This is a genomic window from Desulfosporosinus shakirovi, assembly GCF_020595055.1.
Taxonomy (GTDB): Bacteria; Bacillota; Desulfitobacteriia; order Desulfitobacteriales; family Desulfitobacteriaceae; genus Desulfosporosinus; species Desulfosporosinus shakirovi.
The window spans coordinates 1-57,671 of record NZ_JAJDOO010000019.1 but is presented as its reverse complement, the minus strand read 5'-3'; the positions used below and the strand labels follow the sequence as shown (position 1 = coordinate 57,671).

Genomic DNA, 57,671 nt, shown 5'->3' with positions numbered 1-57,671 from the left:
TGTTGCAAATTTTGTTCGAACAAACTACCAGGGGCGTATAACATATAAGACAAATTGGTGGTACACCGCAGCATGGGACACCGAAAAGAACGGTCTACACGACACATATACAGCGAAACTAAATAACCCAGTTCTTGAAAAAGTTGATTTTATTTCAGTTGCAGCATACTTTGAACTCACTGATCAAGACACAAATACTGTGGAGAATCTAGTAAGTTCGATTTACAGTACAAAAATTTTCAGTAGACACCAGAATATTTATGAAGAGCTGAAGAAATTATCGACCCAATGGAATAAACCAATTTTTTTTGGCGAGCTAGGTTTTCCAAAACGGAATAAAGCGATGGTTCATCCTTGGAATCCAGAGCCCTCAACCATACTTAATGAGCAAGAACAAGCAAATGGATTCCAAGCATACAAAGAAGTATTCGAGAAAGAGAGTTGGAATTTGGGTTTATCAGTTTTCGCAATTGGAAAAAACGATGAGTTTAAAAACTATTATCCAAGTGACCAGAGCATCAACGTCATTAATAGTTGGTACAAATAGATGCCATTAAAGTATCAATTTTCCCTGATCTTGCTAAAGCAGAAAACATCAAGGTTATCTTTTCCCAGGCCGAAATTGACAGCAAGCAGCCCCAAGCCTTCGTCGAAGAAATTGGTGGGAGGAAAGAGATGCTCGATCCTCTATCGGCAGATTATATAACAAACCTGCAGACAATGATTAAAGCTATAACGGGAACAATGAAATGAGCGGCTTAAATATTAGCTTTCCCATAATCACGGAGAACCGGTGCTTCTATCGTGATTCTATCGGTAGGCTGTTATTTTCTAGCGTATTTTTTTCGTTGGGCAGTGAGGTTGAGCCATTAATTATACTGTGGATTTTTCCGGAGTATCCTTTTATGCCGCAGGCGTAAGATTCCGCGAAGCCTGACCCAATTCCTTTTTTTGAAGCCCGGAATTGCCGGCCAAGCCAGACTTGGCCGGCAGTTTGCTTGTTGCTGAGGTTAGGTCAGTGTTGGGCCGGTGCTTAAGCCTGAGGCGGGTCGAATAGATCATCGGTAACAGTTCCGATGACCTTAACGTCCCGTAGACCTGTGAGGGTGCCGCTGGTCGTCATGAAAATATTGCTGGAGACAATGGTATTCATAAATTAAAAAATTTACTACTATATGTTGACGAGAAGAAATGGGAATGGAAGTCTTAGCCTTTGCTTTTGTTAACTTATCACCCGATTCTCTCCGAAAGCATCAGTTTATATCCGTCGGGGTCGCTGAACGTGGCCAGTTTGACCACGCCGGGAATCTCAAAAATATCACCTTGGAACTCGACATCCTTTTGTCGTAGTGTATGAACTACTTGCTCGATGTTCTCTACTTCGAAAGTAATGCACGTTGAAGAAGGGACAATTGAATGAGTTTCAGCGAACCCGATATAGTAATCCTCGGTGTTTGTGGTCACCATTGCCTGTCCCTTGTACTCATCTATAAGTAGCACCTTAAAGCCAAGCTTCTCGGCATAGAATTCTAAAGTACGCTCACAATTGTTAACATTGTAATAGAAGCCAACTCCTGATTTAAACATAGGATTACCTCCATTTGCCATTACAAGATACCCGTTAGCGATAGATTCGGCTGGGAGCAAAATTAGTATAGTGTTTCATAGCAATTAAACATGAAGAAATAAAGCAAAGTATGGCGCATTATTTTTATTTCTTTTAAAGAGTCCTTGACTCGGGAAAATAGAGTGTAGTTATGTTGTTATATCCATACTCAATCAACAGGGCTTGCCCTCTGCAGGACTAAACAGGTGGGCACGATGAGCCGTGCCCGCAAAATAAAACATATCCGTGCTATCCACGATTAACGCACCGTCAACGCCTTTTTGCTGCAACAGTTTTTGCAATGCGGTAATCCGCCTTGTCAGTTCACCTGCTGGAGTCAACCTCATTATATAATCCCTCTCTTTTCAGGTAGGTTAAATAGCGAACGTACGGACGTTCACTTCCTCGTTAAACAAAAAGGGCCGTTGTTGAAACCCTGATAACAAAAGCCCTTTCAGAATAACTACTTATTGTTGACTAAACCTTTAGCCAGGGTTTCGTGGAAAGATATAACCATTTCTACCATTTCTTCGTTAGTTATATCCTTTAATACTATCCATTTGTACAACAGGAATTTTTCTACTGCCAGTATGGCGTGGGCGACCGGAGGGACCGAAACGTTATTAAAAGCACCCTTATTAATGCCATACTCAATATTCCTAATATAAAACCCAATTAATTTATCCTCAAACTGCTTAAGGCATTTGTCAATGGCTTCGCTTGTTCCAGCTACTCGACTATATATTTCTGACAGTTTCTCGTTCTGGGCGAAGATTTCCATGGTCACACGTTTTGTTTCTACAAATCTTTTGTACAAATCTTTTTCGGTTGTGTAATAGGTGCTATGGCCTGAAATAATTTGATCCGCGAACTCCTCCAGAAGCGTTTTTAAAATATCCTCCTTATCAATAAAGTAATTATAAAAGGTACCAGTTCCAAAACCTGATTTAACAATTATTTCGCGGACAGAAGTATTAAAATATCCTTTATCAATAAATAGATCAATAGCACATTCCAAAAATTTTTGCCGACGTTCTTTGTTTTGACTTGATTTTGGGATAGGCATTTCAATACCTCTTTCTGAGTGTACGTTCGTTCACTTAAATTATAATACGATTGTTCATAACGGTCAACTTCAAATAACAAACTTTATATCTCGATTTCTCGCGAGGATAGGGCTTCTCTACATCCGTGGGATTTACCAAATAATCGATGCTGGCTTTACTATTGAAAAAATGCTGGAGCCCGTTCCTACAACGGAAATTCTTGAAAGAGATCCTTCCTCTGCAAAAGACTCACATAAACCTAATTTTTTAGTGATTAGAGCACGAAAGAAATAACAAAATAGGACCACTGATCCATATGTCGGTAGTCTTTATCATAGATACCATAAGTGAAACCACCTGGGATTTTTGCCTGAGCAAAAAAATATGGATACTATAGGAGATGAAAGAAGGAATATTTAGGCAAATTATTGAATTCTAGGTGAGAGTAATTCTAGAAATTGCAAACCCCTTAATCAAGATGCATAGCCACGCTTCCGTGGGAGAATTGTTGTAAAAATGTCTTGTAGTTATTTTGTCCTACATCGCGATAAATCCTGATTAGTCAGCGAATACATAGAATGCGAGGTTATGATGGCAACCACTTATGAAAGATATCTAAAACTGAATATTGACGGCTCCCGCCTTGGCTTAGAGCGTAGCGAGAGCGAAAGCAACTACTTCTGCACGCCCAAGGGTGCGAAAGTGATCGGCTGGGCCGGTGTGGATGGTATCCACTATTGCTTCGTGGGTGGGTTTGGCGAGATGGTGTTTGCCGTCAGCCCGATGAATACACCGGGAAACTATGTGCATCCGGTGGCGAGAGATTTTAGGGACTTCCTGGGGCTCCTGCTGGCTTGCGGCGATGCTGCGGCACTGGAGCAGGTATACTGTTGGGATCAGGCGCAGTTTGACGCCTTCCTGCAGCACAATCCTCTCACCGGTGAACAGCAGGCTGTGCTGGATGCCATTCGGGAGAAGATGTTGCTCGCGCCTAGGGAGCAGCCCTTTGCTTATATCAAAGAGCTGCAGGCCGAGTTTGATTACAGTCGCCTCAAATATACGCAAGATTACTATGAGTGGGTTCCTGTCGAGCCGAAGATACCCCAATGGAAGGTTTACTTTGACGGCAACTTTTGGGGGTATCATGGACGTGAACGAGCCGGCAAGGAAATTTCTCTCGCTAGGCAGTTTGCCTGGGAGGATGAAGTCTGGCATATCCCAGCGATTTACACCTGCACTAAAGGCTTGGTCGTGGACTTTTGCCTACAGGTTCCGGCTGAGCGCATCCGTACCTTTATGGACAAGTGGAATCTCTCTATTGAGAACGATAGAACCACCGACTTTACCGATGAACAGCAGATGCAGATCCACGCAGAAAATCCCCTGGCCATCAATATAAATCCGAAAGTTGTGTTGAACGGAACTGTTCTTTCAGGCGCTCATGGCTGCGGCTTGTCATGGAATCCTTGCTTCCCAGAGGGCAACGGCCTTGAGGCCAAGAGCGTGACACAGCATTATGCCCTTGATCCTGCCTATGGCTGGGTAATCTGGCGCTCTGCTTTTCCTTGGATGAAAAAACGCAAACCGCAGATCACGACGCTAAGCGTAACCCTGATGCAGGAGCCTGTCGCTATGTCGGGACCGCACTTCCATGTACCGGCACCCGGTGAGAGCATCGGGTTTACACACCCGACCACCGGCGCACAGCATACGCTGACCGTGCAGGAATATGAGCGGAAGGAAATGTCTCGTGAGCATTTTGGCAGCCAAAATCAGGAGTTCCCGATGCACTATACTGTGATGAGCTATACCCTCGCGCCGGATCTGTCTGATGGTGCATTCACCGTCACTGATTGCCTTCCTTCCGACCAACCTCGGCAGAAGCGCACCAATCCCAATGAGCCCCAGGCATCGGGCAGCATTTGCGTCGCCATCATTGGCGGATCAGATGGTTCGACTGCCATCATTTTCGGCGGCAGCGGCCAAGGCAAGCTCCATGTTGCCTGCTCTTCACTGCACTTTGAGCCGGTGGACGATGTGGAGTGGCGCATGGTGTTTCATGAAAAAAGACGCGAAGATGTTACGGTAGAGCTGATATAAACCTAATCTAAGAGATTATAAGCATTTTGTGCAGCCAAACAAGCCGGTGCGCTTTGGGGGATTTACTTCCGGCGCTGACGAATTTGACCTGCTGCCAGGCCCTTCTCCTTCCGGGGATTCAGTTTGCTCAAGCCTTCTCATTGACAAATGGGGTCTATAGTTATAGACTAAAGACTAAAGAAAAAGTCTATAACTATAGATCTAAAGGAGGCGTTAACTCTGAACCGGCTTAAACTCTGTGAAAGTGAATATCGTTTTGGTGCCATCGTTTGGGAAAATGAACCCCTTGGCTCCGGCGAACTGGTGACTCTCTGTGAACAACAGCTGGGCTGGAAAAAGTCCACCACCTATACTGTCCTGAAAAAACTCTGTGAGCGGGGGATTCTAAAAAACGAAAATGCCCTGGTCACAGCCCTTGTCCCCCAGGCACAAGTACAGAAGTTTGAAAGCGAACAGTTTATTAACCGCACCTTTGGCGGCTCTTTGCCCGGCTTTATCACAGCATTCATGAATGATAAAAAATTAAGCCGGCAAGAGGCTGAGCAGCTTAAGAAGCTTATTGACAGCTACAAGGAGGATTAGGCTATGGAACAATTCCTGCAGGATGCATTCCTGGCTGTTTTAAACATGAGCATTACCGCCGGCTATGCCATCCTCTTTGTTTTGCTGGCCCGGTTATTCTTAAGGAAAACCTCCAAAATTTTCTCCTATTGCTTGTGGGGAGTGGTACTGTTTCGCTTAATCAGTCCGGTTTCTTTCTCCTTTGCCTTGAGTTTTTTTAGCTTTATGAAAAAGGATACGATGGAACATATTCCTGCCGGCCTGGGGATGATGGCACAACCTCAAGTCGACTTAGGGGTCAATTATGTCAGCCAAGCCGTTACTTCCTCTCTGCCTTCGGCAACCCCCATGGCCAGTGCCAACCCCCTGCAGATTATTATTTTTATGGCTTCCCTGGTCTGGGTGTTGGGCTTTCTTAGCTTATTGGCCTATAGCCTGATTTCCTATGGACTGCTGAAAGGAAAAGTCAGCCAGGCGATACTTGTCAGAGATAATATTTGGGAGTGTCACTCCATCCGGTCTCCGTTTGTGTTAGGCTTTCTTATGCCTAAGATCTATTTGCCGCCGGGTTTTTCCGAAGGGGAAAAAAGTTATATCCTTAAGCATGAGGAAATACATATCCGGCGTTATGATTATCTGATTAAACCCTTGGCCTATTTTTTGCTCTGCCTTCACTGGTTTAATCCCCTGGTCTGGCTGAGTTTTATCCTGATGACCAAAGATATGGAAATGTCCTGTGACGAGCAGGTTCTTAAGGAAATGGGCCAGGGAATCAAGCAGGATTACAGCCGCTCTCTTTTAACCCTGGCTCTCAGTCACAGGATGATGGTTGGCAGCCCCTTGGCCTTTGGCGAAAGCAGCGCCAAAAGCCGGATCAAAAATGTCCTGAATTATAAGCAACCTACTTTTTGGGGAATCCTCGCCGGGGCGGCAGGGATATTAATCCTTTCCCTGGGCTTAATCTCCAATCCCGAAAGCTCTCAATCCGCATTGGCAAATTTAAATCCTAACAATGTAGCCAAGCTTTCGGCGGCCCGGGACCAGCTCATCATCAGAGTTCACGGCCGGGGGGCCTCCCTTATAACGGGGGAAGAGTTTGGAGAATGGCTGGCCGGTGCCTCGGTTGGCTGGATGGAAAAGCAGGTCAGCTCTCCCTATGAGCTGAGCCCGACATTAACAGTCTATATTGACAATGGCCCTGAGGGGTATCGGCTGAATTTTTATGATTCGGAAAAAGGACTGGCGATGCTTGCCGGTGACGGGGATTTTCGCGGTTATACCATCCCTACCCAGCAATATGAGCAGGTCTATAGCCTGTGGGGTTCCCACAGCTACTTTATACCGGAAGTGGTTGTCCAGGCCCTGCTGGAAGGAAAGAAAACCAACCGGCAGAGTGTTCAGGACATCCCGGACGAAAAGGATTACCGGGTTATTGAGATAGGCAGGGACCCCTATTATCTCTACGAAAAAGACGGCAAGTACTATTGTGAGAGGCCTTATGTGTTTATCAGGGAGATTACGGAAGAATCCTATAAGGGAGCCTTAACTTTTGCCTATAAGCCCTTGGGCAGTCGTCAAGAATCTCCCAAAGAGTCTACGTCAGAAGCCCAGGAAATCGCTGAGCTTATCGAAGACAATTTGCAGACCATCATGTCCTCCCCCGGGCAGTCCTCCAATCCGGATGATTATATCAAAGCTCACGATATGGCTTATGAGAGTATCATCAAATATGGGGGCGAGAATGCCCTGCCCTATGTTTTAGCTCAGTTTGAAGCAGGAAATGCCGAGGGATTGCGGGGGCAAATCCTGATGAGGCTTGGTAAGGAATTGTTGGGGGTGAGAAATAATGTCAGCGATGAATCTTTATCTCCTCAGGAATGGTACAGCCGGCTTCAGATTCGCCGGGAAGTCAGCTTGCCCGACTTCGCTTATCAAGGGAATGACCCCGTTGCCCGACTCGTCTATCAGACGGAAGTTCAAAAGCATAAGGGACGAGAAGGCGGATTTTGCGTTGTGGCCCCCCATATCTTTGCCAGCTATCGGGAAGACGGCCAACTCAAGGTTTTTGTGACAACCTTTGCTCAAAGTTTTCGCTTGTATGACAATGTTCTTTCGGAAGGAGGAGGAGGGATTGTTCCGGCGGCCATCACCTATCGAGAAGGCGCTGACGGGAGCTATACTTTGGAAAGCTATGAACAGGCACAAGATGGGGCTTTCTTTGGCTCTTCGATTCAAGAGTTTTGTGTCATGCCCAGTTCGGGAAAACCAATTGAGGGGCTGGCGGAACAAATACTCACTCACTACGGGGATTACAGTGATATCATCAAGCTGCAGCGGGAAAACTTAGCGGAGCATTTGCAAAGGAATAACCGCTATGGCGTTTTTCTCCATCAGTCTCATTATCAAAAATCGGCGGAATTAATTCCTATCACTTAAGAGAATTGGATGAATATCCCGGGTTAAAACGGGCCGTCATTCCGGTAAAGGAGCCGCGGCCTCACCCAGTGAAGCTTATCTCCGAATAGAGTTTTTTATTTGGGCGGATTTTCCCGGAATCGATAAAAATAGGAGGAAACTGCCGAGATTGCCGCGAATGCATATGGGATATGGAGGATATTTCAGATCTTGGAGGCTCAGCTTCCGGAAAGGATAGTAGGATGTCGAAGAAATATATTATGTTAAGACCTGAAGAAGAGGCTGCAGCGGAAGGGGAATCAACCCTCAAAGAGATGATTTGTTTCGGGGAAAATTCCAGCAATTGCCGCTTTCCGGATATGGAGGTCAATGATGAAAATCAAGACAAATTGCAGAAGCTGGTAGATGAATACAGCGCCCTGATTGGTCAGGAAGAGAACAAGGACCTGGATCTGAAGGCATTCTTCGCAGGGAAACAAATCAACATTGAGCATGTGGATGAATTTGAGGAGCCGCGGGATGTGTTCATCCTGCTGGTCTATTTCAAAGAGGTCTGCAAGCTTACAGATTTTGAGCCTGTAGCCGTTATTGAGACATTTTCTAAAAAGTAGAGAAGCTAAGTATTTAAGGACGAACAATGTCTTTCCTTTAGCCCCATCAATTATTCACGGTGCCATGCTTACCTTTTAAGTCAATTTCTCTCACCTTTCCCAAACCGAAGACAGGATCAATGGGGGAAGTCTTCAAAATCGCCTCCGTCTGCATTTTGAAATATATCAAAACATTCGTAAAAAAGTTGATAAGGATTACCTTGTATTATATTCAATTGTCACTTATTAATATTTACGATGACATGAGCCACTGGGATAAGTAGCCATTGTCCCAGTGCAGTTCCTATTAGCTTTGCGCTCATCAACATAACGACAAGGGCTTTGACATCTTCATAGGGACGATTCCCTTTTAGCGCCTGATCAGTAATGATAGAAGATTTGGGGTCAATAAAGAGCATAAAAATAATATTTGCGGCAGCGTTAATGATTCCTGCCGAAGCTGAAGCCCCTAGGCGATGCTGAGCATCAACAAGTAAAGCGGCATAATAGGCTGACATCACACCGATTGTGTAGACTCCAGTTACGAGAGCATTAAGAGCTATCAATTCGCTAGGTATTCTCTTAAACGGCAGTCCCTTGACCATCTTTTTGGAAGGCAAAGTGATAGTCTCCTTAAATTTATGGATGTTGCGAAATTTTAAAGCGTCCATGACAACAGATGGTACAGATCCTGACTGTTCAAGACTTTTTACAGCTCGGGAAAAGACGTGCAAAAAGGTCGGAGTTAATACTATGCCGAAGAAGGTTCCTACTGTCGCGACCCAAATGATATTGCGTAGGGAGGGAAGAGGGTTAACACTTTGACTAATGGCACTATCCATCAAACCTCCAATCAAAGGAGCTTGCAATGTATGCGCGGTAAGCGAGATTAAATAGAATAAGTTAAAAAGTGTCGTCGATAAGGCGAATTGCCTGCTTTTAACAGCATTAAGCCGTACAGAGTAAGCAAAGGTATCTATTAGATGAATTATAAAGGTTAAAACAAATAATTGGTAGACATTGGAATACACTTGCCCACCCCCATCCCTGATATGACTATGTCAGGCAGGGGGGAGAAAGACTAGTTGATTCAATATTTATCTTGCCAATCTAGAAGAAGTCAGTGAACTCGTTCAACTGAAGTTGAACATCGAGACTTCTGTGGGAGTCTACGATGGGATCAAGCTTAGAACAAAAGGGGGAAACCCTTGTTGGTCGCTAATTTGACTATAGATTGCTTATGTGATAGTTTGATTTTAAATTAATGAATGAGCAAGGGATTTTTCTGAGTTGAAAAATCCCAGCAGGGAAGCCGGTTCAAATCCGGCGCGGTCCCGCCACTGTAAGGGGGAGTTTGTGCCATAGCCACTGAGGAAACTTGGGAAGGAGGCACTAAACGAGGAACCTAAGCCAGGAGACCTGATTGCTCATATGCTTTACTCACGATGAATGGGTGGCAGTAATCATTTTAATCCACCCTTCATTTTATGAAGGGTTTTTATGTTTTTTTCTTATGATCAAAAGGAAGGAAGTTAACTTATGTCAAAGAAAGAGAGTCTCACATTAATGGCTCTAATCCTTTGCTTCCCCCTCTTCCTCACTGGTTGTGGAAGTACAACACCAAAAGCAAATATGCCCGCCGGCGAGACTCCAACCACACTAACAACGTATCCTCTAACTATCAACGATGATTCGGGAGGCAGTGTGACCCTTGCCGCACAACCGAAACGTATTATTTCTCTGGTTCCTTCTGCCACGGAAACCCTCTTTGCTTTGGGATCAGGAGACACCGTAGTCAGTGTCACAAAATGGGATAATTATCCTGTGGACGTTCAGAAAGAGGTGGAATATGTCTTTGAGGACAGCATACGTCCGAATTCCGAACAGATTTTAGAATTAGAGCCTGACCTTATCGTTATGGGTTTAATGGGCAATGATCAAAAGGATATAGAAGCAATCCGCAATCTGAAGATTCCCGTCGTCACGATTAACCCTCAAACCCTCGCAGAAACTTACCAGACCATTGAAATGTTTGGGAAACTAACCGACACTCAAGAAAAAGCACACCAGATCGTTTCTGGCATGAAGGAAAAAGAACAAGTCATTGTTGAAAAAATTAAAACAATCAAGGACTCTGAGCGCCTAAAAGTCTGGACAGAGGTGGATGAAAACCTGTACACACCTGGAGAAGGAACTTTTCTCAATGAATTACTAACCAAAGCAGGGGGGAACAATATTGCGGCGGATGTCCAAGGGTGGGGACAGTACAATAGTGAACAAGTGGTGGCCAAGGATCCCCAAGTTATTTTCACAACCTATGGTTACTATCGAAAAGACGCTGTTGTAAACATTATCGCTCGTCAAGGCTGGCAAAACGTGGAGGCTGTTAAGAATAAACGCGTGTTTGAGTTAGATAGTGATATGGTGTCACGCACTGGGCCTAGAATAGTGGACGGATTAGAATCAATTGCTAAAGCCTTGTATCCTGATCTTTTCCAATAATTTTTTCGGGTAAAGGGTGTGTGGGATTTGATGGAGCATAAACTAAAAACTAAACGAAGGGTATGGATGACTGGCCTTATCGCTCTGCTCCTTGTGTCCCTTGTGTTAAGTGTTATGATTGGTTCAGTCAATTTACCCTTTGTATTATCGTTGAAAATTCTTCTCAGCCACCTCCCACTGGTTGATCTGGCTCCCTCTTGGTCATTGGCCCAAGACGCTATTGTCTGGGACTTGCGCCTTCCACGGGTTTTCTTGGCTATGGTTATTGGGGCTATGCTTTCTTCGACAGGGGTTGCCTTTCAAGGCATGTTGCGCAATCCCCTTGCCGACCCCTATATCCTGGGTGTATCGGTGGGGGCGGCTTTTGGGGCAGCTTCATCAATTCTCTTTTTCCGGGATTTAACCCTACTTGGATACTTCACAACTCCGATTTTTGCGTTTATAGGTGCCTTACTTTCTCTCTGGTTCGTTATGTCACTGGCCAGTCATCATGGCCAACGGGACCGAGAAACGTTAATCCTGGCAGGAGTCGTTGTTCAATCGTTAATTGGTGCCGCTATCTCCTTTTTGATTGCCATTTCCGGACAACAAATGCAACAAATTGTGTTCTGGATGATGGGAAGCCTGGCCAACCGTACCTGGCTTGACGTGGCCATGCTTACCCCGTATATGCTTGTCGGTTTCGTCTACTTATCTCTCCAGCAGCGCGACCTCAACCTCATTTCTTTGGGAGAAAGCGCTGCGACTCATTTGGGGATGGAGGTTGAGAAGAAGAAAATCCAAATTTTAATTGCGGGGTCCTTACTAACAGCTGCTGCTGTTTCTGTTGTCGGAATCATAGGATTTGTGGGTCTTATTGTACCCCATCTTATGCGTTTAATAGTGGGCCCTGATCATCGTATCTTATTGCCTTTATCCACCCTGGCCGGGGCAATTTTCTTGCTTTGGGCAGATACCGTGGCTCGCAGCATCATTCCTTCGCGAGAAATTCCGATCGGAGTTATCACTGCCTTTATCGGAGCACCCTTCTTTGCCTACTTACTAAAGAAGGGATTGAGGAGGCAGGTATGAACCTTTTTGACGTATCACAAGTTCAGCATCATTTTGAGACTAATTCCGTTCTGGAAAATATTAGTTTTCAAGTGAAAGTCGGAGAGATCTTTGGGATTATCGGTCCGAACGGCAGTGGCAAATCCACGCTTATTCGGACCATGAGTGGCTTACTAAAACCCAGTCAAGGAGAAATCCTCTTCTATAATAAAGCGATCGGTTCGTACAAAAAACGAGACCTTGCAAAACTCATCGCCGTGTTAGAGCAAGAAGGGATCCCTCCTCTATCCTTCACCATCGAAGAGGTCGTTGCTATGGGGCGTTATCCGTGGTTGAAGCCCCTTGCGGACCTATCTCATCTAGACGAACAGATTATCGAAGATGTTCTTAAAAACCTAAACCTTTGGAAAATAAAGAGCCAAGCGGTTAGTGCTCTGAGCGGCGGTCAGCGTCAAATGGTTTCCTTAGCAAGAGCCATGGTTCAGCAGCCAAAAGTATTAATCCTGGATGAACCGACCACGTTCTTAGATATCGGGCATCAAATGCTCGTGATGGACCACGTTCGAGAGTGGCACCAATCCCAGGGCATCACCATCATTATGGTCTTGCATGATTTAAATCTTGCCAGTCAATACTGTGACCGCCTTCTCCTCTTAGATAAAGGCTACGTTCAAAGCTATGGGAAAATTCACGACGTATTAAAACCAGAAACCATTTCGACTGTTTATAAAACCGAAGTTATTATGATTGAACACCCTGTGCAGCATGTACCCCAATTTTTGCTCACCAGTCAATAGTACGGGGTCATAGCTCCCGTGGTTTTGACTGTTGGGGCAGTCGCTCCCTTTCTCAGGGCTCCGCTCTATCTCTTGGTGAAGGGAGATCATTTCTATTTAGAAGACAAATGGAGGGATAACAGTGAATATTGCAGTTGCGGCAGATGGTGAAAGTTTAGAGAGTCAAGTATCGGAGAAATTTGAACTATGCTTGTACATGTTAATTGTTAATATGAATGATTTAACTGTGACTATTATAAAAACGGAAGAATTATCAGGAACTTCACCTGAAGAAAATCTCGCTCGAAAAGTATTAGAGTATAACTGTGAAGCTGTGATTACAGGAAATATTAAGCAAACGGCATTTAATATACTTGCAGATGCTCAAGTAACAAGATATTTTGGATTTGGACATTCAGTAAAGGATGCACTTGAATTATCCGAAAATAGGTTATTGAACATAATTAAGGATGAGTGTAGGAGTCATCATCATTAAACTAACTCTCAATGAATGCGGCAGAGATTTTATTGCCACCGCAGACTGTTGGCATGGCGGTGCCGATCTGGCGATTTCGAGTATCCTTCTTCATATGCTGGTTAAGGGCATGTTGGTATATTTATTGCGATGCGGAAGGCCTTATATTCATATAGGGCCAGTCGCTCTCATGGAGGATTTGGAAGGAAAGAGGGAACTGTTCAGCTGTTCAAAAAATGGATCTGAATAAAAGACTAGAGAGGGTACTGTTTTCATTGGTTGGTGCAGTGATAGCGCCGGGGCAAGGATTTTTCCCTGAGTTTGATTACGGCCAATTTACTTCCGGTTCTACGAAAATGATTATTAATGGTGGTTTAGGAGAAAGCGTTTTACCGATTAGGTTTTACAATAGACCGGAAATTGTACTGGTGACATTAGTTTCTACCTAAGAAAGTCGAGGATGCATATGCAGAGAATCATTAGTCTGATAGTGGCCATCTTAATGCTGCTGACCCTTTGTGCCTGTTCCATCATCGGCACTACCGAAGTGCAACAGCCAACACTGCCCCCTAACACAACACAGCCTGCTCCTAATGGCAATACTGACAGCACAATGACGACCAGGGCCGCGACCCTTGGTATTACTGCTAAGAATTATCCGATAATTGACGGATCAACTTCTACACTCTCCATCGTGCAGGCTGTATACCGGGCTATGTATGGCGAGGAGGGGGCCAATACAGACGGATATCCCACAAAGGCATCGAAAACCGTACCCTCCTATCGTCTTTTGATTGAAGGGAAGGTGGATGTGATCTTCGTACCCTATGCCTCTGCCGATGTACTGGAGGAGGCGGAGAATGCAGGCGTGGAACTGGAATTCCACAAGGTTGCCGCCGAGGCTTTGATATTTATCACCTCCGCTGAGAATACAGCGGAATCCATAACATTGGAGCAAATCAGAGAAATATATCTGAACTATGGGATTACCAACTGGAGTAAGCTGGGAGGGCCGGATAGAAAACTTATTCCTATTTGCCGTAATTCCGACAGCGGAAGCCAGTCTCAAATGGACAATCTGATCCTAAACAATCAGGAAATGCACCCCAAGATTCAGCATAATTATGTAGAGCTTACTATGGAGGGAATGCTGGAGCAGGTGGCGTTTTACCATAAAGGCGGTTTGTCAGGGAGCCCGACCAACAGCTATGCATTGGGCTACACCCTCTATACTTACCTGCAGCAGATGAATGAAGTAACTGGCATCGGCGAGCGTCTGAAAATCCTCTCATTTAATGGAGTACCGCCCACAGCTGAGAATATTGCGCAGGGCAATTATCCCCTGGCCGACGGCTATTACGCGGTCTTTCGCTCCGACCTGTCGAAGGATCACAGCGCCCGGGCGGTTATCACCTGGCTTCAAGGAACAGATGGCGCAGAGACCATAGAAAGACTTGGACTGATTCCCTGTGCTGAATAAGCATAATTTGTATTTTAGGTGCCCCATTCCCCATGCTGATACAGATCCTTGGCTTCCTTCAGTCACCGGGGCGATCTCAGTGGCGTTGGCAGGCTCTTTACGTAGCAGGTCAAATTCGCCTACGTGGGCGAATTTGACCTGCTACGTGAAGGAGAAATGCAGTCAAAACGCGAGCCGGATTGCTGGATATATGGTGGAAAGGCTTAAAGAGTAGCCGCCTGTTCCCACGGCGGTTTGCCTAACAGAGGGTTTGCAACATCGGAGAGAATATGAAGGTAGTAACCCGACGTCGCAAACCCTCTGGACGTTATAAGCTTAATCATGTCGGAGCTTTTCTTTGGAGAAGTAAAAAAGAGGTTGATTGAGGAGAAAATTTATTATGACTAAGGATAACCAACAATTGTTAAAGTATTTGGGTATTGTATTCCTTCGCAGTTGTATAAAAAGCGAAGGAAGATAATTTGTATTTTATGGAGGTTCGTTATGAAAAGAAAGAAACTGCTACTGGCTGCTTTTATCAGCTGCCTGCTTGTGATCGTTTTTCCAACACCCTCCTATGCCGATATGGGTCCGAAAGATGAACCGACAGTTTATGTGGAAAACCCTCCGAATCAAGTTTATTATTTGGATTTATTGACGCAGAACAGCAGTAGTTATTTTGAATATCATTTCTTAGATAAAAATGGTGAAGAACTTTGGCCATAAACTATTATCAATCTGAAAGCAAAACAATTCACAAATCAGACATTCCAATAGATCCAAGCAGTTTTTGTCTGAACCCTCTCTCTCACAAATCCATCAGGAGAGATATGTTCGAGATAATTCTTAATTAGCTTGTTTTGATCATCAGCGGGGCCATTTTTAAGTTCGAAAAGTGTGCCATAATAACTATGTGCTTCTTCGAGTGAGCGGACATGCTCTCGATCAGTATCCACATAGGTAATGTGGGGATGATACCCCATTAGCCAAAGAATATTAAAAATACAGTAGACTGTATTAACATAAAATTTTGGATCTTTAAGCTGAAGGATTTCCGCGCGAATAACGTCCTGAACAGAGTCGGAACGACTCACAAAATTAGACAAAAAACAGTAGCCCTTACTGGCAGCGATCATCTTTTCCAGGGTGACTTGATCATGAATTCCTGGGCTGTTGATGGCTGTAACTAAGTCAAATCGTTTTTTCCAACCGTATTCCTCAAGGTTGACGTCATCCCAATTTAAGTTTTTAAAGGAGATATTGGTCAGGTTGGCGGCGGCAGCATTTTCATGGGCATGGTCCAGCATTTTAGAGGATATGTCCAGGCCGGTAACGTCACGGGATGTCTTAGCAAATTCAACGGCAAATCCTCCCGGGCCGCAACCTATGTCCAGAACACTGCTGTTTTTAGCAAAAAGATTATGATCAGACATGAATCCAAGCATTTTCCCAATTCGTTGGTCAGAAGTTTTTGGGGAAACTAATTTATTGAACTCATCGGCCCGATTGTCCCAAAAGGCCGTCGCTGAGGCCCTGGCAACCTTTCCTTCGCTCCACAGATCGGCGTAATATTGTATATCCATCTCTTTACCACCCTCTCGAATAGTCCTTGAAGCAGTCCAGGCACACTTTTTTGCCGTCATTGATTCGCATCTTGTGCTCGGGAGCTCCTTCTCCGCAATTCTCACAAATTACGGTAGTAAAGAGTCTGGCCTTTTCGGGCAAATCAAAGGACGGCTTGGAGAAGTTAAAAAGTTCTTCGGCAGGTGAGTTCAGAAGGTATTCTTGACGTTGCCGGCGATCCATTTCTTCATTTAAAGGCTTTACTATCATTCTCAGGCTTTCGCCATTGGAGCGGTTAAAAAAGCTGAAGGCCATTTTGCCTGTGCCTTTGTACAAAAGATTCCCCTTTCCAAAAGTACAGCCCGTAATTACCTGTACAGCATCAACTCCGCAAGCGTCGTTTTCAGTGACACAGACAATTTCTTCATCCGCAGAAAACCGAATACCCAGCTTCTTAATGGCTGCTTCACAAGCTTTATAGCCGATCGCCAGACCTGGGCACTCATGTCCGTGAAATTCTACCGCTTTTTCCCACAATGTTTGCACTCTACACATAAATTCAATCCCCCTTTTTACTTTATAAAAAAATTAAAAAAGACCAAGAGAAAACTGACCTATCAAAGTCAGACCTCCATGGTCTTTACCAACATCTTCATGATCTTGGGAGCTTAGATACAGTTATCTTCTACAACAGCTCCTGAATTCCTGCTAGACATATGTCCGAAATAAATAAATTAAGTAGATTTTGTCTCGGAGACAAAATCAACAAGAAATGTCCGGATAGAGAATCGGGCATGGCACGCCGCCTGATAGACTATGGCCCAAGCCCGAATATAAACATGTACGGAAGAAGAGGTGTCAGATTTGGAGAGAATTAGCAGCTTTGCAGTCTTAGCAATTTTATCATTACTTTTATTATTAGGATGTAATAGGGATGCAGAAGTCCTAACAACTGATAAAATAAATCCAATTGATAAATTACAAATAACAGAAATGATAATTGAGAATTCTAAAGTTGGTAACATAACAGTATCGGATAAAAATATTATTAATCAAACAATTATAGATTTAGCAAAAGTGAAGGTAGTAAAATTAAGCCCAGAGCAAGAAATTGCGCTAATGGATAACGGGGAAAGAGTATTACAAGAATCTACTTACATTATTACGCTGGAGAATGACTCTCATATAATAAAATCATCTGCGGTACTACTCTCAGAGAAGGAGTTAATCTTGAATGATGTCAAGACCATGTCAGGAAATGACAGAACGGTCTCATATCTTAATATAGATGATGAAGAAACATTGAAATATGTAAATAATCTTTATAACCTTCTTTTACGGCAAAAGGCCTAAGATTTACAGTATTTGATAAATCTAAAGGTGAGTGAATATACAGGGAAAAACATTCGTGGAAACAATAGGTTTGCGGAAGATATATGAGAATGACCAAGATACTTGCCTTGCCGAGTATTTCCCAGAAACTGTTTTCTGAAAAAATAGTTCGGACTATACATATTTTGTAGTTTTATGGTAAGATGAAATTAACTGAATATAGGGATAAGTGATTCTTTCTTGAGAGAAAGAATTGAAAAGGGAAGTCAGTGGAAGCTGACGCGGTACCCGCCACTGTAAAAGGGAGTCTTTTCACAAATGTCACTGGAAAGTATTTTTCGGGAAGACGTGAATAGATAATGATCTTAAGCCAGGAGACCTGCTTATGCCAAAGATCAAACTACCTACGGGATTGTTAGGGGGTGTGCCTGTGTTGTCAGGAGTGCTGTTGTTGCCTGATACGGATTAAGCTCTTAACCCTTCTATTGGTGAAGGGTTTTTTATTTTACTCTGAAAAAGAATACTTATTATTCTCTGCGGATGCTGCACAGCCCGACCCGAGTCTGCTTTTCATCATCTGTTGGCGCCGGAGCAGCGGCATGGGGGTCTAGGCAGAAAGTATAACTACCAGTTGGAAAATCAAACACCTAAAAGGAGATAAAATAAATGGATTTTGAGTATTTTGATAAGCTCTGGAGCAAGGACCAGGCTTCCATGGAAGAAAGCAGGATGGGGTGGGACTTTAGGGCCAAGGAGTTTAAGGAAAATAAGTCTCAGGAAATGGTCAGAAATGTTATCAAGTTCTTTATGGACAAAGGGATGCTTAATCAGGGGTATGATGTCATTGATATCGGCTGTGGGGCGGGGAAATATGCCCTGGAGTTCTCCAAAACAGCAAAAAGTGTGACAGCGCTGGATTTTTCCCCTAAGATGTTGGAATTGGCTCGACAAAATGCAGCGGAAGAAGGGGTAAGAAATGTAGAATTTTTAGAAATGCCTTGGGAAGGAATTGATATAGATGCCTTGGGCTGGAGAAAAAAGTTTGATTTTGCGGCGGCGATCATGAGTCCTGCTATTAACAGCAGAAAAAGCCTTGAGAAACTGATCAATGTTTCCAAGGGCTATTGCTTCATGAGCGGACACTTAGACAGACATGAACAGGTTAAAGAACAAATCGAAAAAGATGTCTTAAAGCGGGAGCCGAGGGTCATCGATTATGGCAGGAATGTGTACTGCAGCTTCAATAGCCTCTGGCAAGCCGGAATTTATCCGGAGCTGGCCTATTACGACATGAAAAGAGAAAATGTCCGGTCTCTTGAAGATGCTTTCAGCTATTACTGTTCTCAATTCCAAGGGAAAAATGAACTAAGCAGCGAGGAGAAACAGGAGATCAAGCAGTATTTGACGACAATCTCAGAGGGTGGAATTGTCAAGGATCGTTTCCAATCAAAAACTGTCTGGCTGTATTGGAAAAACAAGTAAATAAGGAGGAGATTACACATATGTGGAAAGGATATTTCAAAAAGCTTGCAGCAGTCACGTTAATTGCGGCAGTTACTCTTACTGCTGCCGGATGTGGGAAGCCTTTCGAATCGGCTTCGGCGGGGACTGACCCCACCTCCTCAGGATCTGCAAAAGTAGAGGTCCTAAACCTGCCTGGCGGGGATAATGGTTATCCCTCTCCCTTCACCCACAGCTCCAGGGGGCCGGGTTTTTCCAAGATGTGGTTGGTTTTTGACAGTCTGCTGGAACGAGGGGAGAAAGGCCCAATTTCCTGGCTTGCGGAGAAGTGGGAGATATCTTCTGACGGAAAGGAATACATCTTCACACTCCGGGACAATGTGCAATGGCAGGATGGACAACCTTTAACGGCAGAGGATGTAAAGTTCTCCTTTGAATACTTTGCCAAATATCCTCCCGTTGCTAATGAAACACTGATTGATGGAAAGAGCTTCATTGAGAAAATTGAGGTTTTGAATCCGAAAACCGTCAAAATAACCGTAGAATTTCCCTTGGCCGTGGCCCTTGGAAAGATAGGCGCGACCAGGATCATACCTGAACATATCTGGAAAGAGGTGACTGAGCCTCAGAAAAATATGACCAAGGAAGCCCTCATCGGCTCCGGCCCCTATGTCTTAAAAGAGTATGACAAAGAGCAGGGAATGTATAAATTTGAAGCCTTCCAAGAGTACTGGGGTCCCCAGCCGAGTGCGGAAGTGATCCGATTTTTGCCTATTTCTGCCTCCGGAAACTCTGCCGCCGCTAACAATATTGTGCTGGCCTTTGAACAAGGGGGCTTAGATATTGCCGAGATAACCCCGGATATTTTGGCGAAGTACCAAGACAAGCCGGACTATAAGGTCCTGGAGAATCCCTCCTTTTTCGGATATCGTTTGTTGCTCAATATGGAAAGACGAAGTGAATTAAAGGATTTGCAAATCCGCCAGGCTCTGGCCTATGCCATTGATGAGCAGGAATTAGCGGAGAAAGTGTTCCGAGGCGCGGCAGTACCGGCCAGTGCCGGTTACCTGTCTGCAGAGCACATCTGGTATAACCCCGAGGTGAAGAACTATGAATTCGATCTGGAGAAGAGCAAACAACTGCTGGCCGGGAAAACCCTGCGCTTCAAGCTGTTGCTTGGCAATTCTAATGAAGAAATCCGCATTGCCGAGCTGATGAAAATAAGTCTGGCTAAGGCAGGAATCGAGCTGGAGATTAAGAGCGTCGACACTAAAACAAGGGATGCCGCTGTTAAAAAAGATGACTATGAATTGGTTTTGAACAGCGGAGGGGGTTTAGGCAATGATGCGGATGTGCTGAGAACTGTCTATACCAGGGAAGCATCAGCCCCGGGTAGCGTCACAGGCATACCAGGGTACAGCAATCCCGAGCTTGAAAGGTTAGCCGAGGCTCAACTTTATGAAATGGATCAGCAAAAGAGGAAGGAGATCGTCCTCAAACTGCAGGAGCTCATTGCCCAGGAAATCCCTCTTCTTCCTCTGATCAACACTACCGGCTATGTAGTGTACAAGCCTGCCAAGTATGAGGGCTGGAAATACATGTTTGACCATCACAATGTTACCCACTCCAAAATATCCTTTGTTGATGTGAAATAGGCCATGAAAAAGAGGATGCTTTGGAAGTGGACGGAATATCTCATGACATTCCTGCTGATTATTACCCTGAATTTTATGATTCCCCGGCTGATGCCGGGGGACCCCTTTACGTTCTTGTCTGCTGAGGAGGAGGGGCAGGTCTTTATTTCCTACAGCCAGGAGCAGATCGACAAGTATAAAGCCTATTACGGTCTGGATAAACCCCTTCCCGTCCAGTATGGACACTATTTGGTTAATCTTTGCCGGGGGGACATAGGGTACAGCATCTATTACAATGTAAGTGTCCTGGAGATGATTGGCAAGAGACTGCTCTGGACTGTGGGGATTGTGCTGGGAGCCATTCTGATCAGCACTGTGGCAGGGACGATGATGGGGGGGGGCTCCGCTTGGTACCGGGACAGTCTCTTGGACAAGTTATTATATTTTCTCATGATTACAATATCCGAGATACCTGCTTTTTTGGTGGGGATACTGCTGCTCTTCATACTCGCAGGTCAGTTCGGTTGGTTTCCCCTCTTTGGAGGCATGAGTTCCTTCGCCCAGTATGATACCTCTTTGGAAAGGGTCAAAGATATCCTTCACCATGCTTTTTTACCGGTTCTGACACTTTCACTCACCAGGGTCGGAGGGTTTTATCTTCTTTCCCGCAACAGTATGTTAGAAGTTCTGGCCAAGGATTACATGCGGACAGCCAGGGCTAAAGGCTTAGCAAGAGTTCGGATTATTTTTCGTCATGCTCTGAAGAATGCTCTCCTGCCTGTGATTACCCGAGTCTTTCTCAGTTTGGGTGCTATGTTTGGCGGTGCAGTTCTGGTGGAAAACGTTTTCAGCTATCCCGGACTTGGCCGTTTGATGAGGGAAGCTGTCATGCTTCGGGATTATGTATTGATTCAAGGGATCTTTTTATTTGTGGCTGTATTGGTGTTGAGCATGAATCTGCTGGCGGATACTGTTTATAAGAAATTGGATCCCAGGGTGAATTATTATGATGGATAAAAAAATGCTGAACAGTAATTTGCCTATGATCAATACCGGCTCTGAGCATGGTCAGAGTAAGTTTGCCGGATTACATTTACTGGTGAGGGCTGTGAAAAAATTCTCGCCAATAGGCAAGGCCGCTCTTGTTGTAGCCGCTATAATCGTCATGATGGGTATTTTTGCGGAGCATTTATCCCTGTTTTCCAACAATCTCCCTTCAGGTTATGCCCTGGAAGCCCCGGGAAAAAGCCATTGGCTGGGGACAGATGACCTGGGAATTGATCTCTGGGCCCAGATTTGCTATGGAGCAAGGGTAAGCCTTATGGTAGGGTGGGGGACAGCACTATTGGCGGGAGTAGGAGGAAGCCTGATTGGCGTTGTTTCGGGTTACGCCGGAGGGACTGTCGATAAAGTGATCATGCGCCTTACGGATTTGATCATTGTTTTGCCTGAGCTGCCTATGATGATTGTGTTGGGTGCTTTTTTTGGTCCCAGTCTGAAGAATGTTATCTTGGTGCTGGCCCTTTTTTCCTGGACAGAACCCGCCAGGATTGTGCGTTCCAAAATTCTGTCTATCAAGCAGGAGCACTATGTCAGAGCGGCAAAGAGCTATGGTGCAGGTGTCTGGCACTTGATAAGAGTGCATTTTTTGCCAAGCCTTCTGCCCTTAGTCCTGGTAAGCATGATTCGCCTGATGGGAAGAGCCATAGTGGCTGAAGCCGGACTGGCCTTTCTCGGTCTCGGAGATCCTCTGTCCAAAAGCTGGGGCCTTATTCTTAATCATGCCATTAACTTTAAGGGAATTTACTTCACAGAATTTTGGAAATGGTGGGTTGTGAGTCCCATCACGGCAATTAGCTTGATGGTAGTCTCCATCGCCTTTATCGGCAGGGAACTGGAGAAACTGGTCAATTCAAAGATGTGAGGGGATAATTAGTTTGAAAAAATCAGTTTTAAAGGTCGAGAATCTGTCGGTTCATTATAAAACCGACAGTGACAAAGTATTAGCAGTGGAGAGTGTCAGCTTTTCTCTGGAAGAAGGAAGCTGTCTGGGGATTATCGGTGAGTCAGGCAGCGGCAAAACCTCAGCCGCCATGGCCATCATGGGTCTTTTGAGCAAAAAGGCAGAGATTTCCGGGCAGGTTTGTTACTGTGATAGAGAGCTGGGCGGTCTCTCTGAACAGGAATGGCAGCAATACCGCTGGAACAAGATAGCTATGGTCTTCCAGAACGGTCTGGATGTGTTGAATCCTGTCCTTACGGTGCAGGAGCAAATCTATGAATGTCTAAGACGGCATACTGAGCTTTCCAAACAGGAGGCTAAGGACAGAGTAGCCGGGCTTCTGGAGATGACAGGTCTGGATCCGGAGTGGGGTAAGCGTTATCCCCACCAGCTTTCCGGCGGAATGCGCCAGAGGGTATTGATTGCCATGGCCCTTTCCTGTGATCCTGAAGTGCTCCTTGTGGATGAACCTACATCCGCTTTGGATGCTGTGGCCAAGGATGAAATTATTACACTGCTGGCAAAGCTTAACAAGGAACGACGCTTGGCTATGCTTGTTGTTTCCCATGAAATCCCGGTAATCATGAAACTGACCGCTAAGGTGGCTGTGATGTATGCAGGGCATATTGTGGAAGAGGGCATTACCAAGGATGTGATCAAAAATCCCCAGCATCCTTATACCCGTGGCTTGCTCTACTCCTCCCCTTCCCTCAACCCCTATCGTGACTTATGGGGCATACCCGGAGAAACGGGCAGCAGCAGGAAAGAACAATGTTGTTTTTATGGAAGGTGTAATCAAAAGCTGGAGCTTTGCAGGATAAAGGCTCCTTTGCTGGAATACATCTGGGTAGAGAGAAAGGTGGCCTGCAACCAAGGGGGGATTGTGACCCTGCTTCAGGGCCAGGGAATCTGCAAAAACTATGAATTTAAGGGTGAGAGGGTGAAGGCCTGCGCTAACTGTGAAATTAAGATTCGCTCGGGAGAAATAGTGGCTTTGATCGGGGAATCCGGCTCGGGAAAGACTACCTTAGCCAGTATCTTAGCCGGGATCGGCTTACCCGATGAAGGGGAAGTTCAGTTCCTGGGAAACAGAGTGCAAGGCAACAATTTCACCTCCCGCATCAAGGGAATACAGATGGTCTTTCAGGATCCCTTTTCCGCAGTCAATGAGCATTTGACCGTCGGGCAGGCGGTGAGAGAGCCTTTGGATATATTGAGGGTGGGGAGCAAGGAAGAACGCAGAATGGCAGTCCTTAAGGCTTTGCAAGATGTGCAGTTGCCGGGAGATGAGCTGTTCCTCGACAGAAGATGCCATAGGCTCAGCGGTGGACAGCGGCAGAGAGTAGCTATAGCCAGAAGTTTGGTTATGGAGCCCAAACTCTTGATTGCCGACGAAATAAGTTCCATGCTGGATTCTTCTACTCAGGCTAATGTCTTAAGATTGCTGAAGGGATTACAGAATTCCTTAGGGTTTTCTATGTTGTATGTGACCCATGACCTGGCTTTGGCTCGTAAAATTGCGGACAGGGTGTACGTCATGCAGAGGGGGAGGATCATCGAACACGGGACGATTGCAGATGTATTCAGTTCGCCCAAAGAGAAGTACACTTGCAAACTGGTTCAGAGGATGACTTAAGGTGGATAATTGTAACTAGTAAGAAAAAACGACGAGGCTTTGGTGCTAAGCTTGTGTCTTTAAATGAATAAATCGAGGTGGAGGAACGAATGAGCACAATTAGATAAAGGAGGAGAGCTGGGATAAGGCCCATAGGTTTGTGCTATGGGTCTGCTTAATTGTGCGGCTTTTGAGACTTTCAAAATATATTTAATAAAGCAGGGATTCCCAAGCTTTTGTAGAAGTAGCTAAGTATTGAATAACTTAATATGCGCGTAACGAGATACTTTCTGATGGAAGTATTAAAAAGGGAAGTCAGTTAATCTGACGCGGTCCCGCCACTGTGATAGTGAGCGGTCTTATATAATGTCACTGGGTAACCGGGAAGACATAAGGCGGCGATGAACTTAAGCCAGGAGACCTTGTTCGTTACAGATCAACACAGGAACCTACGGAAGATAGGGGAGGTGCCGTTTATGTCGGGAAGTCAGCGAATTCTGTCCGGCTAGCGAAGTCAACCATATCCCTTTACAGGTGTCTGTAAAGGGGTTTTTGTTTTCTTAGGAAAAGAGATTGAACGCAGATATGTGTAAATACAGAGTGTATGGGAGCGAATTGTTATGATTACAGCCACTGTTCATAGTTTAGAAGGTGTTGTCTGCAGACTGGGGTTAGACCCACTCACGGCTAACCGCTTTATGGAGGAGTGGTTACAAACTGCACACGAGGTTTCTTTTGAGGAGGCTAATGAGGTAGCTTGTATATTGAACAAAATGAAAGGATGTAAGTACTACTTAGCCCCAGATCCTACCCAAGAGGGTTATCAAGTCGTGCTGATCGTGAGGAAAAATCGAGTAATTACTGTTCTGACTCAGATAACTAATTCCTTTTACGGTGTACCTGAGGCTAAGACGGTGGATGGTACACGTATGATTAGGACATTAGGGGGAGAGATGTATGAAGACTATGGCAATTGGGTTAGACAACTTAGAAAAAGACGCGAAAAGTCTTTTAATAGAAAAAAACTCAGATTCTAAAAATGTCTTAATAATGAGTCCGAAAAATTTGTAAAGCAGGGGTTTCTAGATTTCTGGAGAAGTAATTATAATAGGCGAAATAATTAAAGAAATTTGACCATGGAGGTCTGACTTAAATACGAAGTCAACTTCATGGTCTTTTTTCTGGATTAAAGAGAAAGAAAGATTTTTTTCTTCTAAGGAGGCGTGAAATATGGGTCACCAAGATAAGCTACATGAGATTGAAAAGCGGAGGCAAGTGCTGCAGGATGCGCGAGAAGAGATCTTAGGGAAATTTATATCAGAAAGGGAACAGCGCTCTCAGTGGTTGGTTAAGCTTCTAGATATTGATGACGAACTTGAAGAATTGTCCCGTCAGCAAAGCAAGTTGATCTGATGAACAAGAGTTTTCAGCAAGGAACTAAAATTAAAAAAAAGTAATAAAAAAAGAAGGAATTTATAAATTAATGTAGAAACACCAATACTAAACAAAATACATTAAAAATTTGACCATGGAGGTCTGACTTCGATACGAAGTCAGCTTCTTGGTCTCTTTTTTTACTAAAATTGAGGGAGCGATGAAACCATGGAGAAACAAGTTCAAATGGATTGGGAGCGTTGTGTTGAGGTTCGGACGCGCTCGCGAACCGTCCAGCGAGCCAGCGGCGGAACTCGCAGACGCGTGCTGAATAGCGCTCCGCCCCAGAGCCCGACAGAAGATCGGCCCCTATCAGGATGTTTTTTTCAGAGTAGAATATACCTAAAATTCCCTTTGGCATGTTCTTGATGGGCAAATGCGATTTTGAGAGGATGAGTTCAATGAGAAAACTGACATTGCTACTTTTGATACTAATGACGTCCTTATTACTTTTAACGGGATGTGGAGGATCTGCAAGTACGAAGGAAGGGGGAACAATTCCGACCACAGCTCAGGTTCAAAAACAAAAAATTACGGATCTGGTCGGCAGAGAAGTTGAACTAGCGGTCCCGGTCCAACGGGTGGTGGCCATTGGACCGGGAGCGCTCCGGTTAGTGACTTATGCCGAAGGAGCGTCCATGGTGGTCGGGACCGAAGAGACTGAGAAGAAACCTAACCCAGGAAGATCCTACATGCTCGCTTATCCTGACTTGAAGAAACTACCCAGTATTGGGCAGGGAGGCCCGGACACTGCACCGAACGAGGAAAGTTTAGTCAGCGTTAAACCGGATGTGATTTTTGTCTGTACCCTTGTAGAAAAAGAGAAGGCTGATCAATTACAAGCCAAAACAGGTATTCCCGTAGTCGCTTTAAGCTATGGGGATTTGGCGACGTTTGGTGAAAATCTATATCGTTCCCTAAATATAATCGGCTCGATCATCGGCAAGGAGAAGCGGGCCCAAGACGTTGTTGCTTATCTTAAAGAAAATGAAAAGGATTTAGGAGAACGGACGAAGAGCCTTGCCGATGGGGACATAGCAAAAGTTTATGTAGGCGCTGTGAGCATGAAAGGAGCACATGGGATTGAAAGCACTCAGGCCCAATACCCTCCATTTAAGTATATTGGGGCAAGAAATGTCGTTGATGAAACAGGGAAAAATGGGACTGTTATGATCGATAAAGAAAAACTCATCAGCTGGGATCCGGATTTTTTGTTTCTTGATGCAGAGGGGTATGCACTAGTTACAGAAGATTATAAGAAAAAACCAGCTTTCTACCAATCCCTGCAGGCTTTGAAAAATGATCGAGTCTATAACTTGATTCCCTTTAATAACTATAACCCCAATATTGACACAGCATTTGCAGACGCCTATTACGCAGGAAAAATAATCTTTCCTGAACAGTTTAAAGACATCGATCCGATTAAGAAGAGTGATGAAATTTATCAGTTCCTGCTTGGTAAACCCCTGTATGCAGATATGGATAGGGATTTTGGCGGCTTCAAGAAGTTGGAGCTAGGAAAATGATATGAGGTGATTTGAGTTGGTTGGCAGTGAGACCGTGCCTGATGGTGGAGTAAACCATTATCTGAGATATACATGGAAGAAGAAATTAATTATGTTAGGTTTGTTGGCAATGACTGCAGTGCTGGCTCTTTATGCCATTAGTGCCGGTTCTGCTGAGCTTACGCCCTGGCAAGTGTTACTGACTTTACTCGGCCAAACTGAGGGGCATTCCCAGATTATTATATGGTCAATCCGTTTACCTCGGGTGTTGTCAGCTCTGGTGGCGGGGACAGGTTTGGCGGTTGCCGGTGCGGTTATGCAAAATATCCTCAGAAATCCCTTAGCATCCCCGACTACCATCGGTATTGCTCAAGGCGCAGCCTTCGGGGCTGCGCTGGCCATCATTGGCTGGGGAGCAGGTAGTTCTTCAAGCACAGGTGGAGGAGCGGTTCTGATTATTAACCCCTATATTGTCACTATTTCCGCCTTCGTGGGGGCTATGCTTTCGACCATGATCATTATTTTTCTGGCCCAATATAAGGGTGTGTCACCAGAGTCTATGGTGTTAGCTGGGTTTGCTTTAGGATTTTTCTTTTCGGCAGGCACCATGCTTTTACAGTATTTTACCAATGATGTTAATGTGGCTGCTATTGTCTTCTGGACCTTCGGCGACATTGGAAGAGCATCCTGGGGGGAGTTGGGGATTATGTCCTGTGTCGTCTTTGGCTCCTTGCTCTTTTTCTTGTTTAACCGCTGGAATTACAATGCTCTGGACAGTGGGGCAGAGACAGCCAAGGGTCTAGGTGTCAACGTGGAAAAAACGAGAAAGTGGGGGATGTTTTTCGCTTCTTTGATCACGGCTACAGTCGTTTCTTTTTTAGGAATCATGGCCTTCATTGGTCTCGTGGCTCCTCATCTTGTGAAGCGCTTGATTGGCGGGGACAATCGCTTCCTCATTCCTGCATCCGGGGTGGTGGGTGCTTTGCTGCTTCTGGCTGCGGATACTTTGGCCAGGCGGATCATCGCCCCTGTGGTCTTGCCTGTAGGAGCAGTAACCTCCTTTCTCGGGGCACCGCTCTTTCTCTATCTGCTGGTGAGGGGGTCTAAGTTGCGATGATCTTATCCGTCAAAGGAATCGAATTTAGTTACAGCTCCCGAACAATCTTGGATAAGGTGGGTTTTTCTGTGCAAAAAGGGGAGTTCCTCTCCATATTAGGGAACAATGGCGCTGGAAAATCCACGCTGCTCAAGACCTTAAACAAGATTTTGCTGCCGAAAAAGGGCAGTATTCTATTGGACAACCAGGAGGTGTCTGAGCTTAGTCGCTTGGCAATAGCTCTAAAGATGGCGTATGTCTCACAGCACTACGAGAGCAATCGCCAGACCGTCTTTGACGCTGTGCTTTTAGGTCGCAAGCCTCATATAAAGTGGGAGGCGACAGCGACAGATTTGGCGCTGGTGCAAGGAATATTGATAAAAACTGGTCTAAAGGAGTTTGCTCTACGCTACTTAGATGAACTGAGTGGAGGGGAACTGCAGAAAGTTGTGATTGCCAGGGCCTTGGCTCAGGAACCCGAGGTTCTCTTATTAGATGAACCAACCAGTAACTTGGATCTAAGAAATCAAATTGACGTGTTGAGAAGCATTCTGACCGCTGCCAAAGAGAAGAACATTGCAGTGGTTGCTGTGATGCACGATCTGAATCTGGCCTTGCGTTTCTCAGATAAATTTTTGTTATTGCAGAACACCAGGGTCTTTGCTGCGGGAGGATCGGAAGTGATGACGGCTGAAAATATCTCTCAGGCCTATGGGGTCTCTGTTAGTGTGGAGCGGGTACAGAACCAAATGGTTGTGATTCCAAGTTAAAGAATAAGTTCAAAGGGGTTGTCCTAAAACATAAAGCATAAAGCAAAAGCGTCCTCACTCCACTTCGATAGTGAAAGGAGGACGCTTTTGGATTGTTGTAACCACTTGGGATTTTGGAGGCTGAGTTGTCAACACAACCTCTTTTCATACTAGGAGCAACGTTTGGTTAGGCCAGACCCAATAACATTGTGACGGTCAGATCAAAATATCATCAGTCTGAAGTTGATAGCTCCCTAAGGATCCAAACTTTCTTTAGGGATTTTTGGTTGGCATTTTCGCAGGTAAGATGCAGTCAAAAGATTTTCAAGGGACTTTGGAGCGTCGAATTCATGTTGCGGACCTTTGGAAAGTCGTTACATAGCCTGTAGGCATTAATCACCTCCTTATAAAACAGAAAAGACCCTGGAGGAATAACTAGACTTAAAGTCTAGTCAAGACCTCCATGGTCTTTGATATTTAGCAATTTGTAGTTAGAGCATAGTATTCTACATAAATATTATTATTCCTTCTTCGGTTATAATAATTATTTTAAAAAATTATTTCAAAGACTTAAGAAGGGCCTACTTTATTTTTAGTGGACTTCCTAATGTTAATTTCCTAGATAGAGAGCAGGGTCATGTCTTTGATTTTGGACCTAGTAGGAAAACTTCCTAGGTGGTATCGGAGTTGTAAGAATTGTATTGACAATTGCTCCGAATAATTATAAGTTATACATAAAATAATAGAACTATTATCTAGATCATGAAGATCTTAGCAAAAGCCATGGAGGTTAACTCGTTGAGTTTACTTTCGTGGCTTTTTATTAGTGAAGAAAACGGACTAAGTGTCGTAAAGGAAGATTACGGAGAAAACGAATTTTCATGAATCCCTCTCAGTAATGAAAAAATTACAACAATGTTGAAAATCCGATTGCCTTGGGCAAATAAAGATAAGGCATAACTTAATCGTCTATACAAGGCTATGAAGGTCTTGAAAAACCATGGAGGTTTGACTCAAGTGAGTTGACTCGTGGTTTTTTTGTTCGTGTGACATTGATGGTGCTTTTTCAATACAACAAAATAGAGTTTCAGAGGCAGGTTTTTGAAAGGGGGTGATATTTTTGACAATTAAAGAAAGAATCAGCTTCTAAATAGTTAGACACTTTCTTTCATGAGGCAAATAGCTGGGAGGAGATAAAGAGTGAGTATTCAGGTAAAGGAAGTTAAAGAGCAAATCCGTCAGAGATGGAACGAATCAGCAGAGGAGTTCGACCAATGCCCAGGGCCTGGAATCCATTCCGAGCGAGAGAAAAAAGCATGGCAGGCCATTTTGGTCAATGCTGTGGGGGGAAAACAACTGAAAATATTGGATGTAGGCACTGGGACGGGGTTTATTGCGCTATTGCTGGCAGAATATGGGCACAGTGTGACAGGCGTAGACCTTGCGGAGGAGATGCTTGCTCAAGCCAGAGACAAAGCGAAGCGTCAAAAACTAAAGGTTAAATTCCAGTACGGTGATGCTGATGAGCTGCCTTTTGAGGATAACGTCTTTGATGCGGTGATAAATCGGCATGTGTTTTGGACAATGTCGGACCCGGAAAAAGCTGCTGCCGAATGGGCCAGGGTATTAAAGCCCGGTGGAAAATTGCTGATCATTGATGGAGATTGGAATAATTTCAGCTCATGGAAAAAGATTTGGAAAGCAGTGGCAACGATTACCGTGGGCTTAACTGAAGGTGTTGACTCCTCAACTAAGTCCCACGGTCTGCGTGATTTTGAGAAGGAACTTCCCTTGCGCAGTCAAAAACGTCCAGAGGCAGATTTAAGGATTTTAAGAGCCCTGGGAATGAAAGAAGCAGAAATGGTGAGGTTTAAAGACCCTCGGGCACATGGCTTGCTGGATAATCTTAAATATGGCTACTATCAGAGATTTGTTGTAACAGCTATCAAATGAGCGAGGAGGAAGAGAACGATGAGAAGAAGTCTATCTATGGTTCTCAGTATTCTGCTGGTATCCTTAATGCTTAGCACTGTCGGCTGTGGAGTTAAGGCAGTCAGTTCAGGAAATCAGTCGTTAGTAGTGGGGGAAATATGGAAAATCAATAATATTGATCCGGCCATGAATGGTACACTAACCATGGAAAAAGCGTTGATTACCGAATCACTAGTGGGTACAAAACCGAATTTTGAGTTAGAGCCTTGTTTGGCTGCCGAATGGAAGAGAATTGACTCGAATACCTGGCAGTTTACCTTGCGTGAAGATGTCATGTTTCATGATGGTACTCCTCTGAATGCAGAAGCGGTTAAGTGGTCGCTGATGAGAGCGATTGCTATCAATCCGCAGATTCAAAGTTTCACAAAGATTAGTACAGTGGAAGCAGAGAATGAGAGGACCGTTGTAATTAGAACGACAAACCCTAACAGTGACTTACCGGCTTCACTGCATTACTCAAACACTTCGATCATTGCAAAAAGCTCCGTCGATAAAGACGGAAAACTGATAAAACCTATTGGTACAGGAGCATTCAAGTTAGAGCAATTTGACCTCTCCACAGGGGACATGAAGATGACCAGGAATACAGATTATTGGGGGACTGTTTCTAAACTGGAAAGCCTTGAAATTCGTGCCTTACCCGATCCTAATACGCGGGCGCTTGCGTTAGAAAAGGGCGAAATCGATTTCACCTGTGATCCACCCTATAATGAGTTGGAGAGGTTGGAAAAAGTGGAGGGGCTTAAGGTGGAGCTCAATAAGACAGCTAGGACATATATAATCGAAATGAATTTAAATGAGGCTCCTTTTAATGACCTGAGAGTTAGGAAAGCAATGAGTTATGCAATCGATAGGGAAAGTATTGTGAAAAATGTCCTTTTCGGATGCGGTGCGCCTGCTATAGGGCCCTACATGCCTGGAATGGCCTGGACAAATGAGAATCTAAAAGGATATCCCTATAATCCTGAAAAGGCTAAACAGCTCCTCACTGAAGCTGGTTGGAGCGATTCAGATGGAGACGGTATTGTCGATCAAAACGGCCAGGCAATGAAAATTACACTTATGACTTATCCTCAAAGACCAGGACTTCCGCCGATGGCCGAAGCAGTACAAGCCCAGTTTAAAAACCTGGGGATTGAGCTAAAAACTGAGATTATGGATAGTACAGCAATGTCAGAAATTGCCTCCAAGGGAAAATGGGATATGAAAATGAGTGCCTTCGCCACAGCAATGATTCCTTCACCTTCCTATCATTTAAATACTCTTTATTACTCAAAAAATAATAAAGTGATTGGCTATCACAACTCAGAGGTTGACAGACTGATCGACGAATGCATGGTTGCGGATGATCAACAAGAAAAGTACGACCTATCCAAGCAGGTACAGCAAATTTTGGAAGATGAAGAGCCTGTGATACCGATTGCCTATTATGGCGTGGCTGTGGCAATGAAGAGCAAAGTTAATAACTTTGTCTTTAATCCTACAGCTCACGATTACATGCTGACCAATGAAGTTAATATCAAGGAGTAGAATTGAATGTGGAAATTCATTCTCAAACGTTTGGCGGCGACAATCCTAGTGGTTGTGGCTGCCTCCATTCTTACCTTTGGCATCTTGCATTTGACACCGGGTTCAACCCCGGTAACCATATTGAAGTATGCTTTCATTGGTTTAGAAGAGATTCCAACCGAGGCGGAAATTACAGAGATTACAGAACGCTATATGCTCAATGAGCCTTTGTACAAACAGTATTATTGTTGGCTGAAGCAAGCGGTTCAAGGGGATTTGGGAGATTCTTGCGTTTACAAACTTCCGGTAGCAGAGCTCATCGGGCTGAGGTTTCCCGCGACAGTGTTGTTAGCGGGCTTGAGTGTAGCATTATCACTTTTGATGGCAATACCCCTCGGTATTCTGTGTGCAGTTAAGAGGAACACATTTTTTGATCACTTAGGCCGAATCAGTGCTCTTTTTGCTGTGGCAATGCCCAGCTTCTGGTTAGCTTATTTGCTCATAATTATTTTTTCTCTTGGTTTTGATTTCTTCCCAGTCGCTGGATTTCGGGGTATATCCTCTCTGGTGTTGCCTTGTGTGACACTTGCTGCTGGTATGGGGGCAGTGACCATGCGGATGATGCGCTCCAGCATGCTGGAAGTAATGAGTCAGGATTATATTCTAACCGCCAGGGCTAAGGGCTTGTACGAGACAGGGATAATATCCAGGCATGCTTTAAAAAATGCCTTTCTGCCAGTTGTCACTGTGGTGGGGCTGCAATTTGGTCACATGCTGGGAGGATCGGTGATTGTTGAAACCGTCTTTGCCTGGCCGGGAATAGGGAAACTGCTGATAGATTCAATCTTTGCCAAAGATATACCCATGGTTCAAGGCTGTGTCTTACTAATGGCCACGACCTATGCCCTGGTAAACTTATTGGTAGATTTGTCCTATGCACTGATGGATCCGAGGATTCGCTATGGGAGGGAGAGTTAATTGGACGCTGCGCTTGTCGCAAATAAAAGGAATAAAGAGGTTGTTGTTAGATCCGTGAAGCGAGATAAACTGCTGGGTTTTAGTTCTGCAGTTGTGCTCATCATCGTTTTAGTTGGCGTATTGGCACCGCTGATTATGCCGCATGATCCTATCAGTGTAAGCTTTGCAGATAAAGTGAAGCCACCCTCCTTCCAGTATCCTTTCGGGACAGATCCCTTGGGCAGGTGCGTGTTGAGCAGAGTCATTCAAGGCACAAGAACTTCTTTGGTTGCTGCGGCAGTCATTGTTTCTATCAGTGGGGTGGGAGGAGTGCTGGTAGGACTTATATCAGGATATAAGGGTGGCAAAGCAGATAGTTTAATCATGCGCTCAGTGGATGTTATGCTAGCCTTTCCCAGCATTATTCTGGCCATGGCCTTAATTGTATCCATGGGTCCGGGCTTAGGAAGCGTCATAGTTGCCCTGACCTTGGTACACTGGACGGGATATGCCAGATTAGTCCGAGCGGAGGTGTTGACCCTAAAAGAGTCTGAGTTTGTCGAAGCCGCCAGGGCAATGGGCAACAGCTCCAGTAGAATAATCTTTAAATACATTCTGCCGAACGTCATTGCTCCAGTGATGGTCATGGCCTCCCTCGACATTGCCCATATTGTATTGTCTATGGCTAGCCTCAGTTTTCTCGGCCTGGGTGCTCAACCGCCGGAGGCTGAATGGGGAGCAATGATTAACCAAGGCAGAGAGTTTATCAGGACTGCGCCGCATGTAACCCTGTTTCCTGGTTTAGCCCTGATGGTTACCATTTTAGCCTTTAGCTTACTAGGGGATAGCTTGAGGGATTATTTTGACCCTCGGCTGCGGGAAGGTTACATTGAATAGCTCAGAGAGGGAGGGGTTCCATGGTAACTAAGCAGACGACGTCTCCGTTACTTGCCATTCGCGGCCTTATCACCCATTTTCAAGTGAAGGAAACTATTGTTAAAGCCGTTGACGATGTCTCCCTGGATATCTATCCCCAGGAAGTTTTGGCGCTGGTTGGGGAAACTGGCTGTGGGAAATCTGTCCTGGCCCTTTCCATTCTTCGCTTGTTACCGAAGAATTCACAGATCGAAGGAAGTATCCGCTTCAATGGGGTGGAAATTCTGGAAGCAAGTGAAGAGGAACTGCGGAAACTGCGAGGGAAAGAAATCGGTATGATTCCTCAAAGTCAGGCGACTTCGCTTAATCCGCTGCTCAAAGTTGGTTGGCAAGTCAGGGAAGTCCTGCAGCTTCACAAAACGCTTGGAAAATTTGAAGCCCGGGAGAAGGTAGTCAAGCTGTTTACTCGCTTGCAGCTGCCCGATCCTGCCAAAAAGATGAATTACTATCCTCATCAACTGAGTGGAGGGATGCGACAGAGAGTGTTGGTATCTATGGGGGTAGCTTGCCAACCAAAACTGATTCTCGTGGACGAGCCTACGAAAGGTCTGGATGCTGTGCTAAGGAAAGAAGTCGTGACAATGCTGGGGGAAGAAGCCGCTGAGAATCGCTCGTCCATGCTGCTGATTACCCATGATTTTTCGGTGGCTGCTGTACTGGCAGATCGGATAGCCGTTATGTATGCCGGAGAAATCGTGGAGATGGGTTCAGCTGCCGAGATATTGGAAAAACCCGGACACCCTTATACCCAATCCCTCCTTGATTCTTTGCCCGGAAGAGGCTTTAAACCGATTCGCGGTTTTAGTCCCAGCCTTTCCTCACTCCCCGCAGGATGCAGGTTTCAACCCAGATGCAGAGATGCTTGTCCTGATTGTTCTGCACTTCATCCGAAAATAGCATTGACTGGAGCAAACCATTATGTGAGGTGCTTTTTATGCTGATTGAAGTTAAAAACCTAGTCAAAGAGTATAGTGTTGGAATTTTTAATAAGAGTGGGGTCAGGGCTGTTGATGATGTCAACTTCTGTGTACAACAGGGAGAAACCCTGGGACTTGTCGGAGAAAGTGGGTGTGGAAAATCCACAGTAGCAAGGCTGATGCTGATGCTGATCAAGCCGACCTCTGGAAGCGTGCGTTTTGAAGGTCAGGAATTGACGGGCATGTCTCAAGCAAAGCTTGCAAAAATACGGAGAGAAATGCAGATTGTGTTTCAGCAACCTCAGCAATCCTTACATCCTCGTATGAAGATATCTGAATCTCTGGCAGAACCATTGAAACTATATAGGCTTGTTAAGAGCAAAACAGAGGAAAAGAATAGAGTAAAACAATTGCTGGATGAGGTAGGGCTGTCAGAGGAACACCTGGAACGTTATCCCCACGAACTCAGCGGAGGACAGGCTCAGCGTGTCGCCATAGCCAGAGTGCTGGCGCTTAAACCTAAATTTATTGTTGCGGATGAACCCACATCCATGCTGGATGTTTCCGTTCAAGCCCAGATTTTGAGCTTGATAAAGAAACTCCAACAGGAGCATACCATAGGCCTGCTTTTTATCTCTCATGACTTAGAAGTGGTTCAAGCGGTAAGTGACCGAGTTGCGGTGATGCATCAGGGCAAGTTGGTAGAAATGGGGAGCAGGCAGCAGATTTTTAGGCAGCCACAGCATTCTTACACTAAATATCTGACTAGTACTATCTTAGAGATGCCAACTTCAATAATGAGAAATGATGTAGCTTGTCAATGAGTCAAGTCATTGGAATTCTCGGTAAGGGGATAAGATAATTTGGCAAAGTATCATTTTTTTCCTTGCAGGAAATCTCAGATGATAGTAGAATTGTATTAAGTAAATATATTTGTAAGTAAGATCATGAAGGTCTTTGCAAAAACCATGGAGGTTCGACTCATTAGAGTCAACTTTGTGGTTTTTTTGTTTATTCTGAGTGGAAGGGAGAGTTACATATAAGCTAAAGAATCAAACCTTTTATAAAATTATCTTGAGAAGACTAAAATATGATATTATTTATAACAATTGGAGGGATACTTATGCATATGGCAGATGCCTTGATTTCACCACTGGTAGGTGGAACCATGTGGGTAGCAACAGCGGGTGTTGCGGCCTATTCAATTAAGAAGATTCAATCCGAGATGGATGAAAAGAAGATTCCGTTGATGGGAGTTATGGGAGCCTTTATCTTTGCATCCCAGATGATCAACTTTACCATACCCGGAACAGGCTCAAGTGGTCATATTGGCGGAGGGTTACTTCTTGCAATCTTGCTTGGTCCGTATGCGGGTTTCCTGACTATTGCTTCCGTTCTCACAATCCAAGCGCTGTTTTTTGCAGATGGAGGCTTGCTGGCCTTAGGGAGCAATGTGTTTAATATGGGCTTTTTCTCCTGCTTTATTGCCTATCCCTTGATCTATAAAGGATTTATGGGAAGAGGGTATACTACCAAGCGCATTTTCTTTGCTTCGATCCTTGCAGCGATTATAGGACTTCAAATGGGAGCTTTCGGGGTCGTGTTAGAAACCCTCTTCTCTGGTAAGACCGAGTTGCCTTTTGGGACATTTGTACTATTAATGCAGCCAATTCATTTGGCAATTGGGGCAGTAGAAGGACTTGTCACAGCTGCTGTCGTAACCTATATTTGGAACGCCCGGCCGGAAATCCTTGAAGGGGCTGCCTCTGGAAGAGCTCTAGGTAATGTCTCTATAAAGAAGGTGGTTGCAGGACTGATCGCGATTGCGCTGATTACTGGAGTAGGATTATCCTGGTTTGCCTCTTCCAATCCTGATGGCTTAGAATGGGCGATGATCAAGACTGCCGGTACAGCCGAACTGGAGGCTCCGGATGGTCTGCATCAGCAACTATCTGATCTACAGACTAAAACAGCCTTTTTGCCTGACTATTCTTTTAAGACACCGGAGGCTGAAACAGAGCTAAGTGCCGGAGAAGAGGAAGAAACATGGCCGGCCATAAGCGGAGGGACGAGCACTTCCGGATTAGTAGGCGGCGGGCTGACTCTGGCCTTAGCGGTCCTTGTGGGAGTAGGTATCGGTTTGCTGAAGCGAAGAAAGTATAGAACTAATTCTTAAATCCGTCGTTTAGTTGACGGCAGGCGACCAGACCGCCCTTCCTAACGCTTGTCGCAGGTATAGTTTTATTGATAAAATTTGATTGGATTGTTGATATGGCAAACATCATGAATTCATTGTACAATATGCGTCTGCTTGATGATCTTTCCAGGCAGGAAACTGTGATACACAAGCTGCATCCTCTTATAAAATTATTAACCACAGTTAGTTACTTAACTGTGGTTGTTTCCTTTGGAAGATATGAGATTGGTGGATTACTGTCGTTGTTTTTATACCCAGTGATGGTCTTTACTCTGGGAGAACTTCCTGTTAAACCGATATTTTTAAGGATCTTACTTGTTTCACCATTTATTATTGGAATAGGAATATTAAACCCTTTTTTTGATCATCAAATTTATTTGCTGGGCGGAATTGAAATCTCCAGAGGGTGGGTTACCTTTCTTGCTATTTTGATTAAGAGCGGATTAACTGTAACTGCAGCCCTGCTGCTTATTGCTACCACTGGAATGGACCGATTAGCTGGGGCCTTAAGAATGATGAAAATTCCTCGGATATTTGTGCTCCAACTGCTCTTAACTTATCGATATATTTCTGTGCTGATGGAGGAGGTAGCCCGAACCTTAAGGGCGTATTCTTTACGGGCTCCGAGACAAAAAGGTGTCCATCGAAGTGCCTGGGGCTCATTGGCCGGACAACTGATCCTCCGCACCTTTGACAGAGCCCAGCGTATTTATGAAGCAATGTGTTTAAGAGGGTTTACAGGGGAGTACCATACAGGAGGGTTCAAAGAAATTAGAGTTTGGGATTTATCCTATTTTATCGGATGGGTATTTTTCTTTGCAGTGGCGAGAATGTACAATATTCCGATGTTAATAGGTTCATTGATAACGGGAGTGATAAGATGAGTCATCATAAACTTGAGGTCAAGGATTTGCATTATAGTTATCCTGATGGACATAAGGCGGTCAAAGGGATGTCCTTTTGTATCCATCATGGGGAGTCCGTGGGAATCATTGGAGCGAATGGAGCAGGAAAATCCACACTGCTGATGTTGCTTATGGGGGTGCTTTTTCCAAGCCAAGGAGAAGTTTGTGTAGGTGATGTCCATGTCACTAAGAAGACACTTCCGATGATTCGCCAAAGTCTGGGTATGGTTTTTCAGGACCCTGATGACCAGTTATTCATGAATACTGTCTACGATGACGTAGCCTTCGGACCTCGTAACTATAAACTTGATGAAAAGGAAGTTGAAAAGCGTGTTCTCAATGCCTTAGAACTAGTGGGCATCCTTCATTTAAAAGATCGCGCCCCCTTTAAATTGTCAGGCGGAGAAAAGCGAGCTGCGGCTATTGCCTCAGTGCTTTCGATGCAACCCGATATTTTGATTATGGATGAACCTACCGCGGCTCTTGATCCTAAATCCAGACGAAAAGTTATGGAGCTCCTTACGAGCTTTAAGCATACAAAAGTTATTACCAGTCATGATTTAGACATGATTTTCGAAATGTGTGACAGGACTATTGTTATTAAAAATGGTGAAATTGCGGCGGATGGGGTAACTTCTGAAATTCTGGTGAATGCCGAGTTGATGGATGCCTGTGGCCTTGAGATACCATTGGCACTGCAGAACTGTCCCGTTTGTGGGATTACAAAAGTTTAATACTGGCTATTTAGCTAATATTCATGTAGAAAAATCCTTTATATTTATCAAGCATTTTTGCATAATCCTTCATAAATATAACTATATACTCCCTTGTGATGTGTCAGCCCTGTTTCTTGTACATGGCTGATATTTTTTTGAGAGATTAATGGCAAGCTGTCAACAGAAGAAAGTTATGGGGAAAATCTTAAGGGGATTTCTTGCAAATAAGGCAAAATAAAAAGATTAAGACGTTGATGAAGGTTACATGTTTTTGGTTTAAAACGGGGATTTTATATTAAGAGTAAAACAATGAATTTAACGGAGGTGCCTTGTAAATGCCAATGATTAACTTTGATGGACCTGTCCTAACTATTGATCAAAAGAGGAGTCTGATTCATGGAATGAGTCAAGCTGCTTCCCAGGCCTTGGGAATTCCTATGGCAGCCTTCACAGTTACCTTAGATGAACACGAATACAGCAATATGGGTATTGGTGGGGAAGTGCTAACTGATACTGCCTATTGGGATAAATACAAAGAGAGAGATTGACATTTAATTTAAAGAACAAAAAATGGGCGGCCTCCCTGAGGCCCCCTATTTTTTGTTCTTTAAGGAGGTCTGAGTGACCTTGGGCGTACAATTGGCCCGCTTCGTTGCGCACCCAAGGTTATTTCGAGTGATTTTTTAGGATTACCATTTTATTTACACAGTTTAATTAAATTGTGATAAGATGATTCTTAATAAAGAACAAATAAAAATAGGTTAAGGAAGTTCTGCCCTTAAAGAGGGTGTGAAAAATATGCGGAAGAGAGAAGGGGTGTCCAATGCCGACTAAAAGAGATGTAGAACAAGTTTTAGAGAAAAGGGATTGGAATCAACTTAGTATTTGGGCTAAAGAACATAGGAATGTCTACCGACAATTAATGACCCGAATTTATGTTAAAGATGGGCTTATATTTTGGAGAGCTGTAGAGGCCTTAGGTTTTTTAGTTCGTGAAATCGAAAAGGAAAAGCCTACATTTGCGGTTGAACTTGTAAGACGCTATTTTTGGATGCTTAATGAAGAATCTGGGGGGACGGCTTGGAATGCATCTGAGGCCATAGGGAGTCTCCTTGCTCATTGTCCAGAGACTTGTGGACATTTTAATTGGATGCTTTCTGGGTTGTTAGAAGATGAGAGCTTAAGGGATGGGGCATTGTGGGGATTAGTGCAATTGGCACAGACTGCCCCACAGTTAGTATATCCTCTGGAAGAACGCATAAGCCCCTTCTTAGAAGCTAAAGAACCCTTCGCACGAGGATTGGCTGCCTTGATTTATGCCCTGATGAGAAAACCAGCGGATGACTTTGAACTTTACCGTGAACAAGGACCTAAATGGAGCGTTTCCAAAGAGCTGGATCAGCGCTTAAAAAATGATCAGCACCATCTTGAAATTTATCAAGATGGCAAATTTATCAGTTATACTGTTCAGCAACTCTGGCAGGTTCGAACTCTTGCGTTTTGGTCGGAGCAGATGAATATCAAGGATATGGAGATTGAATTAACGGTTGCCTCCACTGCGGCGGGGCTATGTTGGTTAGGGATCGGCTCGATGGTTGAGAAGGAACAGTCCTTGAGAATATGGGCAGCACGCTGGTTTCCAAAAGGATTCTTGATTCGAAAACGCGAGCCCAATACAGAGGTTTTTCGTCAGTTGCAAGAGTATTTAACAGGGAAGATTAAGGACTTTAGCATCCCTCTTCATCAAGTCGGGACCCCTTTCCAACTTCAAGTTTGGAAAGAGCTTTTGCGTATACCATACGGAGAGATACGCAGTTATGGCGATATTGCTGCGAGAGTGGGTAATCCAAAAGGGCAAAGGGCAGTGGGCATGGCCAACAATCGAAATCCAATAGGAATTGTGGTTCCCTGCCATCGAGTGATCGGCAAAAACGGAAGTTTGACAGGGTATGCCGGGGGTTTAGACATTAAGGAAAGGCTGTTAGAATTGGAAGGTTTTATCCAACCTAAAGGGGAAGCTTAAAGAAATATTGATTAGAGATGTTAATGAAATAATTGGCGGAGTGTGTTAACAGTCGTTTTTTGAGCTGGATTTAAATGGATATACTAGAGAATAGCGTTCTTAAACAACTCAGGGAAATGATAGACAAAATGAGAAAGCAGGGAATAGATATGGAGAACAAATCCCTTTTTATTGGAGTCGAACATATTGGAATTAAAGCCTTGGAAATGGAAAAGGCCATTCGATTTTACACAGAAGTACTTGGCTTTAAGTTTTTAAACCGGATTAAACCAGGCGAGGTGGAATTGGTCTTTCTGGAATTGGGGGGGACAGTTGTGGAGCTGGTGGAAGTCATTAACGGCCAAAAGTTTGAGGATGGAGTTGTTAATCACTTGGCAATCCGTGTATCCGATATTATAAAAGCGATTGATCACTTAAAAGACCATCAGGTTGAGTTGACTGCTTCGGAACCCATGTCGATAGGAGAAGGACGGTATAATTTCTTTTTTCGAGGTCCGAGCGGAGAAAAACTGGAGCTATATCAGGTGTAACCAAGAAGGTCTGCATAATAATGTTGATCAAAGATGGCCGGCCCGCCTCCAGTGTGCCAAAAGACAATCTTCTCAGGGAATTCTTGGTTTTTCTGTTGCATCAGGTGTTTAACTGCAGCCACACCTTTGGAAGTGTAAACGGGATCAAAAAGGATACCGTCAGTTCGAAAACACTCAATGATGACCTTAGAAGACTCTGGAGTGGGTATGCCGTATCCCGGTCCGATAAAATTAGCAGTAATCTTAAAAGATGGCAGAGGACAAGGAACATGAAGCCGGTCCAAGACCTCGGCAGCAAGTTTTTTAACCTGTGTATGAAGTTCATCTGAACTTTGGATTACATTGACTCCCAGTATGCGAAGAGGGTGTGGGAGAAGAGCATTGGCGGCGATCAACCCCGCTAGAGTTCCGGCGCTGCCGACTGAACAAATCAGGGTATTTGGGACCCATCCTTGTTCTTCGGCTTGCTTAAGCAGTTCGAAAAAAGCGAGAAAATATCCCAGCGATCCGAGAACATTAGAGCCCCCCAGAGGGATCGTGTAGGGATTAAAACCTATTGATTTCTTTTCGGCGGAAATGCGGTTCACTGCTTGATTAAGGGGTTCTTCTCCACAAGCTATAATTTCTGCCCCGGCTAGACGATCCAGAAGCAGGTTGCCACCCCATTCAGTGGGTGTCTCTCCTGGAATAACAATCACGGGTTTAAGCTTTAACATTGCGGAAACGACGGCAGTGAGACGAGCATGATTGGACTGAGGTGCACCCGATGTTATAATGAGATCTGCCTTTTGACTTAGTGCTTCAGCCATCAAAAATTCAAGTTTGCGCAGTTTATTCCCCCCAAGGCCGTAGGGGGTCAGGTCGTCTCGTTTCCAATATAATGCATCATCACCCCAAGCAAGACGGCTTCTTTCAAGGGGTGTAGGGCCGCCCATCAAGGGGATGCGAGAGGGAAAGGGCAAATTTTCCAGTAATGAATTGTACATTTGACACCTCCTGGAGTTATCATTCTATCAGTTATCAAGGAATCCCTTCTTGAAAGCCTTTAGAAAGGTTTAACAATCTTGCAATGTCTGCTTTGTGTGGTAATATTATCCTGTGCCTTCTTGCCTTTCGTATAGTTACAATTGATGTTTAGAGTCAATAATTGGAGGCTGATTAACCTTACGCCACAACCAAAAGCAAAAGGTAATTATTCCCATGCTAACTACCTAACCTGGTCAGAAGATGAAAGATGGGAGATCATCATAAAGAATGGAAGCAAGTATGCAAAAGAAACGATATCTTACGTTTAATGAACATTTACGTAATCGATTTAGGGAGAAAGTTTTTAAGGTCTCTTTGGACGCTGGATTTACATGCCCAAATCGAGATGGAACCTTGGGGTGGAGCGGGTGTGTCTATTGCAGCGAGCGAGGATCCGGGGATTTTGCCGGAGATCAGAAGTTACCTCTTCATGATCAATTTGTTGAAGTTTCAGAACGAATGAAGCGGAAATGGCCAAGCGCAAAATATATCGCTTATTTCCAAGCGTATACCAATACCTATGCCTCGCCGGAAAGGTTACGTGAGGTTTATGAAGAAGCCCTGGCAGAAGAAAATGTCATTGGATTATCCGTCTCAACAAGGCCGGACTGCTTACCGGAAGATGTGCTCGACTATCTTGAGGAACTGAATCGGCAGACGTATTTATGGGTAGAGCTGGGTTTGCAAAGCAGTCATGATCGAACTATGGAATGGATTAGAAGGGGACATGATTATTCCCGATTTCTTAAGGGTCTAGAACAATTACGATCCAGAGGGATACAGGTTTGCGCCCATATAATTCTAGGCTTGCCTGGGGAATCAAAAGCAGAAATGCTGGAAACAGCGCGGGCGGTTGCCGGTCTGCCTATACAAGGGATTAAAATTCATTTGTTACACGTGCTCAGGGGCACTCCATTGGCAACAATTTATGAAAGTAAGCCATTTGAACTCATGACGAAAGAGGACTATGTCTCTCTTGTTGTGGATATTCTGGAAATTTTACCGCCAGAGATGGTGATTCATCGTTTGACCGGAGATGGCCCCCCAGATGATCTAATCGGGCCTCTTTGGAGTCGGAAGAAGTGGGAAGTTCTTAATGCCATCGACGCTGAGTTAGAACTCAGAGATACATGGCAAGGGAAAAGGGCGGAGAAATAGCGACCCCGAAGGGTCGCTAAAGAGAAGGAGAAAAATGAAGTTCGGATTTAAGGCCTGAGCTTAGGCCGTGATAACTGATCTGGCTGCATGGATGCATTATAACAGAAGTTTTTCGGCTTAGACTGGGGTGGCGTGAGTTTAAAGCTAGGTGCTAAATTCAAGTAACGTTTGATATCTGAATTTGTAGCAATTATTCGTTGGCTTATTTGATCATTATTGAGACGTTCCATATTGCACTCGCCTCCTTGTATTATAACTATTTCTATTATGGGGTTTCGTACTGGACAAGTTTTCCTTCCCAAGTACGTAAAACTGCTTTGTTTTCATCAAGAGATACCAGGTATTGAGGTAATATGGGTGTCTTACCTCCGCCCTTCGGGGCATTTATAATATAAGTTGGCACCGCAAGACCCGAAGTATATCCTCGTAACTGATCCATTATGGCAAGCCCGTCTTGAATCCGAGGAACAAAATGGCGTGTTCCCTTGACGTTTTTGGCATGGAAGATATAATATGGGCGAACCCTGATTTTGAGGAGTTCATGATTTAGTTTCTTCATGACCTCTGGTTGATGGTTTATTCCTTTGAGTAAAACCGATTGATTACCCAAGACCACCCCGGCTGCAATAAGTTTGTCAGCCGCTTTTTTAGCATCTTCAGATACCTCTTTGGGGTGATTAAACTGTGTGTTAATATAAAGGGGTGGATATTTAGCTAATATTGAGCACAGTTCGTCCGTTATGCGCATAGGAAGAGTCACTGGAGCCCTTGTGCCAAGCCGCTTGATTTCTACGTGAGGAATTGAGTGAAGTTCTCCCAGAAGCCAATCCAGAGTGAGATCACTAAGAAGCAAGGCATCTCCGCCAGTTACTAAGACGTCTCGAATTTCGGGATTGGCGCGAATATAATCTAGAGCTGCTTTAAGTTCTGCTCGTTGGGTATGAGTATCGGTTTCACCAATATTACGTCTGCGCTGGCAGTGCCGGCAGTACATAGCACACATATTTGTGACGTTTATAATTAACCGATCCGGGTATCTGCGAGTAATCCCTGGAGCAGGAGATGTGATTTCTTCGCCCATAGGATCATCTTCGCCAAAGTCTTCGACGAGTTCAGCTAATGAAGGCAATCCTTGAAGCCGAATTGGGTCCAGAGGGTCCGTATCACTCATTAAACTTAGATAATAAGGGGATACAGCCCAGCGATAGGTTTTTCCTGCGCGGTCAATTTCCTCACATTGATCTAAAGTTAATCCGGGAAGCAGAGCCATCAAGACATGAGGGTCTGAAATTCTATGCGCCATTTGCCAGTGCCAACTTTCCCAGTCCTCAAGTGTGGCGTCGAAATAACTTAGAATATCTGCACGGCGGGATTCATAGGTTTGTGTAAGTGAAAATCCCGTAGGAACTTTTTTTGAATCATTGAGATATGGAATAACCATTTGTTTAAGCTCAACTGCGCGCTTAAGCGCATATTGTCGAAATGTGCCTGAACGTTCTTGGAGTTCGACAGCCATATATATTCCTCCTTTATCTGTTTCCGGTTGAAACTTAATTCATCCAGCTGCGCTTTTCTCTAGTAATGGAGGTGTTTTGTACGCCATCCGTGGCCCAACGCATAAGTGCCGCTATGGCTACCGCTTGCGCGGAAGCTTGGCGCTAAGCCAAGCCTTCTAAAAAACAAAAAAGAACCAATCAAATCGTCGGTTCCCAAAAGAATTAAACGCGAAATATCACGCTAACGTGTTTCAACGCTTACGAGGTTAGCTGTCGGATTCGAGCTGAAAACTGCTCTACGCCATTTGGCGATTCACCCCAAGAAGTGGTTCCCCCGTTTTCCTTTTGGAAATTCAGCAAGGTAAAAATATTCAGTTTACTGACAACCTTATATTAACACAAGAGTTGTTACTTGTCAATAGCATGATGTAACCAAGATTTGGCTATGTTATAATAGGTTGAAATTCGATTGGATATTTTATTATTAGTTATTCAAACCACGAACTATAAACCACGAATCAGCGAGATTGAATAAGGGGTTGAACATAATTGGAAAAGGCTCGGTATCAGGAAATTGCTATTGATATAGCTCACGCTATCATGATGGGAGAATATCATGAAGGAGTGAAAATTCATGGCCGTTCGACGTTAGCAGGACGGTATAATGTTTCTCCAGAAACTATTCGCCGGGCCATCGCAGTTTTGCAAAATGTCGGTGTGGTTGTGGTCAGTCAAGGAGTAGGGATCACCGTAACCTCAAAGGCCATGGCAGAAAAATTTGTTAAATCCTTTGATCAAAAAGGAGAAATTCAAGTCTTTGTTGAAGATCTTAAGAAGCTTATGGATCAAAGGCGTGAAATTGACTTAAAGATTGAAAGTCACCTTAATAAATTCCTGGGTTATACTGACCGCCTAATGTCTCGGTGGTTGGATGTTGGAGAAATCGAAATCGGAAAAACATCCCCTGCCATTGGCAAGACTTTGAGAGAATTAAAAATTCGAGAGCGAACAGGGGCAACTATTGTGGCAGTGGTTCGAGATGGATTGGAACAATTTTCTCCAGACGCCAGCTTTGTTCTGCGTGGAGAGGACGTTCTGCTGGCAGCAGGTTCAGCAGAAGGGCAACAGAAGCTAAGGTCAATTTTATAAGTTGGATGGAGTAAGTTAAAAATGTATCCTGGCATTGATATTATAGAAATAGAACGAGTGGCACAGGCGTTTAAACGTCAACCTAGACTAATTGAGCGCCTTTTCACAATTCGAGAGAGGGAAGCCTTAATTGGGAAAGGTATTCAAAGTTATGCAGCACGTTTTGCTGGAAAAGAGGCAGTTCTTAAGACTTTGGGAACTGGCTTACAAGGATTGTCCTGGCATGATATAGAGATTTTGAGTAACCTAAGGGGAGAACCGCAAGTTTTTCTCAGTCTTAAAGCAATGGATCAGGCGTGTGCCAGGGGCGGATCAGAAGTTCGAGTTAGTTTATCCCATAATCGAACTCAAGCGATGGCGTTCGCAATTTTAAGCTAATATAGGGAACTGGGGTGGGGAAAGTGCGTGTGGTCAATGCAGAACAGATGCGGCAGATAGAAGAAAAAGCCATTCATCATTATGGTATTCCAAGTTTGCTCCTTATGGAAAATGCAGCCTGGGCAGTCGTCGAAGAGATTCGACGTTGTATCCCCAAAGGGAAGGAGGGGCTAAACGGTCGAAAAGCAGTGATTCTTGTTGGCAAAGGAAATAACGGCGGAGATGGGTTGGCTGTTGCTCGACATCTGGTTTTTCAAGGGATGGATGTTACGGTTTTAGTATTTGCTGCACTTAAGGAATTAAAGGGAGATGCTGTTTTAAATTTGCATCTTTTTCAAGGCACCACCGGTAAGCTATTTGTAATCGAAGGAGAGAAACAGCGGCGGTTAACACGATTGGCTCTGGCGCAAGCAGATGTGGTTGTAGATGCACTTTTTGGAATTGGAATGCGTGGGGCTTTGCCTGGACTGATTGAAGAATATGTGGATGAAGTGAACTGTGCTCCCGGATGGGTGGTTTCTATTGATATTCCCAGCGGGGTTGAGGCTAATACCGGTAAAGTTTATCGAACTGCGGTTCGGGCCCAAACTACAGTTACCTTTGGGCTTCCCAAATGGGGCCTTTTTCTCGGTGAAGGGCCTGAATATTGTGGACGGGTTGTAGTGGATCCTATTTCTATTCCGGAATCCTATCTGGTAGAGGAAGGGATTTCTACGTTTATATTGATGGATGATGATGTGCGCGATATGATTCCTATTCGTCATCTCAAAGGGCATAAAGGAACTCATGGAAAAGGTATTCTTGTGGCAGGGTCTAAAGGGATGAGCGGGGCATCAGTGTTAGCAGGACAAGGAGCTTTGCGAAGTGGAATTGGGTTGTTACAAATCGTTACTCCACAAGGGATTGCAAAAGAAGTGGATGCAAGCATCACGGAGGCAACTGTTTGGTCTGCGCCTGGAGAAGATTTCTTGAATGAAGAAGCTTGGCAGGTAGTCTTAAAACAATCTGAGAAAGCTAAAGCCCTTGCTGCAGGTCCGGGTCTAGGTGAGAATATAGAGTTTATTTCTGTTTTAGAAGAAATTCTTAAAAATATTAGTTGCCCAATTGTCTTGGATGCTGACGCCCTTAATCTCATAGCATTAGAACCAGGTCTGTTGAGTTTGAGAAATGGAAGAGGCGAGTTGATACTTACGCCTCATCCCGGTGAAATGGCTCGACTCTGTCAATGCAGTGTTGAAGATCTTGAGCGGAATCGGTTAGATATTGCGGTGGTAAAAGCAGTTGAGTGGGAGGCTGTGGTCGTTTTAAAGGGTTCTGTGACTATCATTGCTTCCCCTGATGGTCGTGCTTTCTTTAACCCAACCGGAAATCCCGGACTTGGTGCAGGGGGGACGGGAGATGTTCTTACCGGGAGTATTCTTGCTTGGTTAGCCCAAGGAGTTTCACCGTTGGAAGCGGCTTGTCTGGGCGTATATTTACATGGTAAAGCAGCGGATGAGTTAGCAAAAGAGTTCGGTTGGTCTGGATTCACAGCCTCAGAAGTAGCAGATCAAATTCCTAAAGTGAGGCGTGCATTAGAGTATAAGGGTTTAGAGGGAAAGAGGGGATAAACTATGGGAGGGAGACCGGTCTGGGCTGAGGTGAATCTGCAAACCCTTAGAGAAAATTTCTACAAGCTTCAGACATATACTAAAAGTGAAATAATGCCGATTGTAAAGGCGGATGCTTACGGACATGGAGCGATTCCCGTTGTAAAAACGCTTATAGCCTGTGGTGCAAAGCGTTTTGGGGTTGCTCTTTTGCAAGAAGCCCTGGAAATTAAAGCGGCGTTTCCTGAGGTTGAGGTCATGGTCATTGGTGCTATGGAAGGGAATGAGTCGGATACTTTAGTTGAAAGGGATATTATTTCCACCGTTTTTCAATTTGCTCAGGCTCAAGCACTTTCCGAGTCAGCAGTGAGGCTTAACCGAAGGGCGAGACTACATATAAAAATTGATACAGGGATGGGGCGAATCGGATTTCGTGAGACCGACGTCGCTGAGATTCTAAGAATTGCCGATTTACCCAATCTGTTTATTGAAGGTATTTTCACACATTTTGCGACTGCGGACCAAAGAGATTTGTCATTTGCCAGAAAACAGTTAAAATCTTTTAAAACTGTCTATGAAGAGCTGAAGAGGGCCGGACTAACTATTCCGATCCGCCATGCGGCTAATAGCGCGGGGATCATTCAATTCCCGGAATCACATTTTGAGCTTGTTCGTCTGGGAATTAGTCTCTATGGACTCACTCCATCTTCTCAAATTGACGGGAATATTGGACTAGAACCGGTAATGGCTTGGAAAGCTAAAGTGTCACATGTCAAAAGTATCAATACCGGAGAGACTGTAAGCTATGGCTGCACATTTCAAGCGGCTTACCCTACGGTTGTGGCGACTGTCCCGGTAGGTTATGCGGACGGAATGCGCAGAGCTCTTTCCAATCAAGGGGAAATGCTGATCCATGGAAGACGTTCAACAATTATAGGGCGGATCTGTATGGATCAGACTATGCTGGATGTAACTAAGATACCGGGAGTAAAAATAGAGGATGTCGTAACTATTTTGGGAAAAGATGGAAACGAACGACTGACAGCGGCAGAAATGGCAGATTGGATGGGTACCATTAGCTATGAAGTAGTTTGTGGAATTTCTAAACGGGTTCCGCGAGTTTATAGTGATCCAACGGAGCATTGATGCGATCCTTTGTTTAATGTCCGAAGTGATTTAATTATTAAAAGTAAAACTCTTTGAGACATAAAACCCTTTGTTGCCTCATAAATTGTGGCAAGGGGGTGCCATGTCTATGTTTGATCTAACTACTGGGTTGAGTTATGCCTTTTTTATGCTTTGCCTGGTGCTCGGGTGGGGTGCTGCTGGAGCTTTGGATTACGATGGCATCCTGCATCGGTCTACATCTCGGTGGGGGAGATTTTTACTGCGTATAGGCGTAGCTTTAGTATTGGCTGAGGGATTTCGAATTTTCTTAAGCTTTGTGCTGGGGCCGGTACTAGATCTAGTTGTAAATAAAAGCATCAATGGATTTAAAGCTTTCTAAATTTCACGTACAAGACTTGATCTGTGAATTGACTTAGGGATAAGAAGAGACCCTCCAGAATTTCCTGGAGGGTCTCTTCGAAGTCCTATCAACCTATAAGAAATCTAGGCCGGTATAAAACCAAAATACATAAGCACAATGATTCCGAATACAACTCGGTAGTAACCAAAGAGCTTAAAATCCTTTTTGCTAACGTAACTCATGAATCCTGCGATTACTAACCAGGCCACGATAAACGATATGAAGAATCCGAAAGCTACCACTAGAAACTCATGTGAGTTTAATGTGAGTCCATTTTTTAACAATGTGTAACCAGAGGCAGCAACCATAGTAGGAATGGCTAAGAAGAAGGAAAATTCTGCAGCTACAACCCTTGAAGCACCTAATAACATGGCCCCTATTATGGTTGAGGCTGAGCGTGAGGTTCCGGGTATCATAGCTAAACACTGGATAAACCCAATCAAAAGAGCAGTTCTGTAAGTGAGTTGTTTCATGGATTTAATATTGAAGGCAGGTTTCTTGCTTTCAATATATAATAAAATTAATCCTCCGATTATGAGGGCTATAGCAACAACTGTCGTATTAAACAAAAGTTCTTCTATGTAATCCGCTACTAGAAAGCCAATTCCAAGGGCAGGGAGAACTCCGACCAGGGTCTTTTTCCATAGCTCAAATATTTCTTGATTTTTGGCTGACTTATAATTGCCGAAGGGAATAAGTCTATGTCGAAAGTAAACAACGACGGAAAGAATTGCGCCCAGTTGTATTACTACATCAAACATATTGGCAAATTGTTCCGTAAACCCAACAAACTGGTTCACTATGATTAGGTGCCCTGTCGAAGAAATCGGGAGGAATTCGGTAATTCCTTCTACGATCCCTAAAATCAAGGAGCTGACATAATCATTCAAAGCATCATCTCATTTCTAAGTATTGACCACACACCTGACTATTATCCCATAGTTTTAATAAGCGAGTCAATAAATTCAAGTCCATATTTACTGTCAAGAAACGACAAAACAGGCAGCAATAATTATTAACATCTAAGTTTGGCATGGTAAAATAGATAATCAGAAGACTATCTAAAACATGAAATCTATTTTTAATTCTAAAGTGCTAAATGATTGGAAGGCTTAAAAAGATAAGGTTTGTTTTATATGGATTTTGGTTGATAATACACATAAGAGTGCTACAATGTATGAGATAACAATTAAAGGAGTAAACATGAAGCGAACATGGCGTTTTTGGCTTGCCTTATGGGCTGGTAAGATAATAACTATGGGGCTGTTAGTTACAGGAAAAAAAGGGACGACCCTGCCCGGAAAGATTGCCAACTGGATTGACCCGCAGATCATGCGCCACTTGAGTGGGGCCTATACTGATGGGATTATCATGGTTACCGGGACCAATGGAAAAACGACAACGGCTAATCTCCTGGCAAGTATTTTGCGGCAAGCCGGAAAAGTGTTTGCCTTTAACCAAGCGGGCGCGAACCTAGTGACTGGAATTACTGGAGCGTTAATACAGAATACAGGCTGGAATGGTTTATCACGAGCGAGTTTAGCATTGCTAGAAGTGGATGAAGCGACAGTTCCTAAGTTTTGTGAGCACGTGTCTCCCAGTTTAGCGATTGTCACTAACTTTTTCCGTGATCAGCTCGATCGTTACGGAGAATTAGATACTACAGTACGTATGGTTAAAGGATCTTTGCCGAAAGAAACGGTTCTTGTCTTAAATGCGGACGATCCTTTAGTTGCTCAGTTTGGTACGAATCATAATCAGGCAATTTATTATGGGGTGGAGCGCACTCCAGACAGCCAAGGTGATAGTCAGGAGACACGGGAAGCCAGGTTTTGCCCCGGATGTGGAGCGGCCTTAGATTATACGCTGTTTCACTACGGTCAATTGGGGATTTTCAAGTGTTCAGGGTGTGGTTTCCATCGTCCTGAACCTGAAATACTGGCGAAGGATGTTCATCAGGATGAAGGGTTGCTGCTGTTTCAGGTTGATGAGGTTGTCTTTAGGATAGCGCTGCAAGGGTATTATAATCTGTACAATGCACTTGCAGCTCTTACGGCAGCCCGTGAATTAGGTTTCAAGGATAAAGTTATTGAAAAGGGACTGCGAGTGTTTATCCCTCAAGCCGGACGGATGGAACGGTTTAGTCTCCCGGAGGGAGAAATCACCTTAACTCTCGTTAAAAATCCGACAGGGTTTGATCAGGTCATTCAGACAATGATTGGTGTCGATAGACCCCTGGGGATTTTAATCGGAATTAATGATCTAGCGGCGGATGGGCGAGATATTTCTTGGCTTTGGGATGTGAACTTTGAACGATTAGGAACGCATGAGGCACGGATACAGAAAGTGGTATGTACAGGTCTTCGTGCGGAAGACATGGCCTTAAGGCTAAAATATGCCGGCGTATCCGTCGAGAAACTTATACTTGAACATAGTTTAGCTGGAGCCCTAAAGATGTTGACAGGAAGTTGGGCAGAGGGTGAAGCCTGGTTTATATTACCCACGTATACTCTGCTCTTTCCGCTTCGGGAGATCGTGGAAGACTGTCAAAAGAGTGCGAGGCTATCGAATTCGGGAGCTAAGGAACGTGGAGAGGAGGCAAGGGCGTGAAACTTGCTATTTGCCATCTGTATCCGGATTTACTAGACCTTTATGGAGATAGAGGTAATATTTTAACGTTAGCGGCTCGGTGCCGTTGGAGGGGAATTGAACCAGTAATTCAAAAAGCCTCGTTAGGGGAAGACTTGGATTTCATGGGTATGGATATTTTGTTTATTGGCGGCGGTTCTGACCGTGAACAAGGCCTGTTGGTTCAAGATCTTATGCGTCGGGAGAATGAACTTAGAAAGGCCATTGAGAATGGTCTCGTTGTGCTTTCTATTTGCGGTGGTTATCAAATGTTAGGAAACTACTATCAAATGGCTAATGGGGAAAGAATCAATGGGTTGGGCATCTTGGATGTCTGGACAATTGCTGGAGCAAAGCGTCTGATAGGAAATGTGGTTGTGGAGCTTGACGAGAAAGGATCAAGAGGTAATTCCAATAAATATAGGACGATGGTTGGGTTTGAGAATCATTCAGGCAAAACTTATTTGGGTGAAGGGATTAGCCCTTTGGGCAGAGTCCTATTCGGTCATGGAAATAACGGTGAGGACAGTGGGGAAGGGGTACGTTACCTCAACGTCTTTGGAACATATTTACATGGACCGCTCCTCCCTAAGAATCCGCATCTCGCCGATTTGTTGTTAGAATTGGCTATTCAAAGGCGTGGAGTGGACACTTCCTTGATGGAACTTGACGATTGCTTGGAAGATTTAGCGCATAAGGCCATGGTCAAAAGGCTATTGAAACAGGCCTAAAATCATGGCTATGATTGGTTAATAACAAAAATCAGTATATCAAGAGTGATATACTGATATACTATAGTTAATGAAGGATTCTTGATAGAATTTCTCATCCATATTGTATCTTACCATAATTTACATGGTGAAATGACCTTGTTTTCAAGGGGTTTTGGTTTAATTACTTGTTGAATTCGTTGACACATTTTTAGATTACTGTCTATAATAGAGTATAGCTTTAGCTAAATGACTTGGGGGTGCAAATGTGGCAGAAAGTAAGCGAATTATGATTAGTTTGCCGGAGAGTTTGCTTGCGGAGGTTGATGGGATCGTCACAGTTGAAAAGCGTAATCGCAGCGAATTTATTCGAGAAGCATTGAATAGCATCCTTCACGAACGCCGGAAGAAGGGAATCCATGAGCAAATGCGTAAAGGGTACCTCGAAATGGCGCAACTGAATTTATCCATAGCTAGAGAATTATTTCAAACGGAACAAGAAGTATTAGAGTATTATGAAGAAACGATGGTGGCGTATCAGAGATGATGATAAAACGCGGGGAAATTTATTACGCTGAGCTTAACCCCGTCGTCGGCTCAGAACAGGGAGGAACTCGTCCCGTCCTCGTGGTCCAAAATGACATAGGGAATCAATTTAGTCCGACGACAATTATTGCCGCGATCACTTCACAGATTGCTAAAGCGAAATTACCGACTCACGTAGAGGTAAGAGCTAAACGCAGCGGATTAGAACGGGATTCAGTCATCCTTACGGAGCAGATCAGAACGATTGATAAAAGTCGGCTGAAGGAAAAAGTAGCGGTATTGGATGAAGAAGTGATGCTAAGAGTAGATCAAGCCATCGAAATTAGTTTAGGGCTTGCGGATATTTGACATATAGTTTCTGAAGAGGCAGCGCTGCGGGATGAATACCGACGCTGTTTTTGTTTGGCATAGATGACAAATACCAAAGAGAGACGACTACTGTCGTCCCTCTTTGTACGGGTTCACCTGCACACATGTCACAGATAAGAATATCTTTACAAACATGAGTTCCATAGCAAATGTTATCTCCGATTTTAGTCGCGCCATTTGCGCGATCTCAATGTCAGCTCGACTTTTAGTTTAGAACAAGTGCAAGTCTTTGTCAACTTTGAAGAGTGTATACAGTATTTCTTATTAATTAATAGAGGGTTTTGTGGATTTATGACGAATAAATTATACATAAATAACATACTTTAGAGGAACTAAATGGTGAAAAATACAAGAAATGGAAGGAGAGCCCGCTTGATTCAATTAGAAGGGGTAAATAAACATTTTGGTCATTTGCACGTCTTGAAAGATATTAATCTAACGGTAAAGTCGGGAGAAAAATTGGTGGTCATTGGCCCCAGTGGATCAGGCAAGAGCACATTAATTCGATGTATGAACCTGTTAGAAAAGCCAAGTTCAGGTAAAGTTACGGTGGACGGTGTAGACATAACTGCTCATAAGGCATTAGTGGCTAAAGTTCGTCAGTCAGTTGCTATGGTATTCCAGCAATTTAACCTCTACCCACACAAAACAGTTTTGGAAAATTTAACTCTTGCCCCTATGCTTATTAAGAAAGTGCCTCAGGCAGAAGCAGTTAAGGCTGGTCTGGCTTATCTTGATCGTGTGGGATTAAAAGAAAAAGCTAATGTATATCCGTCGCAACTTTCTGGAGGGCAGCAACAACGTGTAGCCATTGCTAGGGCCTTGGCAATGCGGCCTAAGATTATGCTCTTTGATGAGCCTACATCGGCTCTAGATCCGGAAATGATCCAGGAAGTTCTGGATGTTATGGTTGATTTAGCTCATGAGGGAATAACAATGGTCGTTGTCACCCATGAAATGGGTTTTGCTAAAACGGTTGCAGATCGCGTCATCTTCATGGATGATGGACTGATTGTGGAAGAGAATTCTCCCCAACGCTTTTTTGAGAACCCCACTCATGAACGTACGAAGTCATTCTTAAGCCGTATTTTACGCTAATCTTTAAATTCGGTTACTTCATAGAGGGGTAATTATTCCGGTTTAATATGGAAAGCACAGGTAAGCTGTGACTATAGAATTGGAAGAGGGGGATATATATAATGAAGAAATTTGGTATTATTTTAACAAGTCTATTATTAGTTGCAGGTCTGGTAACAGGATGCGGGTCTACTCCGACCACATCAGACAAAGGTACCGACGGATTGCCTGCAGACGTACAGGCTATCAAAGACCGAGGGGTTCTAAAAGTAGGGGTCAAAGTCGATGTTCCTAATTTTGGATATAAGGATCCAAAGACAGAAGAAATCACTGGATTTGAAATTGATCTAGCCAAAGCCATCTCTAAAGAGATTTTGGGAACTGAGAAAATCGAAACTACAGCCGTTACAGCAAAAACCCGAGGCCCTTTAGTGGACAGCGGAGATGTAGACCTAGTTATTGCCACATTTACTGTTACTGAAGAGCGCAAAAAGAGTTACAACTTCTCTGACGCGTATTTTACCGATGGTGTAAAATTGATGGTTAAAAAGGATTCCGGTATTCAAGGCCTCAAAGATTTGAACGGTAAAAAGATCGGTGTAGCCCAAAGCGCCACCAGTAAGAAAGCTATCCAAGAGGCTGCTGATAAAATTGAAGCAAAAGTAACCTTTATGGAGTTCAGTACCTATCCGGAAATTAAGGCAGCTTTGGACTCTGGCCGAGTTGACTGTTTCTCCGTAGATGGCTCTATCCTATCTGGTTATTTAGACGATACAACGGTTATTCTGGCGGATAGTTTTAGTCCTCAAGATTATGGAATTGCCTCCAAAAAAGGAAATGACGGATTAGCTAAATTAGTAAATGATACCATAGCTAAGCAGAAAACTTCGGGAGAACTCGATAAAATGATTCAAAAGTGGGGGCTTAAATAGTGGTTGGTCCTTTTGCTTGGTTTAAATGGGAAGCCCTTTTTCGCGATTGGACGGTATTTGCTGAGGGGTTAAAAACCACCATTATGGTGGCCGTCCTTTCCCTTGCATTGGCCCTTATACTGGGAATAGTGTTTGGGGTGCTGGGGACTTCTCAGTGGAAACTCGCCAAGCTGGTAAGTCGCATCTATGTGGAATTTATTCAAAATACGCCACTCGTTATCCAAGTTTATTTCCTCTATCATGGGTTGCCTCATATGGATGTTATGATACCTGTCTTCGCAGTCGGTGTTTTAGGTGTCGGAGTGTATCATGGTGCTTATATTGCGGAAGTGGTCAGGGCTGGAATCGACTCGATACATAAGGGACAAATGGAAGCGGCTTTATCTCAGGGCTTTAGTTTTTGGGGAGCTATGCGGCACGTTATTTTGCCGCAAGCATCCCGAATCGTTTTACCACCGCTCACTAATCAAGCGGTTAACCTGATTAAAAACACATCCGTACTTGCCATGGTTGCCGGCGGTGACCTGATGTATCGTGCGGACTCCTGGTCAAGTGACAATCTCTACTACGGGCCTGCGTATGTCGCAATTGGTCTGCTCTATCTCCTTCTTTGTTTGCCTTTGGCGACCTTGACACGCCGCTTAGAAGGTAAAACGGGGGTGTCATCATGATTCAAGAGGTCTTTAAACCTGAACTAATTCGTTTTCTTGGTCAAGGACTTTTGACGACTATCTATATTGCGGTTATGGCAATTCTGCTTAGTTTTGTCTTTGGAACTGCCCTTGGTATTGCTCGTTACTCAAAACAACCTATTTTGGGTAGAATCGCTACAATCTATATTGAATGCGTTCGTAACATTCCTATGCTTCTTTTTATCTTAGTTTTTCGTTTTATGACCACTATGAAACCGATCAATTCAGGAATTGTCGCAATCGCAGTCTTCACTTCGGCCATTATTGCCGAGATTGTCCGAGGGGGGTTAACCTCCATTGATAAAGGACAGTGGGAAGCCGCTAAATCACAGGGCTTTTCTTATCGTCAAACCCTGATGAATATTATTCTGCCTCAAGCTATGCACAAAATGATTCCCCCTTTAGTATCTCAGTTTATAACAGTTATTAAGGATACATCATTTGTATGGGTTGTAGGTGTAGAAGATTTGACAGGCAAAGGCATGATTATTTTAGGACAATACGGTTCGACCAGTCAGTTCTTTGCTATCTTTGGGATGATTGCATTAACCTATTTCGTTTTGAATTATTCCCTCTCAATTATAGCCCGTCGACAACAACTTAAAATGGTACACCAGAGTTATTAACTTATTTTAACGAGTTGTTAGTAAATATTTTCTGAAAAAAATTATGACCCTTCTTAGTGGGGGATGTAACGAAACTTGTTTTCCGGTTTATTACATCCCCACTCTATTTGTAAT

The 57,671-nt window shown here is 44.1% G+C and carries 59 protein-coding genes, 2 pseudogenes and 4 riboswitches (1 of these 65 running past the window's edge); of the genes and pseudogenes, 50 read left to right on the top strand and 11 right to left on the bottom strand.

Features of this window, described 5'->3' with window-relative positions:
- Together LJE72_RS16185 and LJE72_RS16180 are read left to right on the top strand one after the other, a co-directional pair.
- Window positions 1–547 carry the 3' end of a glycoside hydrolase family 113 gene (locus tag LJE72_RS16185; protein ID WP_229248829.1) on the top strand. It extends 572 nt beyond the left edge of the window, so the window shows 547 of its 1,119 coding nt (coding positions 573–1,119); the start codon falls outside the window, past its left edge; the stop codon is at window positions 545–547.
- Window positions 535–753, top strand: a complete 219-nt coding sequence (locus LJE72_RS16180; RefSeq protein WP_229248827.1) for a TroA family protein — start codon at window positions 535–537, stop codon at window positions 751–753. The genes LJE72_RS16185 and LJE72_RS16180 overlap by 13 nt, the downstream gene beginning before the upstream one ends.
- Before the next feature lie 280 nt (window positions 754–1,033).
- Here the strand turns inward: LJE72_RS16180 and LJE72_RS16175 are convergent.
- The 4 genes and pseudogenes from LJE72_RS16175 to LJE72_RS16160 form a co-directional block, all read right to left on the bottom strand.
- A pseudogene (locus tag LJE72_RS16175) lies at window positions 1,034–1,153 on the bottom strand (DUF2922 family protein); the annotation flags it as partial.
- 77 nt (window positions 1,154–1,230) lie between these two features.
- On the bottom strand, window positions 1,231–1,587 hold the full coding sequence (locus tag LJE72_RS16170) for a VOC family protein (protein WP_229248825.1): 357 nt from the start codon (window positions 1,585–1,587) through the stop codon (window positions 1,231–1,233).
- A gap of 192 nt (window positions 1,588–1,779) precedes the next feature.
- Window positions 1,780–1,953 carry an aminopeptidase P family N-terminal domain-containing protein gene (locus LJE72_RS16165; RefSeq protein ID WP_229248823.1) on the bottom strand — a complete coding sequence of 58 codons (174 nt, stop codon included), beginning with the start codon at window positions 1,951–1,953 and terminating at the stop codon, window positions 1,780–1,782.
- A 116-nt stretch (window positions 1,954–2,069) separates the two neighbouring features.
- Window positions 2,070–2,672 (bottom strand): TetR/AcrR family transcriptional regulator, encoded by a 603-nt coding sequence (locus tag LJE72_RS16160; RefSeq protein ID WP_229248821.1) that lies wholly within the window; start codon window positions 2,670–2,672, stop codon window positions 2,070–2,072.
- Between the two features lie 571 nt (window positions 2,673–3,243).
- Here LJE72_RS16160 and LJE72_RS16155 point away from each other — a divergent pair.
- From LJE72_RS16155 to LJE72_RS16140, 4 genes are all read left to right on the top strand, one after another.
- Window positions 3,244–4,752 carry a hypothetical protein gene (locus LJE72_RS16155; protein WP_229248885.1) on the top strand — a complete coding sequence of 503 codons (1,509 nt, stop codon included), beginning with the start codon at window positions 3,244–3,246 and terminating at the stop codon, window positions 4,750–4,752.
- A 219-nt stretch (window positions 4,753–4,971) separates the two neighbouring features.
- Window positions 4,972–5,334 carry a BlaI/MecI/CopY family transcriptional regulator gene (locus tag LJE72_RS16150; protein ID WP_229248884.1) on the top strand — a complete coding sequence of 121 codons (363 nt, stop codon included), beginning with the start codon at window positions 4,972–4,974 and terminating at the stop codon, window positions 5,332–5,334.
- A gap of 3 nt (window positions 5,335–5,337) precedes the next feature.
- Complete coding sequence (locus LJE72_RS16145; RefSeq protein ID WP_229248819.1) at window positions 5,338–7,749, top strand: DUF5301 domain-containing protein; 2,412 nt, start codon at window positions 5,338–5,340, stop codon at window positions 7,747–7,749.
- Window positions 7,750–7,970: 221 nt separating this feature from the next.
- A complete protein-coding gene (locus LJE72_RS16140; RefSeq protein ID WP_229248817.1) occupies window positions 7,971–8,339 on the top strand; it encodes a hypothetical protein in 369 nt (122 codons plus the stop codon).
- Between the two features lie 218 nt (window positions 8,340–8,557).
- On the opposite strand, the gene LJE72_RS16135 is transcribed toward LJE72_RS16140, so the two are convergent.
- Window positions 8,558–9,349: a lipid II flippase Amj family protein gene (locus tag LJE72_RS16135; RefSeq protein WP_229248815.1), complete on the bottom strand. Its 792-nt coding sequence runs from the start codon at window positions 9,347–9,349 to the stop codon at window positions 8,558–8,560.
- A gap of 226 nt (window positions 9,350–9,575) precedes the next feature.
- A riboswitch (cobalamin riboswitch) is annotated at window positions 9,576–9,759 on the top strand.
- Window positions 9,760–9,857: 98 nt separating this feature from the next.
- Between LJE72_RS16135 and LJE72_RS16130 the strand changes: the two genes are divergently transcribed.
- The 7 genes and pseudogenes from LJE72_RS16130 (at window position 9,858) to LJE72_RS16100 (ending at window position 15,306) form a co-directional block, all read left to right on the top strand.
- Window positions 9,858–10,820, top strand: a complete 963-nt coding sequence (locus tag LJE72_RS16130; protein ID WP_229248813.1) for an ABC transporter substrate-binding protein — start codon at window positions 9,858–9,860, stop codon at window positions 10,818–10,820.
- 30 nt (window positions 10,821–10,850) lie between these two features.
- A complete protein-coding gene (locus LJE72_RS16125; protein ID WP_229248883.1) occupies window positions 10,851–11,891 on the top strand; it encodes a FecCD family ABC transporter permease in 1,041 nt (346 codons plus the stop codon).
- Window positions 11,888–12,667, top strand: coding sequence for an ABC transporter ATP-binding protein (locus LJE72_RS16120; RefSeq protein ID WP_229248811.1), 780 nt, complete (start codon window positions 11,888–11,890; stop codon window positions 12,665–12,667). Before LJE72_RS16125 ends, LJE72_RS16120 begins: the two co-directional genes overlap by 4 nt.
- Window positions 12,668–12,788: 121 nt before the next feature.
- On the top strand, window positions 12,789–13,142 hold the full coding sequence (locus tag LJE72_RS16115) for a NifB/NifX family molybdenum-iron cluster-binding protein (protein WP_229248810.1): 354 nt from the start codon (window positions 12,789–12,791) through the stop codon (window positions 13,140–13,142).
- A gap of 251 nt (window positions 13,143–13,393) precedes the next feature.
- Window positions 13,394–13,570, top strand: a pseudogene (locus tag LJE72_RS16110) (metallophosphoesterase); the annotation flags it as partial.
- Between the two features lie 11 nt (window positions 13,571–13,581).
- On the top strand, window positions 13,582–14,601 hold the full coding sequence (locus LJE72_RS16105) for a PstS family phosphate ABC transporter substrate-binding protein (protein WP_229248809.1): 1,020 nt from the start codon (window positions 13,582–13,584) through the stop codon (window positions 14,599–14,601).
- A 483-nt stretch (window positions 14,602–15,084) separates the two neighbouring features.
- Complete coding sequence (locus LJE72_RS16100; RefSeq protein ID WP_229248808.1) at window positions 15,085–15,306, top strand: hypothetical protein; 222 nt, start codon at window positions 15,085–15,087, stop codon at window positions 15,304–15,306.
- A gap of 35 nt (window positions 15,307–15,341) precedes the next feature.
- Here the strand turns inward: LJE72_RS16100 and LJE72_RS16095 are convergent, their stop codons facing one another.
- Both LJE72_RS16095 and LJE72_RS16090 read right to left on the bottom strand, forming a co-directional pair.
- Window positions 15,342–16,163, bottom strand: a complete 822-nt coding sequence (locus LJE72_RS16095; RefSeq protein WP_229248807.1) for a class I SAM-dependent methyltransferase — start codon at window positions 16,161–16,163, stop codon at window positions 15,342–15,344.
- A 4-nt stretch (window positions 16,164–16,167) separates the two neighbouring features.
- Complete coding sequence (locus LJE72_RS16090; RefSeq protein ID WP_229248806.1) at window positions 16,168–16,698, bottom strand: FmdE family protein; 531 nt, start codon at window positions 16,696–16,698, stop codon at window positions 16,168–16,170.
- Between the two features lie 309 nt (window positions 16,699–17,007).
- On the opposite strand from LJE72_RS16090, the gene LJE72_RS16085 reads away from it, so the two are divergent.
- The 23 genes from LJE72_RS16085 (at window position 17,008) to LJE72_RS15975 (ending at window position 41,653) form a co-directional block, all read left to right on the top strand.
- On the top strand, window positions 17,008–17,496 hold the full coding sequence (locus LJE72_RS16085) for a hypothetical protein (RefSeq protein WP_229248805.1): 489 nt from the start codon (window positions 17,008–17,010) through the stop codon (window positions 17,494–17,496).
- Between the two features lie 189 nt (window positions 17,497–17,685).
- Window positions 17,686–17,876: riboswitch (cobalamin riboswitch) on the top strand.
- Window positions 17,877–18,141: 265 nt separating this feature from the next.
- The gene (locus LJE72_RS16080) at window positions 18,142–18,957 is read left to right on the top strand and encodes a class I SAM-dependent methyltransferase (RefSeq protein ID WP_229248803.1); all 816 of its coding nucleotides are present in this window, start codon (window positions 18,142–18,144) and stop codon (window positions 18,955–18,957) included.
- Window positions 18,958–18,977: 20 nt separating this feature from the next.
- Window positions 18,978–20,591: an ABC transporter substrate-binding protein gene (locus LJE72_RS16075; protein WP_229248801.1), complete on the top strand. Its 1,614-nt coding sequence runs from the start codon at window positions 18,978–18,980 to the stop codon at window positions 20,589–20,591.
- 3 nt (window positions 20,592–20,594) lie between these two features.
- Window positions 20,595–21,587, top strand: coding sequence for an ABC transporter permease (locus tag LJE72_RS16070; protein ID WP_229248799.1), 993 nt, complete (start codon window positions 20,595–20,597; stop codon window positions 21,585–21,587).
- The gene (locus LJE72_RS16065; protein ID WP_396391255.1) at window positions 21,577–22,494 is read left to right on the top strand and encodes an ABC transporter permease subunit; all 918 of its coding nucleotides are present in this window, start codon (window positions 21,577–21,579) and stop codon (window positions 22,492–22,494) included. Before LJE72_RS16070 ends, LJE72_RS16065 begins: the two co-directional genes overlap by 11 nt.
- Window positions 22,495–22,507: 13 nt before the next feature.
- Window positions 22,508–24,208 carry a dipeptide ABC transporter ATP-binding protein gene (locus LJE72_RS16060; RefSeq protein ID WP_229248797.1) on the top strand — a complete coding sequence of 567 codons (1,701 nt, stop codon included), beginning with the start codon at window positions 22,508–22,510 and terminating at the stop codon, window positions 24,206–24,208.
- Between the two features lie 241 nt (window positions 24,209–24,449).
- Window positions 24,450–24,632: riboswitch (cobalamin riboswitch) on the top strand.
- 175 nt (window positions 24,633–24,807) lie between these two features.
- Window positions 24,808–25,224: a hypothetical protein gene (locus LJE72_RS16055; RefSeq protein ID WP_229248795.1), complete on the top strand. Its 417-nt coding sequence runs from the start codon at window positions 24,808–24,810 to the stop codon at window positions 25,222–25,224.
- A gap of 193 nt (window positions 25,225–25,417) precedes the next feature.
- Window positions 25,418–25,600, top strand: coding sequence for a hypothetical protein (locus LJE72_RS16050; RefSeq protein ID WP_229248794.1), 183 nt, complete (start codon window positions 25,418–25,420; stop codon window positions 25,598–25,600).
- Window positions 25,601–26,022: 422 nt separating this feature from the next.
- Window positions 26,023–27,147 carry an iron ABC transporter substrate-binding protein gene (locus LJE72_RS16045; protein WP_229248793.1) on the top strand — a complete coding sequence of 375 codons (1,125 nt, stop codon included), beginning with the start codon at window positions 26,023–26,025 and terminating at the stop codon, window positions 27,145–27,147.
- 16 nt (window positions 27,148–27,163) lie between these two features.
- A complete protein-coding gene (locus LJE72_RS16040; protein ID WP_229248792.1) occupies window positions 27,164–28,243 on the top strand; it encodes a FecCD family ABC transporter permease in 1,080 nt (359 codons plus the stop codon).
- Complete coding sequence (locus LJE72_RS16035; RefSeq protein ID WP_229248791.1) at window positions 28,240–28,992, top strand: ABC transporter ATP-binding protein; 753 nt, start codon at window positions 28,240–28,242, stop codon at window positions 28,990–28,992. The genes LJE72_RS16040 and LJE72_RS16035 overlap by 4 nt, the downstream gene beginning before the upstream one ends.
- Window positions 28,993–30,171: 1,179 nt before the next feature.
- A complete protein-coding gene (locus LJE72_RS16030; RefSeq protein ID WP_229248790.1) occupies window positions 30,172–30,924 on the top strand; it encodes a class I SAM-dependent methyltransferase in 753 nt (250 codons plus the stop codon).
- An 18-nt stretch (window positions 30,925–30,942) separates the two neighbouring features.
- On the top strand, window positions 30,943–32,493 hold the full coding sequence (locus LJE72_RS16025; protein WP_229248789.1) for an ABC transporter substrate-binding protein: 1,551 nt from the start codon (window positions 30,943–30,945) through the stop codon (window positions 32,491–32,493).
- Between the two features lie 6 nt (window positions 32,494–32,499).
- Window positions 32,500–33,450, top strand: a complete 951-nt coding sequence (locus tag LJE72_RS16020) for an ABC transporter permease (protein WP_229248788.1) — start codon at window positions 32,500–32,502, stop codon at window positions 33,448–33,450.
- Window positions 33,451–34,326 carry a nickel transporter permease gene (nikC, locus tag LJE72_RS16015; RefSeq protein ID WP_229248786.1) on the top strand — a complete coding sequence of 292 codons (876 nt, stop codon included), beginning with the start codon at window positions 33,451–33,453 and terminating at the stop codon, window positions 34,324–34,326.
- Between the two features lie 20 nt (window positions 34,327–34,346).
- On the top strand, window positions 34,347–35,306 hold the full coding sequence (locus LJE72_RS16010) for an ABC transporter ATP-binding protein (protein WP_229248784.1): 960 nt from the start codon (window positions 34,347–34,349) through the stop codon (window positions 35,304–35,306).
- A complete protein-coding gene (locus LJE72_RS16005) occupies window positions 35,300–36,106 on the top strand; it encodes an ATP-binding cassette domain-containing protein (protein WP_229248782.1) in 807 nt (268 codons plus the stop codon). Before LJE72_RS16010 ends, LJE72_RS16005 begins: the two co-directional genes overlap by 7 nt.
- Before the next feature lie 299 nt (window positions 36,107–36,405).
- Window positions 36,406–37,458, top strand: a complete 1,053-nt coding sequence (locus LJE72_RS16000; RefSeq protein ID WP_229248780.1) for an energy-coupling factor ABC transporter permease — start codon at window positions 36,406–36,408, stop codon at window positions 37,456–37,458.
- Between the two features lie 95 nt (window positions 37,459–37,553).
- Window positions 37,554–38,363 carry a cobalt ECF transporter T component CbiQ gene (cbiQ, locus tag LJE72_RS15995; RefSeq protein WP_229248881.1) on the top strand — a complete coding sequence of 270 codons (810 nt, stop codon included), beginning with the start codon at window positions 37,554–37,556 and terminating at the stop codon, window positions 38,361–38,363.
- Window positions 38,360–39,118 (top strand): energy-coupling factor ABC transporter ATP-binding protein, encoded by a 759-nt coding sequence (locus tag LJE72_RS15990; protein WP_229248778.1) that lies wholly within the window; start codon window positions 38,360–38,362, stop codon window positions 39,116–39,118. Before cbiQ ends, LJE72_RS15990 begins: the two co-directional genes overlap by 4 nt.
- Before the next feature lie 317 nt (window positions 39,119–39,435).
- Window positions 39,436–39,648, top strand: coding sequence for a tautomerase family protein (locus LJE72_RS15985; RefSeq protein WP_229248777.1), 213 nt, complete (start codon window positions 39,436–39,438; stop codon window positions 39,646–39,648).
- 275 nt (window positions 39,649–39,923) lie between these two features.
- The gene (locus LJE72_RS15980; RefSeq protein ID WP_229248776.1) at window positions 39,924–41,123 is read left to right on the top strand and encodes a DVU0298 family protein; all 1,200 of its coding nucleotides are present in this window, start codon (window positions 39,924–39,926) and stop codon (window positions 41,121–41,123) included.
- A gap of 149 nt (window positions 41,124–41,272) precedes the next feature.
- The gene (locus tag LJE72_RS15975) at window positions 41,273–41,653 is read left to right on the top strand and encodes a VOC family protein (RefSeq protein ID WP_229248880.1); all 381 of its coding nucleotides are present in this window, start codon (window positions 41,273–41,275) and stop codon (window positions 41,651–41,653) included.
- Here LJE72_RS15975 and LJE72_RS15970 read toward each other — a convergent pair.
- Window positions 41,644–42,639 (bottom strand): D-cysteine desulfhydrase family protein, encoded by a 996-nt coding sequence (locus tag LJE72_RS15970; RefSeq protein ID WP_229248775.1) that lies wholly within the window; start codon window positions 42,637–42,639, stop codon window positions 41,644–41,646. The genes LJE72_RS15975 and LJE72_RS15970 overlap by 10 nt on opposite strands.
- 280 nt (window positions 42,640–42,919) lie before the next feature.
- Here LJE72_RS15970 and LJE72_RS15965 point away from each other — a divergent pair, with 280 nt between their 5' ends.
- Window positions 42,920–43,837, top strand: a complete 918-nt coding sequence (locus tag LJE72_RS15965; protein WP_229248878.1) for a TIGR01212 family radical SAM protein — start codon at window positions 42,920–42,922, stop codon at window positions 43,835–43,837.
- Window positions 43,838–43,884: 47 nt separating this feature from the next.
- On the opposite strand, the gene LJE72_RS15960 is transcribed toward LJE72_RS15965, so the two are convergent.
- Both LJE72_RS15960 and eam read right to left on the bottom strand, forming a co-directional pair.
- Entirely contained in the window at window positions 43,885–44,067 is a 183-nt protein-coding gene (locus tag LJE72_RS15960; RefSeq protein WP_229248774.1) for a hypothetical protein, read from the bottom strand.
- A 35-nt stretch (window positions 44,068–44,102) separates the two neighbouring features.
- Window positions 44,103–45,353 (bottom strand): glutamate 2,3-aminomutase, encoded by a 1,251-nt coding sequence (eam, locus tag LJE72_RS15955; RefSeq protein WP_229248773.1) that lies wholly within the window; start codon window positions 45,351–45,353, stop codon window positions 44,103–44,105.
- A 220-nt stretch (window positions 45,354–45,573) separates the two neighbouring features.
- Window positions 45,574–45,702: riboswitch (cyclic di-AMP (ydaO/yuaA leader) on the bottom strand.
- Between the two features lie 180 nt (window positions 45,703–45,882).
- On the opposite strand from eam, the gene LJE72_RS15950 reads away from it, so the two are divergent.
- The 5 genes from LJE72_RS15950 to LJE72_RS15930 all read left to right on the top strand — a co-directional run bounded on the left by LJE72_RS15950 (window position 45,883) and on the right by LJE72_RS15930 (window position 49,956).
- Window positions 45,883–46,482: a TrkA C-terminal domain-containing protein gene (locus LJE72_RS15950; RefSeq protein ID WP_229248772.1), complete on the top strand. Its 600-nt coding sequence runs from the start codon at window positions 45,883–45,885 to the stop codon at window positions 46,480–46,482.
- Window positions 46,483–46,503: 21 nt separating this feature from the next.
- Entirely contained in the window at window positions 46,504–46,860 is a 357-nt protein-coding gene (gene acpS, locus LJE72_RS15945; protein WP_229248771.1) for a holo-ACP synthase, read from the top strand.
- 23 nt (window positions 46,861–46,883) lie between these two features.
- Complete coding sequence (locus LJE72_RS15940; protein WP_229248769.1) at window positions 46,884–48,470, top strand: NAD(P)H-hydrate dehydratase; 1,587 nt, start codon at window positions 46,884–46,886, stop codon at window positions 48,468–48,470.
- Window positions 48,471–48,473: 3 nt separating this feature from the next.
- On the top strand, window positions 48,474–49,595 hold the full coding sequence (alr, locus tag LJE72_RS15935; protein ID WP_229248768.1) for an alanine racemase: 1,122 nt from the start codon (window positions 48,474–48,476) through the stop codon (window positions 49,593–49,595).
- A gap of 109 nt (window positions 49,596–49,704) precedes the next feature.
- Window positions 49,705–49,956 carry a hypothetical protein gene (locus tag LJE72_RS15930; RefSeq protein WP_229248767.1) on the top strand — a complete coding sequence of 84 codons (252 nt, stop codon included), beginning with the start codon at window positions 49,705–49,707 and terminating at the stop codon, window positions 49,954–49,956.
- A 104-nt stretch (window positions 49,957–50,060) separates the two neighbouring features.
- On the opposite strand, the gene LJE72_RS15925 is transcribed toward LJE72_RS15930, so the two are convergent.
- Window positions 50,061–50,867: an undecaprenyl-diphosphate phosphatase gene (locus tag LJE72_RS15925; RefSeq protein WP_229248766.1), complete on the bottom strand. Its 807-nt coding sequence runs from the start codon at window positions 50,865–50,867 to the stop codon at window positions 50,061–50,063.
- A 313-nt stretch (window positions 50,868–51,180) separates the two neighbouring features.
- Here LJE72_RS15925 and LJE72_RS15920 point away from each other — a divergent pair, with 313 nt between their 5' ends.
- From LJE72_RS15920 to LJE72_RS15885, 8 genes are all read left to right on the top strand, one after another.
- Window positions 51,181–52,587: a MurT ligase domain-containing protein gene (locus tag LJE72_RS15920; protein ID WP_229248765.1), complete on the top strand. Its 1,407-nt coding sequence runs from the start codon at window positions 51,181–51,183 to the stop codon at window positions 52,585–52,587.
- Window positions 52,584–53,336, top strand: coding sequence for a type 1 glutamine amidotransferase (locus LJE72_RS15915; RefSeq protein ID WP_229248764.1), 753 nt, complete (start codon window positions 52,584–52,586; stop codon window positions 53,334–53,336). Before LJE72_RS15920 ends, LJE72_RS15915 begins: the two co-directional genes overlap by 4 nt.
- Window positions 53,337–53,583: 247 nt before the next feature.
- The gene (locus tag LJE72_RS15910; RefSeq protein WP_073030780.1) at window positions 53,584–53,862 is read left to right on the top strand and encodes a CopG family ribbon-helix-helix protein; all 279 of its coding nucleotides are present in this window, start codon (window positions 53,584–53,586) and stop codon (window positions 53,860–53,862) included.
- Window positions 53,859–54,209, top strand: coding sequence for a type II toxin-antitoxin system PemK/MazF family toxin (locus tag LJE72_RS15905; protein ID WP_073030781.1), 351 nt, complete (start codon window positions 53,859–53,861; stop codon window positions 54,207–54,209). Before LJE72_RS15910 ends, LJE72_RS15905 begins: the two co-directional genes overlap by 4 nt.
- 393 nt (window positions 54,210–54,602) lie before the next feature.
- On the top strand, window positions 54,603–55,328 hold the full coding sequence (locus LJE72_RS15900) for an amino acid ABC transporter ATP-binding protein (protein ID WP_229248763.1): 726 nt from the start codon (window positions 54,603–54,605) through the stop codon (window positions 55,326–55,328).
- A 101-nt stretch (window positions 55,329–55,429) separates the two neighbouring features.
- Window positions 55,430–56,239, top strand: a complete 810-nt coding sequence (locus LJE72_RS15895; RefSeq protein ID WP_229248762.1) for a transporter substrate-binding domain-containing protein — start codon at window positions 55,430–55,432, stop codon at window positions 56,237–56,239.
- On the top strand, window positions 56,239–56,910 hold the full coding sequence (locus tag LJE72_RS15890) for an amino acid ABC transporter permease (RefSeq protein ID WP_229248761.1): 672 nt from the start codon (window positions 56,239–56,241) through the stop codon (window positions 56,908–56,910). Before LJE72_RS15895 ends, LJE72_RS15890 begins: the two co-directional genes overlap by 1 nt.
- Complete coding sequence (locus LJE72_RS15885) at window positions 56,907–57,557, top strand: amino acid ABC transporter permease (RefSeq protein WP_229248760.1); 651 nt, start codon at window positions 56,907–56,909, stop codon at window positions 57,555–57,557. The genes LJE72_RS15890 and LJE72_RS15885 overlap by 4 nt, the downstream gene beginning before the upstream one ends.
- Window positions 57,558–57,671 lie beyond the last annotated feature (114 nt).

Coding starts and splice junctions, on each gene's coding strand:
- LJE72_RS16170 (WP_229248825.1), bottom strand. CDS start 1,587: ATGTTTAAATCAGGAGTTGGCTTCTATTACAATGTTAACAATTGTGAG.
- LJE72_RS16165 (WP_229248823.1), bottom strand. CDS start 1,953: ATGAGGTTGACTCCAGCAGGTGAACTGACAAGGCGGATTACCGCATTG.
- LJE72_RS16160 (WP_229248821.1), bottom strand. CDS start 2,672: ATGCCTATCCCAAAATCAAGTCAAAACAAAGAACGTCGGCAAAAATTT.
- LJE72_RS16155 (WP_229248885.1), top strand. CDS start 3,244: ATGGCAACCACTTATGAAAGATATCTAAAACTGAATATTGACGGCTCC.
- LJE72_RS16145 (WP_229248819.1), top strand. CDS start 5,338: ATGGAACAATTCCTGCAGGATGCATTCCTGGCTGTTTTAAACATGAGC.
- LJE72_RS16140 (WP_229248817.1), top strand. CDS start 7,971: ATGTCGAAGAAATATATTATGTTAAGACCTGAAGAAGAGGCTGCAGCG.
- LJE72_RS16130 (WP_229248813.1), top strand. CDS start 9,858: ATGTCAAAGAAAGAGAGTCTCACATTAATGGCTCTAATCCTTTGCTTC.
- LJE72_RS16125 (WP_229248883.1), top strand. CDS start 10,851: ATGGAGCATAAACTAAAAACTAAACGAAGGGTATGGATGACTGGCCTT.
- LJE72_RS16120 (WP_229248811.1), top strand. CDS start 11,888: ATGAACCTTTTTGACGTATCACAAGTTCAGCATCATTTTGAGACTAAT.
- LJE72_RS16105 (WP_229248809.1), top strand. CDS start 13,582: ATGCATATGCAGAGAATCATTAGTCTGATAGTGGCCATCTTAATGCTG.
- LJE72_RS16100 (WP_229248808.1), top strand. CDS start 15,085: ATGAAAAGAAAGAAACTGCTACTGGCTGCTTTTATCAGCTGCCTGCTT.
- LJE72_RS16095 (WP_229248807.1), bottom strand. CDS start 16,163: ATGGATATACAATATTACGCCGATCTGTGGAGCGAAGGAAAGGTTGCC.
- LJE72_RS16090 (WP_229248806.1), bottom strand. CDS start 16,698: ATGTGTAGAGTGCAAACATTGTGGGAAAAAGCGGTAGAATTTCACGGA.
- LJE72_RS16080 (WP_229248803.1), top strand. CDS start 18,142: ATGGATTTTGAGTATTTTGATAAGCTCTGGAGCAAGGACCAGGCTTCC.
- LJE72_RS16075 (WP_229248801.1), top strand. CDS start 18,978: ATGTGGAAAGGATATTTCAAAAAGCTTGCAGCAGTCACGTTAATTGCG.
- LJE72_RS16070 (WP_229248799.1), top strand. CDS start 20,595: ATGAAAAAGAGGATGCTTTGGAAGTGGACGGAATATCTCATGACATTC.
- LJE72_RS16065 (WP_396391255.1), top strand. CDS start 21,577: ATGATGGATAAAAAAATGCTGAACAGTAATTTGCCTATGATCAATACC.
- LJE72_RS16055 (WP_229248795.1), top strand. CDS start 24,808: ATGATTACAGCCACTGTTCATAGTTTAGAAGGTGTTGTCTGCAGACTG.
- LJE72_RS16050 (WP_229248794.1), top strand. CDS start 25,418: ATGGGTCACCAAGATAAGCTACATGAGATTGAAAAGCGGAGGCAAGTG.
- LJE72_RS16045 (WP_229248793.1), top strand. CDS start 26,023: ATGAGAAAACTGACATTGCTACTTTTGATACTAATGACGTCCTTATTA.
- LJE72_RS16035 (WP_229248791.1), top strand. CDS start 28,240: ATGATCTTATCCGTCAAAGGAATCGAATTTAGTTACAGCTCCCGAACA.
- LJE72_RS16025 (WP_229248789.1), top strand. CDS start 30,943: ATGAGAAGAAGTCTATCTATGGTTCTCAGTATTCTGCTGGTATCCTTA.
- LJE72_RS16020 (WP_229248788.1), top strand. CDS start 32,500: ATGTGGAAATTCATTCTCAAACGTTTGGCGGCGACAATCCTAGTGGTT.
- LJE72_RS16010 (WP_229248784.1), top strand. CDS start 34,347: ATGGTAACTAAGCAGACGACGTCTCCGTTACTTGCCATTCGCGGCCTT.
- LJE72_RS16005 (WP_229248782.1), top strand. CDS start 35,300: ATGCTGATTGAAGTTAAAAACCTAGTCAAAGAGTATAGTGTTGGAATT.
- LJE72_RS16000 (WP_229248780.1), top strand. CDS start 36,406: ATGCATATGGCAGATGCCTTGATTTCACCACTGGTAGGTGGAACCATG.
- cbiQ (WP_229248881.1), top strand. CDS start 37,554: ATGGCAAACATCATGAATTCATTGTACAATATGCGTCTGCTTGATGAT.
- LJE72_RS15990 (WP_229248778.1), top strand. CDS start 38,360: ATGAGTCATCATAAACTTGAGGTCAAGGATTTGCATTATAGTTATCCT.
- LJE72_RS15985 (WP_229248777.1), top strand. CDS start 39,436: ATGCCAATGATTAACTTTGATGGACCTGTCCTAACTATTGATCAAAAG.
- LJE72_RS15980 (WP_229248776.1), top strand. CDS start 39,924: ATGCCGACTAAAAGAGATGTAGAACAAGTTTTAGAGAAAAGGGATTGG.
- LJE72_RS15975 (WP_229248880.1), top strand. CDS start 41,273: ATGGAGAACAAATCCCTTTTTATTGGAGTCGAACATATTGGAATTAAA.
- LJE72_RS15970 (WP_229248775.1), bottom strand. CDS start 42,639: ATGTACAATTCATTACTGGAAAATTTGCCCTTTCCCTCTCGCATCCCC.
- LJE72_RS15965 (WP_229248878.1), top strand. CDS start 42,920: ATGCAAAAGAAACGATATCTTACGTTTAATGAACATTTACGTAATCGA.
- LJE72_RS15960 (WP_229248774.1), bottom strand. CDS start 44,067: ATGGAACGTCTCAATAATGATCAAATAAGCCAACGAATAATTGCTACA.
- eam (WP_229248773.1), bottom strand. CDS start 45,353: ATGGCTGTCGAACTCCAAGAACGTTCAGGCACATTTCGACAATATGCG.
- acpS (WP_229248771.1), top strand. CDS start 46,504: ATGTATCCTGGCATTGATATTATAGAAATAGAACGAGTGGCACAGGCG.
- alr (WP_229248768.1), top strand. CDS start 48,474: ATGGGAGGGAGACCGGTCTGGGCTGAGGTGAATCTGCAAACCCTTAGA.
- LJE72_RS15930 (WP_229248767.1), top strand. CDS start 49,705: ATGTTTGATCTAACTACTGGGTTGAGTTATGCCTTTTTTATGCTTTGC.
- LJE72_RS15920 (WP_229248765.1), top strand. CDS start 51,181: ATGAAGCGAACATGGCGTTTTTGGCTTGCCTTATGGGCTGGTAAGATA.
- LJE72_RS15905 (WP_073030781.1), top strand. CDS start 53,859: ATGATGATAAAACGCGGGGAAATTTATTACGCTGAGCTTAACCCCGTC.
- LJE72_RS15895 (WP_229248762.1), top strand. CDS start 55,430: ATGAAGAAATTTGGTATTATTTTAACAAGTCTATTATTAGTTGCAGGT.
- LJE72_RS15885 (WP_229248760.1), top strand. CDS start 56,907: ATGATTCAAGAGGTCTTTAAACCTGAACTAATTCGTTTTCTTGGTCAA.